Raw genomic sequence first — 57,671 nt, forward strand, 5'->3', positions numbered from 1 at the left:
AGCGGCAAAGATTTTCTTCATGGTTTCATCCCTGAACAGCGCAACAGATGGCGGCTCGTAGATACGGCGGCCATCTGCAGCCGTTGCCCCGCTCACGCCATTACTGCCCAATTGCGCCACCACCTTGACACGTTTCACCAGCGCCGAAGCACCGTTGCCATTGACGATATCCGCCCGGAACAACTGGCCGCCCAGATCGCCAAAGTAGATGGTATCGGCCAAGCCGTCGGAGTTGATATCCATGACTTTGGGTTGCGAGGGAATGCTGCTGGACATGGCCGTCACGTTGAAGGCGGCCGGGGTCGCGGAGGGTGCTCCGGCGCCGGATGCCCACCAGATCAACTCACCGGTTTCGGCATCAACAATATACAACTGGTTGCCCAACTGGGTGCTGCCACAGGAACTGTCTTCCCAGCATTCATCATAGCCACCGCCGAAGACCAGTACTTTCTTGACCGTAGCGCCCACCTTGATGTCCGCCAACACCGGCTGCGACCATGTCTGCCCCATGTTGGTATAAGCGCCGGTGCCTCCTTTCAGGGTGAACAGCATTTTCGGGGTGGTGATGCTGGTCAGGTCCAGGGCATAGTAGTTCCGCCCGCCCATGCGCATGCCGCCATAAGCATAGAGCTTGTCGCCACCCGCACCGTTGATCTGGCCATCGGCATTGGTGTCTTTACGGTAAAGCGTCCAGGTCAGGTCAAGACCGTATTCCGGCTCCACAGAGCCTGGGTTGTCGTACAGTAATTTCAGCACCGGCAGCTTTTCGGCCGGAATGAAAGCAAACTTTTCGACACCCGTATTGGCCTCAATGCCGTGAAGGGTGGCGCCCAGCGTACTGAAGAACAGGATGTTCTTCTGGTTGGCCGCATTGGCTGCATCGGTTCCGGTGAAACCGTAGTTGACCAGCGAGGCGCGCGAATGCAAGCCGCCGCCTATTTTCTTGCGTTCCCCGGCTGCCGCCAGTTCAGCAGCAGTCAGCTGCGGACCATAAATGTCCTCAACCTCAAACCCCTTGTACCAGTTGATCAGGTTGGTGAAAACCGACGTGGTATTGGCGCCGGCCGGCATCAAGGGCAGCGCGGCGCTGACAAAGCTGCTGCTGGCGGTGTCCACTTTGTCCAGTGCTGGCTTGGAGCTGTCAACATAGGTAAAGATATTGCGATCCGTGGGATACGGCAACATGCCGGCGGCGCCGCCGGAGGTGCTGTCATTACCATCAGGCGCAGCACTCCAGAAGCTTTGCGAGTCACGCTTGAAGGAGCCGTCGCCGTTCACAGCCGGGATGCCGTTCACATCCAGCACCCCGTCGCTGCCCACATCCAGTTTGTAACGCTTGAGGTTGCCGTTCCAGCGCTTGCTGGCGCGGGTGGGGTCGAACAGGACGTAATAGACCTGATCCAGCGAGTTGAGGCGGTTGAACTGGTTGACCGCCACACCGGGCGAGGCAATCAGGCCGGTATTGCTGATGGCGTCGGTAATGGTGCGGGTCAGGGCATCGACCAGATCCTGCGTGTTGGCGGCGGTGTAAAAATTACCGCCCCCCAAGGTCGCGACCTTGCCCATGTTGGACTTGGCCGCTGCGGAGGCATCCGGCCCCAGGAACACCGAGTTGGTCTTGACGCTGACACCCAAAGGGTTCTTGGTGGTGTTGGACATGGTATCCGCCAGGTCCATCATGCATTTCCAGTCCGTGACATCGGCCGTGCCGGTGACGGTGGTGCCTGCCGGTACGGTGCAGGCGCGGCCGGTGATGCCCTCCCACTCGCCGGCCTTCCCCAGCATATTATTCTGGACATCCGCCAGTCCGTTGGGCTCACCGTCAGTCAACAGGAAGATGTAGTTGCCGGAGCACTGGTCACTGGTGTTGACCGGAGATCTGAACTTGGTCCCTGACATGGTGCGGGAGTCAGGAGGCAACGGGATATTGGAGTCGCCGTCGTTGACCGTGTGCGGGGTGAGGCCCAACAGATAGCGGGCGGAGTCCGCATAGGCGTCCGCCAGCGGTGTATTGGCGTTGGCGGGCAAAGCATTGACTATGTCAACCAACTCTTTGCGGACGGTCGTCATACGGGTCAGGTCCGTGATGGTTCCGCTCCAGTTGACTTCCAGATACGGGGCCTTCTGAATGCTGTTGTCAGCAGAGCGAATGGCGGCCGCCGACGTTGTGGTGGTGTTATTGAGCATCAACATGGTCAATGCAGTGACTTGTGAACTCGCCGCACCGTTGATGATGGGACTCAGGTTACTGACATTGACCGCAATGGGAACCACTTGATCCGTGGAAAAACTCCTGGCTGGCCACACCTGCACCGGCGACAGCTTGTCCACCGTATCCGCCGGTTTGGTGCAACCGCTGGACGTACATATGGCCGGCATGTTCGCCTGCTTGAAGAAATACAGTGCTGTATCCTTGGAGCTGGTGGTGCTGGCGGCCGTCACGCGGAAGGTGGCGCTGTTGATGGTCGCGTCCTTGGGCACAGGGTTGGCCGTGGTCATGCGGACCGCAATGCGGCGCTTTTTGCCGGACGAGATGGAGTTGTAGCTTAACGACGTGTCGGTGCTGCTGCCCACACTGGTGCTGCCATCATCCCAGCGCACGTCATCCCGCTTGGCTTGGGCGGTATCCACCACGCCGGTCGGCAGCATGCCGGTATAAAAATAGGAAACCTGATTCTCCAGATACAGGCAGCTGTCGGTGGCGGTCGGATCCACGGCGAAGTCCACCACCAAACGGGCAGCCAGGTTGCTGTCTGCATCCCAGGAATAAGCACGTCGTTGCCCGGCCCCGGTTTCACGCAAACGGAAGGACATCGCGTTACCGCCGCACCAGTCCGACCGGTTCCCCGCTACTTCCTGCACCAGCTCCCTGACATCGACGCTGTATGTATTACCCGCCGTCCAGCTTTCCATTTCGATAGACATGGTGGCCGGTTTGAAAGGCCGCGAGCTGCTGCTCAAGGGGTTGGTCGTGGAAAATATCTGCGCGTTGCCGGTATCCTCAATGGACATTTGCCATGTGGCGGCGGATGAGTCTGAGTTCTTGGCCACCAACTCAATGTGGGCTGAGCGAATGGACGCCCCTTTTGGAACCATCACTTTCGGAAAATACAGGCCGCCCTCATTCCCGACGCCGCCGGCAATGGTCAGCGTGGTTGCCGTCAGTCCTCCCGGACCGGTGTCACCGCTGCTGCTGGTCACGCCGTTGGTGACCACGCCGTCCGGAGCAATGGCCACCAGTGCATCCAGAGGGCGCGCCGGATACACCACCCAGCCGCCGTCATCACCATCGTTCTGGTAACGGCTAAGCCCCATCTTCACATAACCCGGCGCCGGGCTGGCGCCGGTCAGCACCTCTTTAACGGCTGCTTTCAGAACCTGATCGCGGCGTTTGGCCGTGGTGCCGCACGACGAAGTTGAAGTACTGTCCACGCAGTACGCCATACTACCCGAGGTATCCAGCATCATCATCACCACCGGTGACAAGGCCGAACTGCTGATCGCCTGGGTGTAAATTTCCACGTCACTGGCATAAACGGGCGCAATCGCCAGCGATACGTAGGAGAAACCCGCTACGCTCATTTGCCAGTTTTTCTTGTTGCTATGCTTGCTCATGATGCACCTCGTTACCGCGAAAATTGGAGCGTGTTACAGATTAGGTATGCCGTAAACCACCTGATTGAGCGTGGTGCTGAACACAGCGCCCACATCGGTCAGGCAGTCCGTCACGGACGTTACCCCGTGACGGTTGGTCAACTCGGTGACAGAGGCCGGATCCTGAGGATTCAGGTTATAGCTGTCACCGTCATCATTTACCAGACGCAGACAATCATTGATGTCGGACTTGCTGGCAGAGCCGAAAGCCGGCAACACCGCCGTTGAATACACCATGAACTTGTAACTGCGGACCGGCCCCACTGAAGCGGAGTCCGAACCGAGCAATATTTCGTTGTTATAGACCGGCTTCAGCGTCACCTGAACCACCACGGTATCCCGGCCGGTCATGTAGTCACTGGTTTGCTCAGCATCACAAAACCCGGGCGTCAGGCGGGTGGCGCGTTTGGGAGTCAGGCAGTAGTTGAATTCCTGAATAGTGGCCGGGTCCACACCCTCCACCGCCACCGCTACCGCCGCCGTCAGGAAGCCCGTCTTTTCCACACCGCCAATCGTCATTTTCCGGTCGGCATAACCCTTGGTTTCATCCACGGCCAAACCGAATTCCATCATGCCGACGTCGGCGGCCTGGAACAGGATATTGCTGGCCTGGCTGTTGGAAGCCAGAGCCAGGCTGGATAAGCCCATACGCATGGCCGTAAGCCCCAGCATGGTAATAACCACCATGATGATCATGACCGTTATCAGGGTCGCCCCCTGCTGCTGCCTGCGGTCAGCGGCTTGAATCTTACCGTTGGTCCCGTTCATGAGTTCCCCCTATTCCGGTATCGACGGAATCACATTCCGCAATGTCACTGTACTGGCATAAAGACGCCGTACACGGTTGTCTGCATAAATGGTGGACGCATCCAGTGTCTGATCCAGCACCGTTATAGACTGTGCGGCGCCAATCAGTTTGCCGCTGGCCTCCACCGAGCTCACCAGCAAACCCAGTTTGACGGCAACCAGGTCAGGACGAGGCGTCGGTAAAGCGGCGTACTGGGCAATGGTCAGGTACTGTTGCGGAGAAAGGTCTGCCCCCGCATTGCCGATACCCAGCAAGACCTGGAAGTTGTCCAGCGCCGAGAGAATGACGACACCACCGGTGTTCCCTGTCAGGAAGTTCTGCATGACTGCCGTGGATGTACCATCGTGATATCCTCCTTCACACGCCAGCGCTGAACCGGTATTGGCTACGCTGTCCGCGCGCAGGAAGAACCGGGCCACTACGTAGCTGCCTGCCGGCACATTTTGTCCTTCACAATCTGTCGAAGCATTGGGCGAATAATACTGGATGGTCAACCGGTCGCTGGGTCCTATGCCACCCTGAAGTCCGGTAGCGGCCGGAGCCAGCTTGGGCAGGTTGTTCTGGGACACCACCACGGCCAAGCCCGCTGTTCCTGTCGGCAAGTCCGCTGCTGAAACCACCACGGCGGGCCACTGCTCCAGCGTCTTGACCGGGGGGGCATACCCGCCCTGACGCAATTGCCGCCCCATGAAGTCCAGTGCAAAGCGACCGTTCTCGCTGACATCTCCCAAGCCGCGCTGCAGCTGGAAGTTCACCTGGTTGGTGACGAACAACTGTACAGCCGCCAGAGAAACCAGCAGACCGATCGACAACGCAATCATCAACTCCAGGATTGAATAGCCGCGCATGCGGCGAGCCGCCCGTATACCGTTCATCAGTACACCTCCATGATCACGCACTCGGCCGCCAGACCGGCGTACGATCCGGAGGTGGCGCCACAGGCGTTGACTGCACCGGTATTGGCGGTGGTGGTTTCATTCCAGGACACATAAATGCACACCAGTGAGTTCACGGCGGCGCAGGGCCGGGCCGCGACATTGCCATTGGGTAATGCCGCAGCGGCCAGCATCTTGCTGGACCGGATGTCGTAACTGACCATCTCAGCAGGGGTGCAGACGCCGGCCTGGCAGTCTTGTGCGGGCAAGGCATCCCAATTGGCGCCCCGATATGCAGCCAACTGGCTGTAATTGGCGCGCATTTTCTCGGCCAGTTCCTGGGCAATGCCAACAGCCTGAGCGCGATAGACCGCTGTATTGGTCGTGGTCAGCGCCCGTACCTGCAGGGCGGCAAAGCCGATGACCGCGACAGCCAGCAACAGCATGGAGACCAGCACCTCAATCAGCGTGGTGCCTCGTTGGCGATGAACCCTGGATTGATTAAACATAAGCACCTCGCCCTAAGTACAGTCAGCGGAACTGGTATGGCGGCGAACGGCCACCCGTCCAAACCGGCTGACAAACACGCTGCGTCCGACTTCTCCGGTCACCTTGGTGTCACACACCTTGAATTCAAGGTCGGTCACGGTGCCATCAGCCCGAGCAACCAGCCCGGCGACACCCAGCAACATTACATCTCCCAGCACCGGGACACTGACGATCCTGACGGATTTTGGAAGCGACCGATTCTCGAAAATCACAACATTCAGCGCCTGATCTTCAATTTTCCAGCCGCCGCCCCAAGGGTTGACGGTGTCCGCCGTCAGTTGTACGAAATGAAGATTCGTTCGCCGCACCAGCGCTTCACTACGCGCATGTTTGAAGTCGGCCGCCAGCACATTGGCAGAAGTGGCAATTGCATTTTCAGCATATAACTGCTGGAATTTAGGCACAGCCGTAACGGCGAGGATGGACATGATCAATACAACGATCGTCATCTCCATCAATGTATAACCCTGATTGCTTCTCATGGGGCTTACCCTGATTTAATGGGGTCTTCTTGTAATTCAAAATAGTTGAGCCTCCCGACCGACTCAAGCCGCGAACGATGATCGGGGCTTTTGTACGACCGAGTGACAAAAATTGTCAACTGCTACACATTTGCCAGCGGGATGCGCAGCTCCTTCGGCATGGAAAACACCACATTCTCTTCGCGACCCGTGACCTCCTGTGGTGACCGCCCTCCCCACTCGCGCAGGCGATGCACTACCTGCTGGATCAGGACCTCGGGCGCCGAGGCTCCGGCGGTCAGGCCGATCGCGCCGGCGCCGGACAGCCATTCCTGCCGGATCTGGTCGGCGTTATCCACCAGATAGGCGCGTGCGCCCATGCGTTCAGCCAGTTCACGCAGGCGGTTGGAGTTCGAAGAGTTGGGAGACCCCACCACCAGCACTACCTGGCAAGCTTCCGCCAGGGTCTTGACAGCATCCTGCCGGTTCTGGGTGGCGTAGCAAATATCGTCCTTGCGCGGCCCCTGGATTTCGGGAAAACGTGTTCGCAAGGCATCAATGACGCGCGCTGTGTCATCCACCGACAACGTGGTCTGGGTGACAAACGCCAGGTTGGACGGGTCGCGAACTACCAGTCGCGCCACGTCTTCTTCATTCTCGACCAGATAGATGGCTCCGCCGGAACCCACATCATACTGGCCCATGGTGCCTTCCACTTCGGGGTGGCCGGCATGCCCGATCAGGATGGCCTCGACATTCTGTCTGGCATAACGGGTAACTTCCATGTGCACCTTGGTAACCAGCGGGCAGGTGGCGTCAAACACCTTCAGGCCGCGCGACGAGGCTTCATCCTGAACAGCCCGGGAAACCCCGTGGGCGCTGAAGATGACAATGGCGCCATTGGGCACCTGGTCCAGCTCGTCAATAAACACCGCGCCGCGCTGACGCAGGTCATCCACCACAAACTTGTTGTGCACAACTTCATGACGAACATAAATGGGGCGGCCGAACACTTCGAGGGCCCGGTTGACAATAGCGATGGCGCGATCGACCCCGGCGCAGAAGCCCCGTGGGTTGGCAAGCCTGATTTCCATATGTTTGCCCTCACACTTTTAGAGTGAACGGTTGTGCATCAGCATCGCGCACACTAATTATATCGACCTCAAAAAGCAAGTCCCGTCCGGCCAACGGATGGTTGAAGTCCACTACCACATCCTCATCACGCAGTTCCTTGACGACACCGGGCAACTCCGACTTGCTCTTGTCGGCGAAGGAAACCACCAGCCCCACGGAAAGATCGGTGTTGATGAACAAGTGCCGGGCAAAGGTCTGGACATTGCCTTCCTGCCAGTCACCAAAAGCCTCGGCCGCCGGAATGACCATGGAACGGCGGTCACCGACCTTCAAACCGAAAACCGCTTTCTCGAAACCGGGGGTCAGGCTGCCGTCACCTACCGTAAACACGGCTGGATCGGGTCGCTCACGGGTGGAGTCCAGTAATTGTCCGTCCGCCAGGCACACCGAGAAATGCAAGGTCACGGTTTTGCCCGGGCCGATACGCTGCAGGGAAGGATCATGGATCATGGCGCGTTTACCTGACGTTTGGATTCGAGAAAAAGGGAGTCAACAATCAACAGCGCCGCGCCGATGGTAATGCCGCAATCCGCGACATTGAAGGCAGGGAAATGCCAGGTCTGGTAATGGACATGGATGAAGTCGATGACATAGCCGAGAACAAAGCGGTCATAGACATTGCCCAGCGCGCCACCCACCAGCAGCCCGATTCCAGCCATCAGCACTTTGGCATTGGCGGGAAGGCGGGTCAGCCAGACGGTCATGGCCGAGCAGACGCCCAGGGCCAACACGATGAAGAACCAGCGCTGCCAGCCGCCGGCGTCATGCAGGAAGCTGAAGGCGGCGCCGGTGTTGTAGGCCAGCGTCCAGCTGAACACCGGCAGCAGATCGATGGACTGTCCCAGGTCAAGCAGGTTTTCGAAATACGTCTTGGACCATTGGTCCAGCACAAGAATGACGAGTCCGAGCCAGAGCCAATGCAGGTTTTTGAGGTTGAACTTGGGGGGCATATCAGATATTCCGGCCTTGAATATCCCTTCCCCGATCGGGGAAGGGAGTTACAGCAATCAAAAGGAAACCTCAGGCAAACAAGCGCTTCTCCCCGGCGCCCGCCACATTCTCCACACAGCGGGCGCAGGCTTCCGGATGCTCCGGATGACTGCCGACATCGGCGCGATAGTGCCAGCAGCGCACGCACTTGGTGTACGTGGACGGCGTAACCCTGACCCGCAGGCCGGCGACCTCGGTGCCCTGCCCTTCTGCACTTTCATCGTTCAAGCGCGCCGCCGAGGTAATCAGGACGAAGCGCAGTTCGTCACCCAGCACCGCCAGTTGCTGCTTCAGGGCGGGCGCAACATACAGGTCCACTTCCGCCGACAGACCGGAACCGACTTCCTTGCGGTTGCGGGCTTCCTCAATTTCCTTGTTGACGGCGACCTTGACCGCCATCACCTGATCCCAGTAGCCACGGCTCAGCACCCCGGATTCGCCGGTGAGCGGCGCCAAGCCCTGATACCAGTCCGTCAGGAACACCGACTCGCCGTGTTCACCCGGCAGTTCCTGCCAGATTTCATGGGCGGTAAAGCTGAGGATGGGTGCAATCCAGCGCACCACCGCTTCGATGATGTGATACAGCGCCGTCTGCGCCGAACGCCGCGCCAGCGAGTCGGGCTGGGTGGTGTACTGGCGGTCCTTGATGATATCGAGATAGAAGCTGCCCAGGTCCAGTGAACAGAAGTTGTGCAGCTTGTGGTAAATCTGGTGGAACTCGAAGGACTCGTAAGCGGCCAGGATGTCCTGTTGCACCTGATACGCACGGTCCACGGCCCAGCGGTCCAGCGCCAGCATGTCTTCGTTGGCCACCAGATGCTGCGCCGGGTCGAAGCCGTTGAGGTTGGCCAGCAGGAAGCGCATGGTGTTGCGAATGCGGCGGTAGCTGTCCGACATGCGCTCCAGGATTTCCTTCGACACCGACATTTCACCCCGGTAATCGGTGGCGGCAACCCAGAGACGGATGATATCCGCACCCAGCGTTTTCATGATGTCCTGCGGGGCGACAACGTTGCCCTTGGACTTGGACATCTTGTGGCCCTGACCATCTACGGTGAAGCCGTGAGTCAAAACGGTCTTGTAGGGCTTGTTGCCGTTGGCGGCCAGCGCCACCAGCAGCGAGGACTGGAACCAGCCGCGATGCTGGTCGGAACCTTCCAGATAAAGGTCGGCCGGGTATTGCAGGTCCGGACGGCGGGTCAGCACACAGGAATGGGTGGCGCCGGAGTCGAACCAGACATCCAGCGTATCCTTGACCTTATCGTAGTCGGCGGCTTCAGCGCCCAGCAATTCGACGGCTTCAGTATCCCACCAGGCATCAATGCCGGACTGCTCGACACGCAGCGCCACTTGCTCAATAAGATCAAGCGTCTTCGGATGCAGTTCGCCCGTAATCTTGTGCACGAACAGGGCGATAGGCACACCCCAGTTGCGCTGGCGGGAAATGCACCAGTCCGGGCGATTGTTCATCATCGAGACGATGCGGGCCTTGCCCCAGTCGGGCAGCCACTGCACTTCGTCAATCGCCTTCATCGCATCATCACGCAGGCCCTTCTGTTCCATGCTGATGAACCACTGCGGCGTGGCGCGGAAAATGATGGGGGTCTTGTGCCGCCAGCAGTGCGGGTAGCTGTGGATGATCTTCTTGTAGCACAGCAGGCGGTCGTTGGCCTTCAGCGTCTCAATGATGGGCTCGTTGGCCTTGTTGACATGCTGGCCGGCGAACAGCGGCGTGTTCGGCAGGAACACCCCGGAGTTATCCACAGGGTTATCCACAGGCAGCCCGTAGACGTTGCCGATGATGAAGTCATCGTGACCGTGGCCCGGCGCGGTGTGCACGGCCCCGGTGCCGGCGTCTGCGGTCACATGTTCACCAACAATGACCGGCACAATGCGCTCGTAGAACGGGTGTTGCAGTGACAGGTGTTCGAAGGCCTGTCCGGGCACTGTCGCCAGAATTACGGGGTTCTCGGCGCGGTACTGCTCCAGCGCGCCGTCGGCCAGCGTCTTCGCCAGCACCAGCGTCCGTGTCTGCCCGTCAATGGCGGCCTGCACCACCACATATTCCAGTTCCGGATGCAGCGACACCGCCTGGTTGGCGGGCAGCGTCCACGGCGTGGTCGTCCAAATCACAAAATCCACAGAAGCCGGGGCTTGCGCCAGTCCGGCACGTTTGGCGAATTCCGCCGTATCCCGCACCGCAAAGGCCACGTCGACGGCATGCGACTGCTTGTCCTCATACTCCACTTCCGCTTCCGCCAGCGCCGAGCCGCAGTCCATGCACCAGTGCACCGGTTTCAACCCCTTGTGCAGGTGACCGTTGGCGGCAATCTTGCCCAGCACGCGGATGATGTCGGCTTCCTGCTGGAAATCCATGGTCAGGTAGGGATGTTCCCAGTCGCCCAGCACGCCCAGGCGCTGGAAGTCGGCCTTTTGCTTTTCGACATGGCCCTGTGCGAACTCACGGCAGTGTTTACGGAATTCCTTGGCGGTGACCTTGTCGCCCGCCTTGCCGTACTTTTTCTCGACATTCAGTTCGATGGGCAGGCCATGACAGTCCCAGCCCGGCACATAGGGCGCATCAAAGCCGGACAGCGTCTTTGACTTGAGGATGATGTCCTTGAGTATCTTGTTGACGGCATGACCGATGTGGATGTCGCCGTTGGCGTAGGGCGGGCCGTCATGCAGGATGTACTTGGGCGCACCGGCGCGCACTTCGCGGATACGGGCGTAGAGCTTGTTTTGCTGCCAGTCCTTGACCCAGGCCGCTTCGCGGGTTGCTAGGCTGGCTTTCATGGCAAAGCCGGTTTCCGGCAGGTTGAGCGTGGATTTGTAATCGGGTTTGCTGGCGTCAGTCATGTTCAACTCGCTGAAAATAGGCGCGGGTGGCCAGCACATCGTTGGCGATGGCGGCCTTCAAGGCATCCAGAGACGGGAAAGGGGTTTCGGCGCGGAGCTTGTAGCAAAACTCCACGCCGATGCGGCGGCCATAAATGTCGCCATTGAAATCGAGAATATGCACTTCGATGCGGTTTTCAGTGCCGTTGACCGCCGGGCGGGTGCCGACATTGGCCGCGCCAGCCAAGGGCTTTTCCGCCAGGCCATGCACCTTCACCGCATAAACGCCCGCCATTGGCGATACCTGCCGGTTCAGGCTGATATTGGCGGTGGGGAAATCCAGGGTGCGGCCGATCTTGTCACCGTGGCGCACATGGCCGCTGATCATGAACGGGCGGCCAAGCAAGTGCTCCGCCAAGGCAAAGTCACCGGTCTGCAAGGCCTGGCGGATGCGGGTGGAGCTGACACGGTCTTCCGCCAGACTGACGGTGGGGGTCTGCTCCACCTGAAAGCCGAATTCCAGACCGGCCTTCTGCAATAATGCAAAGTCACCGGAGCGGTCACAGCCGAAACGGAAATCATCACCGATGACCAGATGGCGGCAGTTCAACTGCTGCACCAGCAGGCGCTCGACAAAAGCGCGGGCATTCAATGAACGGAAGGCCTGGTCAAAGCGGGCCAGGAACACATAGTCCAGACCACAATCACGCAGGACTTCCACTTTTTCCCGCCAGGACATGATGCGCGCGGGGGCCTTGCCGCCCAGAAAGAATTCCAGGGGTTGCGGCTCAAAAACCATTACCAGGCTGGCCAGCCCTTCGGCATGGCTCTGCTCCACCAGGCGGCGCAACATGACCTGATGCCCGCAATGCACGCCATCGAAATTACCGATCGTGACGACAGTCGGTTCCAGTTGTCGGGGGTGCTGCCAGTTTCGAAGGAGCTTCATGCCGGTCTGTGTTTTTGAAAAACCCGTGATTTACGGGAGACCCCCTCAATATGAGGACTCTCCCGGCGAACAAAAGAGCAAGTATAAGGAATTAGTGGCGCAAGTCACGCCACTTGAAGCCGGTCAATGTCAGGGCTGCCAGATAGGTAGCCCCGCCGGCACCGCAAATACCCAGGATCCAGGCCACACGCCACCAGCCGTGCATGCGGAACCATTCAGCTGTATCCGGTGTAATGGACAGCAACACCGTAACCATAGCGGCATTCGCAACCAGATAACGCAGCCCCAGCGGAATCCAGTGTTTTTGCAGCCGGAAAACGCCGCGCCGGTGCAATCCCCAGTACAACAGCCCGGCATTGAGGAAGGCGGACAAGGTGCTGGCCAGCGCCAGGCCAACATGCTTGTACTCCCAAACCAGGATCAGGTTGAACACCATGTTGCTGACCATGGCGACAATTCCGATCTTGACCGGCGTCTTCGTGTCCTGCCGGGCAAAATAGCCGGGAGCAAACACCTTGACCAGCATGAAGGCCAGAATGCCGCCGGACAGCGCCTTCAACGCCCCGGCGGACATCATCACGTCATTCTCGGTGAACTTGCCATGATGAAACAGCGCCGCTATCAACGGTTCGGCCAGCACCAGCATCGCCAGCGAGGCCGGCACGCCCACCAGCACAATCACCCGCAACGCCCAATCCAGCATGGCGGTGAACTCGGCATGGGATTTTTCGGAGTGGCGTGCGGAAAGCGAAGGCAGGATGACCGTGGCAATAGCGATGCCGATGAGGCCCAGCGGCAGCTCGGTAAGCCGCTCGGCGGTGTACAGCCAGGACACCGAGCCCTCAATCAGGAACGACGCCAGGATGGTGTCCAGCATCAGGTTGATCTGGCTTACCGAGACACCAAACATGGCCGGCACCATCAGGCTCAGGATTTTTTTGACGCCCTTGTCCGCGAAGTCCACGCGGAAGGCGGGCAGCATGTTCAGCTGCTTCAGCGCCGGTATCTGCAAGGCGAGCTGGATGATCCCGGCCGCCAGCACCCCCCAGCCCAGCGCCATGACCGGTGTATCCATCTGCGGCGCCAGCCACAGCGCGGCGGCAATCATAGTGACGTTCAGCATGACCGGCGTAAAGGCCGGCACGGCAAAACGCCCGTAACTGTTGAGGATACCGCCGGCAAACGCCGTCATGGATATCATCAGCAAATAAGGAAAAGTCAGCACCAGCAAATCCGCCGCCAGGTCAAACTTGACCTCATCGCCCCGAAAGCCGGGTGCAAACAGGAAGATGATGGCGGGTGCGCCCAGCATGGCCACCCCGGTAATCACCGTCAGAATCAGCGACAGTGAACCGGCCACCCTGGCGACCAACTGCCGAACTGCTTCATCGCCGTCACGCGACTTGTACTCGGACAACACCGGCACAAAGGCGTTGGCAAAGGCCCCTTCCGCAAATAAGCGCCGCAAGAAGTTGGGTATCTTGAACGCCACCAGAAAGGCGTCCATCAGCTTGTCGGCGCCAAAGACGTTCAGCATCACCATGTCACGCACCAGGCCCAGGATACGGGAGAGCATGGTCATGGCGCTGACGATCATGGTCGATCGCCACAGCCCCCCCTTTTTGGAGGGCGGGGCATTACCGGCGGGAATCACGGGGGGAGACGACATCTGGGGCCCACTGCTGATTTAAAGAAGCAAGGCCGGGATAGTAGCGAATTGACCTGCTGAAATCACTAAAAAACGCGAGTCGTGCTTGACTTGGGGGTGATAGCTAGGCAAAATCGCCCGCCTGATTTTGGGTATTAGTTACCCGCAACCGACTAATTTTAGGAGTGCCACCGTGGCCAATTCTGCACAAGCCAAAAAGCGTGCGCGCCAGAACGAACAGCAACGCAAGCATAACGCCAGCCTGCGTTCCATGGTGCGCACCTACATCAAAAAGGTCGTCGCCGCCATCGCTTCCGGTGACAAGGCCGCCGCTTCAGCTGCCTACACGACCGCTGTTCCCGTGATTGACCGTATTGCCGACAAGGGCATCATTCACAAGAACAAGGCCGCCCGTCACAAGAGCCGCCTGAACGGACATATCAAGGCCATGGCATAAGCCATACCTGGATACCGAAAACCCGCCTGGCGCGGGTTTTTTGTTGTCCGGCGTTTACCTCGCCCACCATTAGTCGCCTTTTCCCTACCTCCAGTCCGCCTCCCCCGTTTTTCGTGGCCGCCGTCACAGAATTCACCACTTGCAATCCGTGAGGATAGACTCAATAAGTACAATTTCAACCTGAACATTGTCGCGGAACATTCGGGAACGACAGGGAATCAAGTCATGGGGGTTCATCATGCGTACATCAACGACACGGCAGCTGGCCTTGGCCTTGGCCGGATTAGCCCTCCTGACCGGCGCTGCGGGATGGCTGCAGGAAAAATCCGCACCGGCCGCCGCCCCCCTGAGCGCATCGACCGCCGCCATTCGGATCAGCCGGCACACTCAACCGGCATCACTGCCGCCGCACATCGACCCGGACTCCGCCTCACTCCGGACACCGGAGCCCACCGCCACCGCCAAAACCCTGAAACTGTTGCAACAACTCCGTGCCGCAGGCCATGAGGAAAATCTGTTCAGGCTGAAAACCCTGCTGGGTAACACCGACTCCCCGGAAGGCCTGCCGGTGGCGCAGGCCCTGCTCCGGGATACAGATCCGGCGATACGCGAGTTGGGCGTGGATATCCTGACCGGGCATTCCCTGACCGATCCCGCCGTTCACCGGATTGTGGTGCAGACCCTGTCGAATGAAGCGGAACCCCGCGTCCTGGTGCGTCTGCTCAATAATCTGGATGCCCCGATTGACGCCTATGGCAATGACCCGGCCATGTCCAGCACCCTGCACGCGCTGCTCAACCACCATGACGCCGATGTGCGCTCACAGACCGTCCTGCAGCTGCTGCAATGGGATGACTACGGGACGCTGGAGGGTTATCTGTATCAGGCCTTGAATGACGTCTCCGGCGAGGTCCGCCTCAGCGCGGCCACGGTCATCAGTCTGATCGACACCCGCTCCACCACCCTCAAGGGCGCCCTGCTGGCCCTGCGCGACAACCCGCAGGAGTCCCGTGACATCCACGAAAGCGTGGTGGCCGCACTGAGCCGCATTGACGACTACAACCAGAACTTCACCCGGTAAGCGCTGAATCCAGACCCATCACCGATACATTCGACATTTACGCGCCCCCGCCCTTCATGCACTCCGGCAAAATGCAGGCAAAAAAAAGCCTGCATACGCAGGCTTAACAGGGGTACAACACATGAATCCAGGAGGAGAACCATGATCACGTCATGAGTACATTATGACTCTCCGGCCCGCCCGGCTCTGTTGCCGCGCTGTGCTCTTACTGTAATGGGCCTGTTACTGACGTGGCAGTTTGTTACGCAACTTTTGCACCACAGGCCAAGACATCACAAAACGCGCACCGCCCAAAGTCTCGCTCCGGTCCACCGTGATCTGGCCGCCAAACCAAAAGGCAATGCGCGAGACAATCGACAACCCCAGTCCGTAACCTCCCGATGCACGGGTGCGGCTGTCATCCAGCCGGGTAAAAGGCTGGAATACCCGCTCGCGATCCTTCTCAGCTATCCCCGGGCCGTCATCCTCCACTGCCACATACGCCCAATTGTCCTGCACCCAGGCGCTGAGCCGGATGTGCGACTCGGCATAGCGCCCGGCATTACCGGCCAGATTCTGCAACACCCGGTGCAGGTAGCGGACTTCGGCCTCCGCCACAGTTCCTTCCGCCGTTGGCGCCACGTCCACCACCGCCTTGAAACCCAGCACCGATGTTTCCTTCGCCACCCGCGCCAGCAGCCCGCCCAGTTCCACCGGCTCGAAATTCAGGACCGGTATCCCCTGCTCCAGCTTGGCGTAAGTCAGAATCTCATCGATCAGCTTGTTCAGTTCATCAATATCCTGATCGAGGCCGGCCAGTTGCTCCTGACGGGCATCGGCGTCCTCGGTATCGGCCATCATGTCCATGCCGAAACGGATACGGGCCACCGGCGTCCGCAACTCATGGGACACGGCGCGGGTCAGCTCCCGCTGGGAGTCAATCAGTCGCTGAATATGCTCCGCCATGCTGTTGAACGCCAACGCCAGCTGGCTGACCTCATCCCGCCCTTCCACCTCGGCCCGGGCGCTGAGATCCCCGGCGCGGATATGGCGCACGGCCTGCTCCACGTTCTTGATCTTTTTTTCCAGCGGATGAATGATGAAATAAGACGCGACCGTAATCATGCCCAGGCTGACGGCACAGACAATCAGCAGCAAGCGGACCGGCATCCAGTCAAACAGGTACATGGGGCCGATCACCAGCACCAGCCCCGGATACATAGCGGGGGCAATGATCCGCACCGAGGAATTGCGCGTGCCCGCCCCCTCCTTCAACGCCAGCACCACCTCGTTGCGCTTGATGCGGGCGCGCTGATCCGTCTCCAGACCCACCTTGTCCAAGGGCACCAGTGACAGCGGAAATGCAAACCAGTGCTGCAACTCCTTGAGGCGTCGCGCCTCCTGACCACGGTAATGCTCCAGGTCATCCAGCAGGAACACCGCCATGGCCTTTGCCTGCTGCTCGGACACTTTGCTCATCCGCACCTTGAGGTAGAGCGTCTGCTTGCCGGGCACCTGGCTGTAAATATTGGCGAAGTTCTTGCGCACGTCCAGCCGGATGACCGCCTTGCCGGCCGCGAGACTGTCCAGCTCGTCAGTGCTGAAGTTCTCCGCCGGAACATCCCGCACCAGTTGCAGAGGGTTGTCCAGCAACTGGGAGGCTTCCTGCAGCCAGGCCTCCCGGAGCGGTCCTTCCGGCTGCCGCGCCACGCCGATGGCAATCAAGTGGAAAAAACCGGTGGCCATGTGTTCCCGGTAATCCGACGCCCGCTGCTCGTTCAGCACCTGCAGGGTCGACCAGGCACATATAGCCACGGCACTGATCACCAGCAGCACTCCGCCGTAAATGCGCACAAATATACTGCTGGGGGGACGGATCACCTGGACCTTACCTCAATGCGGAACCCACAATGAAAAAGCCCGCCGGAAGCAGCGGGCCATGTGAACAACAGGCGCACTCAGGCGCCGATGGACTCCTTGACGAACAGATATCCCTTGCTGCGAACGGTCTTGATGCGACGCGGATTGTCGGGATCGTCGCCGATCTTGGGCCGGATGCGTGAGATACGGACGTCAATGGAGCGATCCTGACCATCGTATTCAATGCCACGCAGACGCTCGAAAATATCCTCGCGGGAAAGGATGCGACCGGCATTGGAGGCCAGCAGCCACAACAGGTCATATTCAGCGCTGGTGAACTCCACCGGCTGGCCGGCCAGAGTGACCGAACGACCGCCATTGTCGATGACCAGATCGTCGAACTCGATGCGTTGCGGAATATCGTCATCCACAATTTTGTCGGAGCGGCGCAGCAGGGCGCGGATACGGGCCAGCAACACCCGCGGCTGCGCCGGTTTGGCGACGTAGTCATCCGCGCCCATTTCCAGGCCCAGCACCTGGTCCATGTCGTCAGTGCGTGCGGTCAGCATCAGGATCGGGTGGTGATAGTGGGGACGGATCTCGCGGCAGATGGTGAGGCCGTCGGCGCCGGGCAGCATCACATCCAGCACTACCAGGTCGGGCTGGTCGGAAATGATGCGGCGGATGGCGCGGTTGCCGTCGGTTTCAATGCCGACTTCCATGCCGTTGCGGATCAGATACTCCTGAGTCAGGGTTGCCAGGCGCTCGTCGTCCTCAACGATCAGGATGCGTGGCAGCTTTTCTTCGGGTTGACTCATTGTCGGTTCCTGTGTGTTCTGTGTTCGGTAATGCCGATCATAGTTAATTCCGGTGTCCACCCCAAGGGTAGTTTCACGAAATCACTACCAATGCCCCACCAAAGCCCCGCACGCCGCCTGTCAGGAATATATTTTTTTACATTTGCATTCCGTCAGGTTATCCACAGCACCCGGTTCAGCAAACCACTGGCAATACAGCCTGAAATGGATTCAAGAGCGATTACTGACCCGCACTTATCCACAGTTTTGTCCACAGCTACATCCTCTTGCGCCGCCGCAGAAAACGCCTTATTTTGTGCCCCATCCAGCAACAACACACTACAGCTTGTGTTTTGCGCACTTTTTTAACTAACAACGACCGATATCCACCGCCCCTGCCCGCGACCGACCCGCTGTCTGTCGCCATGGGTGGTTTTTTTCGGTCTTTGCGGCGACCGGGAGCCTGACCATGACCATATCCGCCCAGAAATCCTTTGAAGCCGGGGAACCGGGAGCGGCCGCCCTGCCCGGCCAGTTGCGCGTCATCAAGCGCAACGGCACGCTGGTGCCCTACACCGACGACAAGATCGCCGTCGCCATTACCAAGGCTTTCCTGGCCGTGGAAGGCAATGTGGCTGCCGATTCCCGCCGTGTCTATGAGCAGGTGGCCCTGCTGACCGCCGCCGTCGGCAATACCTTCAAGCGCCGCATGCCCAGCGGCGGCACTGTCCACATCGAGGAAATCCAGGATCAGGTGGAGCTGGCGCTGATGCGCTCCGGCGAGCAGAAAGTGGCCCGCTCCTACGTCATCTATCGTGAAGAACGCTCCCGCCTGCGGGATGCCGGCGTCACCAAGCCGCACCCGACCCTGACGGTCACGATGGGTGACGGCACCCGCATGCCGCTGGATCTGGGCCGTCTGGAACGTCTGGTGGCCAGCGCCTGCGAAAACCTGACCGGCGTGGAGCCCGGCGACATCATTGAAGAAACCCTGCGCAACCTGTATGACGGCGTCAAGGAAAGCGACCTGGTCACCACCATGGTGATGTGCACCCGCGTTCACATTGAACAGGAACCGAACTACACCTACGTCACCGCCCGCCTGCTGATGAACCAGCTGCGCTCGGAAGCCTTGTCCTTCCTCGGCATGGCCGAACACGCCACCTATGAAGAAATGAGCGAGCTGTATCCGCAGGCGCTGCCCGCCTACCTGAAAAAGGGTGTGGAGCTGGAGCTGCTGGATCCCGCACTGCTGACGGCCTTCGACTTGGCCAAGATTGCCGACGCCCTGAAGCCCTCCGGCGACCAGCAATTCACCTACCTTGGCCTGCAGACGCTGTACGACCGCTATTTCCTGCATCACCGCGACGTGCGCTTCGAGCTGCCGCAGTTGTTCTTCATGCGCGTGGCGATGGGTCTGGCCATGAACGAGAAGGACCGCGAAGCCCGCGCCATCGAGTTCTACAACCTGCTGTCCAGCTTTGACTACATGGCATCCACCCCGACGCTGTTCAACGCCGGTACGCTACGCCCGCAGCTGTCCAGCTGCTACCTGACCACCGTGCCCGATGACCTGTACGGCATCTACGGCGCCATCCGCGACAACGCCATGCTCTCGAAGTGGGCGGGCGGGTTGGGCAACGACTGGACGCCGGTGCGGGCGCTGGGCGCGTACATCAAGGGCACCAACGGCAAGTCACAGGGCGTCGTCCCTTTCTTGAAAGTGGCCAACGACACCGCCGTGGCGGTGAATCAGGGTGGCAAGCGCAAGGGCGCGGTCTGCGCCTATCTGGAAACCTGGCACCTCGACATCGAGGAATTCCTGGAGCTGCGCAAGAACACCGGCGATGACCGCCGCCGCACCCACGACATGAACACCGCCAACTGGGTGCCCGACCTGTTCATGCAACGTGTCTTTGAAGACGGCGACTGGACCTTGTTCTCCCCGTCCGACTGCCCGGATTTGCACGACCTCTACGGTGCCGAGTTTGCGACACGTTATGCCGAGTATGAGCGTCTGGCTGCCGCCGGCAAGCACCGCCTGTTCAAGACCGTCAAGGCGCAGGACCTGTGGCGCAAGATGCTGTCGATGCTGTTCGAAACCGGCCATCCCTGGATCACTTTCAAGGATGTCTGCAACCTGCGCTCGCCGCAGCAGCACGTGGGTGTGGTGCACTCCTCGAACCTGTGCACGGAAATCACGCTCAACACCTCGAAGGACGAGATTGCCGTCTGCAACCTCGGCTCCATCAACCTGGTGAACCACGTGACACCGTCCGGCCTGGACATCGCCAAGCTGGAGCGAACCGTCAAGACCGCCGTGCGCATGCTCGACAACGTCATCGACATCAACTACTACGCCGTGGAACAGGCCCGCAACTCCAACATGCGCCATCGTCCGGTGGGCTTGGGCATCATGGGCTTCCAGGATGCGCTGTATGTGCTGAACGTGCCCTACAGCTCCGACGCCGCCGTCTCCTTCGCGGACAGCTCGATGGAAGCCGTCAGCTGGCACGCCATCAACGCTTCCAGCGAATTGGCGCGCGAACGCGGCAGCTACAGCACCTTTGATGGCTCGCTGTGGAGTCAGGGCGTGCTGCCCATCGACTCGCTGCAGCGCGTGATTGAGGCCCGTGGCGGCAAGTTCATTGAGGTGGACCAGAGCAGCACCCTGGACTGGGACAGCCTGCGCCAGAAGGTGATGAACGTTGGCATGCGTAACTCCAATGTCATGGCCATCGCCCCGACCGCAACCATTTCCAACATCTGCGGCGTCTCGCAATCCATTGAGCCGACCTTCCAGAACCTGTATGTGAAGTCCAACCTGTCCGGCGAATTCACCGTCGTCAACCCGTACCTGGTCAACGCCCTGAAGGCGCGCGGGCTGTGGGACTCGGTGATGGTCAACGACCTGAAGTACTACGACGGCTCGGTGCAGAATATTGACCGTATCCCGGACGACCTGAAGGCCTTGTTCGCCACCGCTTTTGAAGTGGAGCCGCGCTGGATGGTGGATGCCGCCAGCCGCCGCCAGAAGTGGATTGACCAGGCGCAGTCGCTGAACCTGTACATCAGCCACGCTTCCGGCAAGAAGCTGGACATCACCTATCGCATGGCCTGGTATCGCGGTCTGAAAACGACTTATTACCTCCGCGCCGTTGGCGCGACCTCCTCCGAGAAATCAACGATTTCCGACGGGGCGCTGAATGCGGTGAAGTCGGTGGTGCAGGAAGCTCCGGCCGAATACGCCCAGGCCGCGCCGGTGCCTTTGGCCTGCTCGATTGACAATCCGGATTGCGAAGCCTGCCAGTAAGACATTGTCCAACCCTTCCCTCCTGGGGAAGGGAACACCGATAAAACAGATTCAGAGAGACCGATCATGCTCAGCTGGGATGAATTTCATGTTGAAGAAAAACCCGTTAAGAAGGCTGCGGCGGCACCAGCAGCACCTGCACAAGCAACTGCGCCATTGCCAGCAGTTGCGCCGGCAGCAGTGGTACCTGTTGCTGCAACAGCCGCTGTTGCCTCTGGCAGCGCTGCCGATCGAGCCGCCGCCGCCCTCGCCGCCCTTGACGTAGCTCCCGGCCTGGAAGAGCTGGAAATGGGCGCCGCCCGCATCCAGGTCGACGACAAGCGCATGATCAACTGCCGCGCCGACCTCAACCAGCTGGTGCCCTTCAAGTACGACTGGGCCTGGCAGAAGTACCTTGACGCCTGCGCCAACCACTGGATGCCTCAGGAAGTGAACATGGCCAAGGATGTCTCCATGTGGCGCTCCTCGAACGAGCTGACCGACGACGAGCGCCTGATCGTGATGCGTTCGCTGGGTTACTTCTCCACCGCCGACAGCCTGGTGGCGAACAACCTGGTGCTGGCCATCTACCGCCACATCACCAACCCCGAATGCCGCCAGTACCTGCTGCGCCAGGCCTTCGAGGAAGCCATTCATACCCATGCCTACCAGTACTGCATCGAATCGCTGGGCATTGATGAAGGCGAAATCTTCAACATGTACCGCGAAGTGCCGGCCGTGGCCCGCAAGGCTGCGTGGAGCCTCAGCCATACCCACTCGCTGTCGAATCCGCTGTTCAAGACCGGCTCTCTGGAAGACGACCAGCATTTGCTGCGCAACCTGATCGGCTTTTACGCCGTCACCGAGGGCATCTTCTTCTACTGCGGTTTCACCCAGATCCTGAGCATGGGCCGCCGCAACAAGATGACCGGCGTGGCCGAGCAGTTCCAGTACATCCTGCGCGATGAATCGATGCACCTGAATTTCGGCATCGACGTCATCAACCAGATCAAGATTGAGAACCCGCAGCTGTGGACCGCCGAATTCCAGCAGGAAGTGATCCAGATGATTCTGGAAGGCACGCAACTGGAAATCGAATATGCCCGCGACACCATGCCGCGCGGCGTACTGGGCATGAATGCCGCGATGATGGAAGAGTACCTGCAGTTCATCGCCAACCGCCGTCTGGTGCAAATTGGTTTGCCGGAACAGTTCCCCGGCGTGAAGAACCCGTTCCCGTGGATGAGCGAAATCATGGACTTGCGGAAGGAGAAGAATTTCTTCGAAACCCGCGTCACTGAATATCAGACCGGCGGCGCGCTGGCCTGGTAATAGGGCAATGCCCCCATCAAGGCGCAAGGATGCGCCTTTTTTTATACCCTTTTCGGGTGTCGAGATGACAGAATCGCGCCATAATGGCCTCCGGTTGCCCACGATTTCACATCATGACGACAAAACCCCAGACAACCAAAACCACCAACTTCAGCACCACCCTGCGACTTTGCAAGGAGGCCGGATTCCCTGACCTGCCAGGCAAGCGGCTGACGCCAAATGCCCGCTATAACACCCTGAAAGCCTTGTCATTGCTGTTGACCGGCCTGACCGCGCCGCCATCCGATGCGCCAGTAATTGCCGAAGAAACCCCGACCGACATCAGGAACAGCTGGCGCGCCATCGCCGCCCGTCAGCATGGCTGCGAAGCCTTGGGCGCACGCGCCGCCGACAGCTTCATGAACCGGGAAATCCGCCGCCAGCTCAACCGGGAAACCATTGCCCGCCTGACCGTCAACCAATTGCTGGGCGGCAAGGCACAACGCAAGGACAGCCCCCGGGAAATTGACGACGACTGGCTGGACATGTTCGCCGAAGCCGCCGCCGTCAAGAGCGATCCCGAACTGCAACGCATGCTGGCGCGGATGCTGGCCGGGGAAATCCGCAAACCCGGCAGCTTCTCACCGTCCGCCATTCAGGCCGTGAACTGGCTGACGCGCAAAACCGCCGACCAGTTCCGCCGCTTCTGCAATCTCAGCCTGCGCTCCGCCAGCATCACCTTTGTCATCATCTCCCCTTGGCCCGACTTTCGTACCAAGGGGGATGCCGACCTCGGCGTCAAATACCAGGACCTGCTGGATCTGCAATGCGCCGGGCTGGTGTCGCCGACGCTGTCCAGCAATCTGGATCTCAGCAACTATCTCAACCGCGCCTCCTTTGCCATGGCGGAACGCTCCATTGTCTTTGCCCAGGCACAACTGCCGCCGCCGAAGCCGCCGCAGACCGATGTCATCCTGCTGTCGCCGGTGGGGCATGAATTGCGCCCGATTCTCGACCTGAAAGCCCATGACGACTACAACACCCGTCTGACCGAGTGGTTCCAGAGCCACGGCATCACCCTCAGCACCCTCACCTGAATACCCTGCACCATGGAATGTCTGCCCTGCAACAGTTGACAGTCAGGGCAGACTTCGACAGCATCGCGCATCAGGCCTAACCCCAGGCAAGGAGAACAACAACAATGTTTACCCGGGAACATCTGATCATCGGCGCCGCCGGATTCGTGTTGGGCGGCATCGTCGCCACCGCCAGCATCACGGTGGTGCTGTCCACCCAGAAGCAGGAGCCCGCTGTCGCAGCGGCCCCTGTCACGCCTGCCGCGCCCGTCATTGCCGCGCCCGATCCTGCGTCAACCCCTCCGGCCGCCGCCGCGCCGGCAACCCCCGTCCCGCCGACACCCGCCGCACCGGTTTCGGGCAACAAGCCCGGGATCAGTGCAACTTCTCCGGACAAACCGGCTGCAGAGGCTTCCCGACGCCCGATAGCGAAGCAAGACCCCGCCCCGATCCCGGCGCCGCTGGCCGCCGAGGAGGCCGACCGCCAGAGCGAAGAGGCCCGGCAGATTGCCGCCCGCAAGCAGGCGCTGGAATCGCAGGTGTCGGATAGTGCGGAAATCATTCGTTTGAAAGCTCAGCAGATCCGCGAAATGGAAGAGCGCCTCAAGTCAGGTCACTAATAGTGTGACCCTGTCGGCATTTCCGCCATGATCTGACAACAACTGGCACAACCGTTGCTTGAATCCCCGGTGATTACCACAGGGGAACACCATGTTACTGCAACGATCCGCTTTCCTGGCCTTGGCGCTGGGACCCTCACTGGCATTCGCGGACACGGCCTCCACCACGCCCGATTTTGCCCTTTCCATCAACTCCGTATGGCTCATGGCCGCTTCGGCGCTGGTATTCCTGATGCAGGCCGGCTTCGCGCTGGTCGAGAGCGGCATGGCGCGCAGCAAGAATGCCGTCAATGTCATCATGAAGAACTACATGGATTGTTGTGTCGGCGGGATCATCTTCTGGGTATTCGGCTTCGGCCTGATGTTCGGCGCCAATCCGAGCGGCTGGATCGGCACCGACCTGTTCATGCTTTCCGACGGCAAGCCTTGGGACTACAGCTTCCTGCTGTTCCAGATGATGTTTGCCGCCACCGCCACCACCATCGTCTCGGGCGCCATGGCCGAGCGCACCCACTACGGAGCCTACCTGCTGGGCGCCATCCTCATCAGCGGCATCCTGTACCCGGTGTTCGGCAGCTGGGCCTGGGGCGCCTACGAAAATGGCAGCGGCTGGCTGAAGGCGATGGGCTTTGTCGATTTCGCAGGATCGACGGTGGTGCATTCGCTGGGCGGCTGGATTGCGCTGGCGGGGATCATGATTGTCGGGCCGCGCCTGGGCCGCTTTGGCGCGGACGGCGAGTCGCGCTCCATTCCCGGCCATAACCTGGGACTGGTGGCTCTGGGCGGTTTCCTGCTCTGGTTCGGCTGGTTCGGCTTCAACGGCGGCTCCACCCTGGTCGGGGACGCCAGCATCGGCAAGATCATCCTCAATACCCACCTGGCCGCCTGCGCCGGGGCGGCCGGCATTGCCGCCTTGAGCTGGCTGCTGAACCGTCCGGTGCTGCTGACCAATACCGTCAACGGCTCGCTGGGCGGGCTGGTGGCCGTCACGGCCGGTTGCGCCAGCATGGACCCCCAATTCGCCATCCTGACCGGACTGGTGGCCGGTTCCATCACCCTCTTCGGCCCGCAACTGCTGGCGCGCTTCCGGCTGGATGATGTCGTGGATGCCGTGAGTGTGCACGGCTTCTGCGGTGCCTGGGGCACGCTGGCGGCCGGTTTGTTCTATGCCGGCGACATGTTCAGCGCCGACCGCATCGGTGTCCAGTTGATCGGCATCGGCGTCTGTTTTGCCTGGGGTTTTGGCGGCGGACTGATGATGTACAAGGTCATTGACGTGGTCCTGGGTTTGCGCGCCAGCCCGATGCATGAGCAACGCGGTCTGGACTATACCGAACACGCCGAACTGGGTTATCCCGAATTCCAGCAAATGAAGATTTTCAACCCGGATAACCTGGCCTCCCGCAGCGAGCATTAAGGTGATGCCATGAGTACGCCCTTACGTCGCAATATTGATGAATCTGTGGACTTGAATGGAGAAGCCATGTTTATGGCCAAGAAAATGGCAATCGCCAATGCGCTCAGCCCCTATCTGAGCTCTGAAACCCTGGATCATGCCCTGAACATCTGGGAGATGAAGTACGCCAACCAGCCTACGTTCGCCATGCAGCGGTTTATCAGCGAGTTTCTGGACGGCAGCATGGCCGGACAGCGGTCGCGCATCCTGCAGGCGCTGTTTCTGGCCCTGCACAACACCACGCCGGGTGCTGAAGAGGAAAAAAAGGCCGCCGTTATCGCGGAACCGGTGACGGTCTACAGCAACATGAGTGCACTGCGGGTGTTTTCGGAGCTGGTTGAACGCATTCTGGCGCTGAGCCCGCAGAACCAGGAAACCCGGTTGCGGCTGGGCATCCTGGATCAACTGGGGAGACTGAAAACGGATGAGCCCACCCGGCGCGACCTTTATGCCTGGATGAGCCAGCGCTACCCCTTGCCCGCCCAGTTCAGGATGAGCCAACCGGCCATGCGCCAGTTCGTGAATCAGGTCTATGTGGCCTTGTGCGAGCAACTGGGGCCGGTGAAGGCGGACTCCGTGCTGCATGAAGCGGTGGTGCGGGTGGAGCAAAGTTCACGCGAGGAATTCCCGGTGCGCGACTTGCTGTAGGCTCATCAATGGCGCGGTTCCAGACCGCGCCGTTCTTAGTTTTTCTGTCGGCATACGGTCGATTCCGTTATGCTAGCGGGCATGATGCCCCAGCAATCCCTCCTCAAAGGCCTCGCTTTGCTCAGCCTCTCCGCCCTGCTGTTCGCCAGCATGGGCGTGCTGATCCGGCTGGCCTCGCATACGGTCGACAACGCCACCGTCGTCTTTGCCCGCAACCTCACCGGCACCTTGCTGTTGCTGCCGCTGGCCGTGGCCGGCGGCAGGCGCTTCCTGGCCACCCGAGTGCCGCTGAAACACCTGTGGCGCGCCCTGGTCGGTCTGGCCGCCATGTACGGCTTCTTCTATGCCATTGCCCATCTGCCGTTGTCCAACGCCATGGTCTTCACCTATTCCTCACCGGTGTTCATCCCGTTGGTGGCCTGGCTGTTCCTGAAGGAAAAAATCACGCCGTTGATGCTGTTGGCCGCTGCCGTCGGCATGGTCGGTGTGGTGCTGGTGGCGAAACCGGATCAGGGTATGTTCAACCTGCTGAGCCTGGTGGGCATCAGCTCCAGCCTGCTGGCCGCCATGGCCTTTGTCACCGTGCGGGCCCTGACCGCCACCGAACCGCCCACCCGCATTGTCTTTTACTTCTGCGCCATCGCCACCGCTGTTTCCGCGATTCCCATGGTCTGGCACTGGCGGCCGCTGACCGTCGACGAGCTGCTGTATTTGGGTGGCGCGGGGACTCTGGCCACCCTCAGCCAGATTTCGCTGTCAAAAGCCTATGGCTATGCCCCGGCGGGCAAGATCGGTCCCGCCAACTACCTGGCCATTATCTTTGCCGGATTCTGGGCATGGATCTTGTGGGAAGAAACGCCGGACCCCTACGCCATTGGCGGCATGCTGCTGATTTTCCTGGCCTTGCTGCTGTGCCTGCCCCGTGACAGCGTCCGGTCGGCGCGGGTGCCCGAGGAGGTCTGAGGGGCTTTCCCCAACGCGGCGCGCATGCTACAAACCGCCTTGGAATCATTTTCAGGACAAACGGCATGACCCCCGGCAAGGATATCAAGGAATCCTTTGCGCCTGCGCTGGCGCTGATCTTTGTGGTTTTCTTCACGGCCCTGGCCATCAGCCCGGTGTCCCGGCAGGTCTGGATTGCGGAAGTGACACCGGTCATCCTGGTCTTCGCGCTGCTGGTCTTCACCTTCCGTAATTTCCGGTTTTCGAATACCGCTTACGGCCTGATGGGCTACTGGCTGTTCTGGCACACCATCGGCGGACATTACACCTTCGCCAATGTGCCGTTCGGTTATGTCACCGACCTGATGGGCGCAAGTCGCAACCACTTCGACCGCGTCGGCCACTTTTCGGTGGGTTTTTATGCGTATCCCATCATGGAACTGCTGATGAGGAAATACCGGTTGCCGCTGCTGTTCTCCGCCCTGTTCGGGCTGTTCAGCATCATGAGCATTGCGGCGGGTTACGAGATCATTGAATGGTGGTATGCAGCGGCGGACGGCGGCTCTGCAGGCGCAGAGTTTCTGGGTTCGCAAGGTGACATCTGGGATGCGCAGAAGGACATGCTGGCGGATACGCTGGGGGCGCTGTTCGCCATCGGCTGGTATCTGGCGGCCACCCGCCGGGAACGACTGGGCGGGAAGTAGCCGTCGAACCGGGAGCAGCCGGCACGTCCGGCCGCTCCCCCGTCAAGGTTACTTCTTCGGCTGCTTGCCCAGCAAGCCGGCCAGTTCATTGGGGTCCATGCCGGGCGGCAAGCCGCCGCCCGCACCCGGCATGCCCTTGCCGCCGGCCTTGCCCTGAAGGCCGCGCAAGCCCTTGATCATCTTGCTGATACCGCTGGGGGTGGACAGTTTCTTCATCATTTTTTCCATTTGCGCATGCTGCTTCAGCAAACGGTTGATGTCCTGGATCTGCACTCCCGCCCCGGCGGCAATACGACGCTTGCGCGAGCCGTTGATGACGTCGGGCTTGTTGCGCTCCAGCGGCGTCATCGACTGGATGATGGCTTCCATCTGCTTCATCATCTTCTCAGGCGCACCCTTGGCCATGGCATCCTGCACCGCGGCGCTGTTCATGCCCGGCAGCTTGTCCATGAAGCCCATCATGCCGCCCATGGCCTTCATCTGCTGGAACTGCGTCAACAAGTCTTCCAGGCTGAAGCCGCCGCCCCGACTCAGCTTCTTGGCCATTTTCTCGGCCTTTTCCTTGTCGATCTTGCGCTCGACTTCTTCCACCAGCGACAACACGTCGCCCATGCCCAGGATTCGCTGCGCAACACGCTCGGGATGGAAGGGTTCCAGGGCATCGGTCTTCTCGCCCATGCCCAGGAATTTGATCGGCTTGCCGGTCAGGGCGCGCACCGACAAGGCGGCGCCGCCACGGGCATCACCGTCGGTTTTGGTGAGAATGACGCCGGTCAGCGGCAAGGCTTCATTGAAGGCCTTGGCGGTATTGGCAGCATCCTGGCCGGTCATGGCGTCCACCACGAACAGGGTTTCCACAGGATTGATGGCGGCGTGCAGGCGCTGGATCTCGCCCATCATGCTTTCGTCAATGTGCAGACGGCCGGCGGTATCGACAATCAGCACGTCAAAGAATTTGACCTTGGCTTCGGCAATGGCGCGGCGGGCGATATCCACCGGGTCCTGGCTGAGGTCGGACGGAAAGAAGGTGGCGCCGACTTCCCCGGCCACCGTTTCCAGCTGGCGGATGGCCGCCGGACGGTAGATGTCGCAGGACACCACCATCACCTTCTTCTTCTGGCGTTCCTGCAGGAACCTGGCCAGCTTGGCGACGGTGGTGGTCTTGCCCGCACCCTGCAAACCGGCCATCAGCACCACGGCGGGCGGGGCGGCGTGCAGGTTGAGGGTTTCATTGGCGTCGCCCATCGTCTTGACCAACTCGTCAAACACAATCTTGACGAAGGCCTGGCCGGGGGACAGCGACTGCATGACCTCGGCGCCCAGCGCCTGGGTGCGGATGCGCTCAATGAAGTCACGCACCACCGACAGCGCCACGTCGGCTTCCAGCAGCGCCATGCGCACTTCGCGCAGGGTTTCCTTGATGTTGTCTTCGGTGAGGGTGCCCGAGCCGCTGATATTGCGCAGGCTCTGGGTCAGGCGTTCGGTCAGATTATCAAACATGGTTATGCGTCGCTTGGTCGTCAGGCGGAAAATGGCCTAAAGGATAGGAAAAAGAACCTGCCTATGCTATAGCCGGCGCTTGGTTTTGTCTTGAAAAATCCGGCTATAATCATACTTTTCCCGTCAGGCGGTATTGTTGACATGTCTCCCGTGCTTGCCGGTGCGCTGGCTTTCGTCTGCTATTCAAGCGCCTGCCTCCTGCTGCTGCACTTCCTGGTGCGCAAGCAACCCCTGCCGCGCCCGCTGATCCTGGGGCTGGGCGTGCTGGCCCTGCCCTTGCACGGTCTGGTCGTTACCGGCCAGATTTTCCAGGGACAGGGTCTCGATCTGGAACTTTTCCACATCATTTCACTGGTGGGCTGGGTGATGGCCGCCATGCACATCCTGTTCTGCAGTTACCGGCCGCTGCTGGTGATGACGCTGTTCGCCTTCCCGGCGGCGGCGCTCAGCCTGTTATTGTCACTGCTGTTCCAGGTGCCGGATTACCAACCTTTAAGCCATTTGGCGCCGGGTATGGAAATGCATATCCTGTTGTCCATTCTCGCCTACAGCATCCTGTTCATGGCGGCCCTGCATGCCCTGCTGTTGTCGGTGCAGAATCGCGGCCTGAAACACAAGTCCGGCCCGCAGGCACGCCTCTGGCTCAAGGCCCTTCCGCCGTTGCAGACCATGGAGGCGACGCTGTTCGACATTATCGGCCTCGGTTTCGCGCTGCTGACACTGGCCATCCTCAGCGGCTTCCTGTCGCTGGACAACATGTTTGCGCAACACGTGGCGCACAAGACCATTTTCAGCCTGATTGCCTGGGGTGTGTTTGCCACACTGCTGACGGGTCACCGCCTGCGCGGCTGGCGCGGCCAGACCGCCATCCGTTTCACGCTCAGCGGCTTTGCGTTGCTGCTGGTCGGCTTTTACGGCACCAAACTGGTGCTGGAGCTGATTCTGCAAAAAGTGTAAACAATTCCGAGCCAACATCGCTTGACGAAGCCCCTGCGGCACCGTCTGATGGACTCACGTTAACTGCCCCGGTCATTAGCCTTGGACGATGCCAATTTAGGCCTGCTTTTCAGCTTGCTCGTCATATTCATTCTTTGCTCCGCTTTTTTTTCGGCATCCGAAACCGGCGTCATGACGGCCAACCGTTACCGGCTGAAGCACCGGGCAAAGCTGGGCGATCACAGCGCCCAGCGCATTTTGCATCTGCTGAGCCAGCCGGACCGCTTGATTGGCGTAATCCTGGTCGGCAACAACACCGTCAACACCCTCGCCGCCACGGTCGCCACGCTGATCGGGCAGGAAATTGCCCGACGCTACGGCATTTCAAACGACACCAGCGTCGGGGTGGCCGCCGGAGTACTGACCTTCATCCTGCTGGTGTTTGGCGAGGTCGGCCCCAAAACCTTTGCCGCCAAGCACCCGGAACGGGTAGCCGGCATCGCCTCTTTCATTCTGCCCGGTCTGCTGAAAGTCCTCTACCCGGCCGTATGGCTGCTGACGCTGGTGACCAACCTGTTGTTCCGCCTGAACCGGATTGGCAACGACAAGAAGGACAAGCTGACCCGTGACGAACTGCACACCATCCTGCAGGATGTGTTCCTGCCCAACAAGCACCGCAGCATGCTGCTGGGCATCCTGGAACTGGACAACATTACCGTCAATGACATCATGATTCCGCGCCAGGAAGTCACGGGCCTCAACATGGAGGACGATATTGAGGACATCCTGAATCTGTTGCGCACCACGCACCATACACGCCTGCCGGTGTTCCGCGGCGAACTGAACCAGACAATCGGCATTCTGCACACCCGTAACGCCACCCGCTTCCTGGGTCAGGAAAACGTCAGCAAAGCCGACATCATGCAGTATGTGCGCGACCCCTATTACGTCCCGGAGAGCACGCCCTTGCAGGCGCAATTGCTGCAATTCCAGAAACAGAAACGGCGGCTGGGGCTGGTGGTGGACGAATACGGCGACATTCAGGGCATTGTGACGCTGGAGGACATTCTGGAAGAGATCGTCGGCGAATTCACGACCAACGTCGCCGATCAGCATCAGGACATAACACCCCATGCCGATGGTTTCTATGTCATTGACGGCAGCCTCAGCCTGCGCGACATCAACCGTTCATTGCACTGGCAACTGCCGACGGATGGAGCCAAGACCCTGAGCGGGCTGATCCTGGAGCGTCTGGAAACGATCCCTGACGCGGCGCTGGGCTTGCGACTGGAGGATTATCTGATTGAGGTGATGCAGATACGGGACAACATGATCAAGTCAGCGCGCATCAAGCGCCTGGAAGTTTCCCCCTGACAACGGGGGACTGTACCTCCCCTTCCCGGGCGGGCGGGGAGGCATCCCGCCTTAAAGCACCTTCCCCACAAAACCGCCGATGGCCGCGAACGCCTCTTCACCGGACGCGCACAGCGTCGGGAAACTGAGGAAGCCGTGGATATCCGGGTAATGCTCATGCTGAACCTTTACCCCGGCCGCCTGCAGGCGCTGGGCATAGGCGAAGCCGTCATCACGCAGCACATCAAACTCGGCGGTAATGATCAGGCACGGCGGCAGGCCGGTCAGGTCATGGGCCAGCAACGGCGAGAAGTCCGGATGACGCTTGTCTTCCTCGGTGCGGGCGTAGCAGTCGTAGAAGAATGCCATTAGGCGTTTGCTGAGGATCGGCGCATGACGGTTTTCGTCGGTGCTGAGTGAACGGAAGTCACCGTCCGTGGCGGGATAAATCAGCACCTGCGCCTTGAGGGCATTGGGGTGCTTGCGCGCCAGCACAGCGGAGAGATTGCCGCCGGCGCTGTCGCCCATCACCATCACCCGCAGCGGATCGGCCCCCAGACTGACAGCATCGCGACGCAGCCAGGCCAGTACGGCCTCGCCCTGTTCCACCGGCACCGGAAACTTCACCCACGGCGCCAGATGGTAATCCACCGAAACCACCAGCGCCCCGCTCATGGTCGCCAGACGGCGGCACATCACGTCATGCGTTTCCAGATTGCCGATGACCCAGCCGCCGGCATGGAAGAACAGGATCACCGGCAGATTGTCGGCCTGCGACGGGTAGTAAAGGCGAACATCCACCGGCCCGTGCGGGGTGTCCACCTGCTGCTGGCGGATTTTCGGCAACGGCAACGCCTTACCGAGCACGGCGCGCTCAATCAGGGGATGAATACCGGCCTTTTGCACGGCTTTCAGCAGGAAATCCGGGGCCTTGGGCAGGAAATCCATGGGCTGGGAAACGATGCCGAGCAGGCGGGTGCGGAGGGGAAGCGCGTTAAATCTTGACATGAGGTTTCAACTGTTGCTGGTAGCGTTTGAAGTTTTCGACATAATGCAGCGCGCTGAAGCGCAGCATCGCCGCCTGATTTTCGGAGATTTCCTTGACCACCTTGCCGGGTGATCCCATCACCAATGAATTATCGGGGATTTCCTTGCCCTCGGGAATCAGGGCGTTGGCGCCGATGATGCAATTCCGGCCTATCCTGGCGCGGTTGAGGATGACGGCATTGATGCCGATCAAGGTATTGTCGCCAATGGTGCAGCCATGCAGCATGGCCTTGTGGCCGACGGTGACATGGTTGCCGACAATCAGCGGCACCCCGGCGTCGGTATGCAACACGGCGCCGTCCTGGATATTGGAGTTTTCGCCGATGACAATGATGTCGTTGTCGGCGCGGATGACGACGTTGAACCAGATGCTGGCGTTGTGCTCCAGCACCACGGAACCCACCAGGGTGGCATTGTCGGCAATCCAGTAGTCGCCATTGGTAATCAGGCGTCGGTCTTCAAGGTCATAAATCATGGCGTTTTCTCGACGGGATTATTTTTTCAGCGGATTCGGCCAGCGCCAGTCAATTTCGGCGTCATAGACGCGACGCAGCAACTCCACGATCATGAAGCCGGTGAGGCCCCAGATGACATAACCTTCGTAATTGAAGCTGGGCACCGCCACATTCATGCCCATGAACTTGATCTTATGGTCATACGATGGCGGGCGTTGCAGGAAGAAATCCAGCGGTACGGTGAAAATACTGTCGATTTCATCGGGGTTGCCGGTCAATTCGGGCAGGGTTTCCAGCAGGCCGACGATGGGCTTGACCTTCAGGCCGACCCGCGAGGTAAACACCCCCAGTTCGCCGATGATCTTTACATCCCGGGGCAGCAGGCCGACTTCCTCGTGGGCTTCGCGCAAGGCCGTCGCCACCACCGACAAATCGGCGGCGTCACACTTGCCGCCGGGAAAGGCGACCTCTCCGGCATGGCTGTTCATGTGCCCGGCGCGCTGGGTCAGGATCACGCGCGGAATCGGTTCCCGGGTCAGGGCAATCAGGACGGCCGCATCCACCGGGGAGGCCGGAGGCTTGTATCGGGACAGGCGCTCGCAAAGCTGCTGCAACATGGGACGGACGTTCAGAAAGGTTCACAGCATATTAAGTGTCTAGCCGCCGTTCGACAACAGCCTTTATACTCGCCCGTTATCATTTATCACGCCTCCCCTGCCCGGAGGCGGCCGGGAGAGGTTCATGAAGTTTTGCAGCGCCTGCGGGCATGCGGTGGTCCAGAAGGTCCCGGCGGGTGACAACCGCCTGCGCTTTGTCTGCGCGAGTTGCGAAACCATTCACTACGAAAACCCGAAGATCATCTGCGGTTGCCTGCCGACCTGGCAGGACAAGGTGCTGCTGTGCAAGCGCGGCATTGAACCGCGCTACGGCCTGTGGACCCTGCCCGCCGGGTTCATGGAAAACGGGGAAACCACGCAGGAAGGCGCGGCCCGCGAAACCTGGGAGGAAGCCGCAGCCAAGGTCGAGATTGGTGAACTTTACTGCATCTTCAATATTCCGCAGATCAGCCAGGTGTATGTGATGTACCGGGGTGAGATTGTCGACGGCAATTTCGGTGTGGGCGAGGAAAGCATTGAGGCGGGCCTGTTTGCCGAGGAAGCGATTCCCTGGGACGAACTGGCCTTCGCCAGCATCAAGCGCACGCTGCGTTATTATTTTTCCGACCGCAAGCTGGGGAAATTTCCGGTGCGGGTGGAGGATTTGATTCACGGCAGCCGGGATTAACCAGGCTCCTTGGCCCGTTTTTTTACCTATTGAGAGTCCGCCCATGCTCAAGAGTTTCCGTATCCTCAGCCTGATTGAAGGCCTGTCGCTGCTGGTGCTGCTGTTTATCGCCATGCCCGCCAAATATCACTTCGGCATCAGCGGCGTGGTGCCGGTGGCCGGACTGACGCACGGCTGCCTTTGGCTGGCGTATCTGGTGATGTCGCTGACGGTCAGTCACCAGCGGCAGTGGTCGGTGGGGTTCTGGCTGATGACGCTGGCAGCGTCGGTGCTGCCGTTTGCGTGTTTTGTGCTGGAAAGGAAGCTGAAACGGATGGAGACTGTGGCGGCCTGAGCCGCCCGCCAGGGGTTGTGCCTCAGCCGGCATACCCCAGCACCGCAAAGAAGTGACAGGTCGTCCCCGCCATGACAAAGCCGTGCCAGATGGCATGGCTGTGCTTCAACCGGTGGTCCAGCACGTAGAAAATCACCCCCAGCGTATAGGCCAGCCCGCCGCCCGCCAGCCACAACAAACCGTTCACCGGCATCTTCGCCATCAACGGCCCCGCCGCAAACACAATCAGCCAGCCCATGCCCAGATACAGGCCGGTTGAGACCATCGGATTCTTCAGCTTCTCGAACAGCTTCAGCACCACGCCAATGGTCGCCAGCGCCCAGATTACACCGAACAGGGTCCAGCCTGTGGCTCCGTTGAGGATGCCCAGCGTAAACGGCGTATAGGTGCCGGCAATCAGCAGGTAGATCGCGGCATGGTCCAGCTTTTTGAACAGCTGCTTTTTATCGCCGTGCGGCAGCGCGTGATAGAAGGTGGAGGTGAAATACATCAGGATCATGGTCGCGGCAAAGATACTGGCGCCAACGATATTGGCGGTGGTGCCCATGCGCGCGGCGGCAATGATCAGGATCGGCGTCGCCGCAATGGCGGACAGCAGGCCGACGCCGTGGCTCAGGGTATTGCCCAGTTCCTCAATACGCCTGAAGAGGGAAAGCGAGGTCATATCCGAACTCCCGGAAAATTAGTGCACACATGTACATTATGCGCCTGCCATCGGGAATTGCTATGGAAATGACGACAAACGGATGATTATTTTTTAACCCACGCTTGGGCTACGGCAACCACCCGCCTGACGGCATCCGTTTACTTGATCTGGTTCTTGTACATGAAGTTTTCCAGCGAGGTCTCGGACAGGTTGAACCAGCCCTGCGTCAGCTTGCGCCACGGCTTCCACGAGGCATAGACCTTGCGGAACAACGGGTCCTTGATCGCCTCTTCCTCGAAATAGGCGAAGGTGGCCTTCTGCGCGGCTTGCATCACATCCTCCGGGTAGCGGTGCAGCACGATGCGGTGCTGGTTCATCAGCCGCACCAGCGCCTGCGGGTTGCGCGCGTCGTACATGGCGAGCATGGTGGCGTTGGCCTCGACCGTAGCCACGGTGAAGGCAGCCTGCCAGGCCCTGGGCAGCTTGGCCCAGGCGGCATCATTGACATAGAAGCTGAGCTGCGGGCCCGCCTCCCACCATCCGGGAAAGTAATAATGCTTGGCGATCTTGTACAGGCCCAGCTTCTCGTCGTCGTAAGGGCCGACCCATTCACTGGCATCCAGTGCGCCGCGTTCCAGCGCCGGGTAGATGTCCGCCCCGGCCAGCGTTTGCGGCACCACGCCCAGCCGCGACATGATCTCACCGCCAATGCCGGGAATACGCATCTTCAGGCCCTTGAGATCAGCCAAGCCGTTGATGGGCTTGCGGAACCAGCCGCCCATCTGCGCGCCGGTGTTGCCGCCCGCAAAGGGAATGATGTGGTAAGGACGGAAAATCTCGCTCATCAGCTCACGGCCGCCGCCTTGCGAATACCAGGCGTTCTGCTGGCGGGCAGTGAGACCGAAAGGCACCGCGCAGTCGAAGGCCAGCGCCTTGGTCTTGCCGACATAGTAGTAGCTGGCGGAATGGCCGCACTCGACGGTGCCGTTGCCGACGGCGTCCATCACCTGCAAGCCCGGCACCAGATCTCCGGCAGCAAAGACGCGGATCTGGAACTTGCCATCGGTCAGCTCGGCCACGCGCTTCGCCAGCACCTCGGCAGCACCGTAGATGGTGTCCAGGCTCTTGGGGTAGCTGGACACCAGCCGCCATTGCACGCTGGCCTGAGTCACCACGGCGGGCGCGGCCACCGCAGCGGGCGCAATGGAAGCGGCGCCCAGCGCGGCGAGATTCTTGACCAGATCACGGCGATGCATATTGTTCTCACTCATTTCGATTCCCTCATTTCCCGCGCAATGTCCTGCATCAAGCGGATCGCCTCGTCGGCGCTGGCCCCCTGCCCGGACGCGGCGGACAAATCACCCACGGCGCTGATCACCGCAGCCTCTTCCGCTGACTCGTGACGCACCAGTTCCGGCCAACCAATCAACACCGCCACCATCAGCAACTGCAAGGCGATGAACGGCACCGCACCCCGGTAAAGATGGCCGGTGGTCACTTCCTTTGGCGCAACGCTGCGCAGGTAGAACAGCGAAAAGCCGAAGGGCGGCGTCAGGAAGGAGGTTTGCAGGTTCATGGCGATTAGCACGCCGAACCACACCGGATCAATGCCCAGCTTGTGCAGCACCGGCACCAGCAGCGGCACCACAATGAACACGATTTCGAAGAAGTCGAGGAACATGCCCAGCACAAAAATCAGCAGGTTGACCACCAGCAGGAAACCGATCACCCCGCCCGGCAGCTGGTCAAACAGATGTTCCACCCACAGGTCGCCGTTCAGCGCCCGGAAAGTGAGGCTGAACAGGCTGGAGCCGATCAGGATGAACATGACAAAGGTGGTGAGTGTGGCCGTGCTTTGCAGCGACTGCCGCAACAGGTCCAGCGACAAGCGGCGTTTCACCAGCGCCAGCACCAGCGCCCCGGCCGCCCCCATGGCCCCGGCTTCGGTGGGTGTGGCCAGCCCGATGAAGATGGTGCCCAGCACCAGGAAGATCAGCGCCAGCGGCGGCACCAGCGCCGACAACACCTGACGCCCGGTAACTTTTTCCACCTTCTCCAGCGGCGGCAGCCACTGCGGCTTCAACAACGCCATCAAGGCAATGAACCCGGCGAATCCGGCGGTGAGGATCAGGCTGGGGATCATGGCCCCCAGATACATGTCGCCTACCGGCACGCTCAGGGTGTCGCCCAGCACAATCAGTACCAGCGACGGCGGAATGATCTGCGCCAGCGTACCTGACGCCATGATCACGCCACTGGAAATGGCAGGTGAATAGCCCTGCCGCAGCATGATCGGCAGGGAAATGAGCCCCATGGCCATGACGCTGGCGGCCACCACGCCCGTTGTCGCCGCCAGCAGCGCACCCACCAGAATCACCGCAAAGGCCAGACCACCGCGCACCCGCCCGAACAGGCGGCCCACCGTTTCCAGCAGATCCTCGGCCAGGCCGCTGCGTTCCAGAATCAGGCCCATCAGCGTAAAGAAGGGAATGCTGAGCAGGGTGTCATTGCGCATGATGCCGAACAAACGCTCCGGCACCGCCTGCATCAACTCCGGGGGGATGACCCCCAGCGCATAACCGATCACCCCGAAAATCAGCCCGACCGCCCCCAGCACAAAGGCCACGGGATAGCCGGTCAGCAACAACAAGAACAGGGTGCCGAACATCAGCGGGGCCAGCCAGCCCAGTTCGCCGCTCATGACGCCTCCCCCCTTACCAGCACGGCCAGACGTTTGCCGACCTCGCTCAGCACCTGCAAGGCCAGCAGACCGAAGCCCAGCGGGATCAGCAGCTTCACCGGCCAGCGGATCAGGCCGCCCGCATCGGCGGACACTTCGCCGGACATCCAAGTCTGACGGAAATCATGCCAGCCCAGCCAGGCCAGCACCAGGATCAGCGGCAACAGGAAGGCCAGATGCCCGACCAGATCTATCCCGGCGCGCACGCGCGGCGACCAGCGTTTGGCCAGCACATCCACGCGCACGTGGCGGTCCTGTTCCAGGGTGTGGGCGGCGCCCAGCAGGAAAACGGCGGAAAACAGGTACCACTGGACTTCCAGCCAGCCGTTATTGCCCATGCCCAGCTTGCGGCCGAAGGCGGTGGCGACAGAGATCAGCACCGTGGCCAGCACCAGCCAGGCAATCAGGCGGCCGGTGAGACGGCTGAAGGCGTCAATCCGGGCGCAGAGTTGCAGTAGTCCGTTCATGGGAATCAGTGATGGTGAAAAAGTGGCGGAATCATACCCTGACAGGAGGGTAATTGGGCAGTAGCCTGCATGGAGCAATGCGAAATGCGGGAACGCCCTTCACCATGGCGACAAACGGATGTTTATTTATTAACCCACGCCTGCGCCACGGCATCGGCCATGACCTGCATGGCCTTCAACGGTCCGGCCAGCTTGCCCATTTGCAGGAAACCGTGCACCAGCGTGTCGAAACAACGATAAATCACGGGAATTCCGGCTTCCTGTAACCGTTGCGCGAAATGCGCGCCTTCATCCCGCAACGGGTCGGAGCCAGCGGTGAAGATCAGCGCGGGTGGCAAGCCGGACAAATCCGGTTGCAGCAGCGGCGACACGCGCAGGTCGTATTTTTCGTCAGGATGGTTGAGGTAATGCCCGATGAAGAATTCCATGGCCTGCCGCTCCAGCACATGACCGCTGGCATAGGCATGGTAGGAATCCCGCTGCTCGGACAAATCCACGGCGGGGTAGATCAGCAATTGCAAGTCAGGGCAGCGTTGCGGCTCGCTGCGTGTCAGCATGGACACTACCGTCGCCAGGTTGCCGCCCGCGCTGTCACCGCCCATGCCAACCCGGCCGTCACCGCCCAATCCGGCCCCATGCGCCCTCGTCCAGTCCAGTACCGTCAGGGCATCCTCAATCGCGGCCGGGAACTTGTGCTCGGGGGCCAGCCGGTATTCCACTGACAACACCTGGCAACGCCCTTCCTTGGCCAGAAAACGGCAAAAACCGTCGAAGCTGTCCACATCCAGCGTCACCCAGCCGCCGCCGTGCAGGTAGATCATCACGGGTAAGTCCTGGGTCGTATCAGCGCGATACAGTCGTGCCGGGATGTCGCCGTGCGTACCGGGAATATGGAGATCGCGAACCTCCGGCAAGTCCACCGGCTCCATATCCAGCGCCTTCAGGCTGCGCGCCAGCCCGCGCCGCAACGCCGGGATCGGGAATTCCGACCATGGGGTTTTCTTGGCGTGGATCAGGGGCAGGATGGCGGCGATTTCGGGGTCGAGCATTGGTGTCTCCGAAGGGTTTGCGTGGGGCGGTTGGAAGGCGTACAAGTGACAGAATCATACCCTGTCACAGACTCATGAAGCTGGCGTAACCGCCCGCTTTCCTGCGTCAGTTCAGCCAATCACCGGGAACGCCTATTGACTTTCCCTCACCAAAATCCCGTCAGCAAAGTAAATGACGCGCCCGCCGCCAGTCTGTCACGATGCTTGGGTCGATCCATAAAACAACGGAGCAACCACGATGGCACAAAGCTTCGCCGGACAAGCCCAAGGCTTCGGTCTGGCCATCCTGACCCAGATTGCCAGCAGTGACTGGCCCGATAAATTCGGCCTGCGCAAGCCGATGGAAAAATTCCTCTACAAAGGCAGCAAGACCGGCTTTCAGGTCATGACCGCCGCCGCCCGCCAGTTTGGCGGCGGCAAGAGCAGCGGCGGCAAGGCCGTGCGCCTCGCATCCACCGCCGAGCGCGGCGTGTTTGACCTGTCGCTGTCCGATGAACAGCAAATGGTGCGTGACAGCCTGTCCGCCTTCGCCCGCGAAGTCATCCGCCCCGCCGCACATGATGCCGACGGCAACGGTGCCATTCCCGCCGAACTGCGCTCCCAGGCCAAGGACCTCGGCCTGGTGTTCTACGCCGTGCCCGAAGCCTTGGGCGGCATGGCCGGTGAACAGACCATCACCACGCAGATGTTGGCGCTGGAAGACCTCGGCTACGGCGACTTCACCATCGCCGCTTCGCTGTTCAGCGCAGTCAGCGTCGCCAACGCCCTGACCCGCTGGGGCAGCGCCGACCAGCAGGCCCGCTACCTGCCTGCATTCGCCGCGGAAAACCCGCCGGAAGCCGCGCTGGCCGTGACCGAAACCGCGCCGTTGTTCGACCCTATGAAGCTGACCACGACAGCCCGCAGCAACGGCTCCGGTTATGTATTGAACGGCGAGAAAGCGCTGGTGCTGAATGGCGCGGATGCCGAGCTGTTCCTGATTGCCGCCGACACCGGCAATGGCGTCGGCCTGTTCATCGTGGAAGGCGGTACGGCCGGTCTTAGCCTGCGTGCCTTGCAGGGCATGGGCCTGAAGGCTGCCGCCACCCACAACCTGAAGCTGGAAAACGTGCAGGTTGCCGCCGCCAACCGCATTCCGGCCGAGAGCTTTGACTATCAGGCCTTCCTTGATCTGGGCTCGCTGGCCTGGTGTGCGCTGGCCGTCGGCACGGCGCAAGCCGCGCTCGATTACGTCATCGACTACTGCAACGACCGCATCGCCTTTGGCGAGCCGATCAGCCACCGTCAGGCCGTCGCCTTCATGGTTGCCGACATCGGCATTGAAACCGAGGCCATGCGCCTGATGACCTGGCGCGCCTGCGCACTGGCCGAACAGGGCAAGCCTTTCCACCGCGAAGCCTATCTGGCCCGCGCGCTCTGCGCCGAAAAGGGCATGAAGATCGGCACCGACAGCGTGCAATTGCTGGGCGGCCACGGCTTCACCAAGGAGCATCCGGTGGAACGCTGGTACCGTGACCTGCGCGTGATGGGCGTCATGCACAGCGGCCTGCATATCTGATTGGGGGAATTGACCATGTATCTCGAAAGTCCGAAGAAATTCAACATGCTGGTGGAACAAGCCCATCAGGTTGCGCTGAACGTGCTGCGTCCGGTGTCGCGCAAGTATGACAAGGCCGAACACTCTTATCCGAAAGAACTGGACATGCTGGCCTCGCTGCTGGACGGCATGAACGAAGGCGCACCGGGCAGCGCCGGGGCCACCAGCGCCACCGGCGGCGGCAACAAGGACACTAGCGGCGACATCAAGAACGGCGCCAACCTGTCCACGGTGCTGGGCGTGATTGAAATGTGCTGGGGCGACTGCGGCCTGCTGCTGGCCATGCCGCGCCAGGGCCTGGGCAACGCCGCCATCGCCGCTGTCGCCAACGAGGAGCAACTGGAACGCTTCAAGGGCACCTGGGCGGCGATGGCGATCACCGAGCCGGGCTGCGGCTCCGACTCCGCCGCCATTCGCACCACCGCCACCAAGGATGGCGATGAGTACATCCTCAATGGCGAGAAAATCTACGTCACCTCCGGCGCACGTGCCGACAGCGTGGTGGTGTGGGCAACGCTGGACAAGAACATCGGCCGCGCTGCGATCAAGTCCTTCGTGGTCAAGCACGGCACGCCGGGCATGCAGGTGACGCGTCTGGAGAAGAAGCTGGGAATCAAGGCCTCCGACACCGCCGCCATCACCTTCACCGACTGTCGTGTTCCCGCCGCCAACCTGCTGGGCACGCCGGAAGTGGATGTGCAGAAGGGTTTTGCCGGGGTGATGCAGACCTTCGACAACACCCGTCCGCTGGTGGCCGCCATGGCGCTGGGCGTGGCGCGCGCCTCGCTGGACCGCACCCGTGAAATCCTGAAAGACCACCTCTCCCCAAACTACAGCAAGCCGATGCTGACCGCCAGCCATGCCGAAGCGACGCTGAACCGGCTGGAAGCCGACTGGGAAGCCGCCAAGCTTCTGACGCTGAAGGCGGCCTGGATGGCGGACAACAAGATCCCCAACTCCAAGGAAGCCTCGATGGCCAAGGCCAAGGCGGGGCGCGTGGGCAACGAGTTGACGCTGAAGTGCGTGGAGTTGTGCGGCGCGGCGGGTTATCTGGAAGATGAGTTGCTGGAGAAGTGGGCGCGTGATTCGAAGATCCTCGACATCTTTGAAGGCACGCAGCAGATCCAGTTGCTGATCATTGCGCGCAGGCTGCTTAACAAGAGTTCAGCGGAGTTGAAGTAAGTTATGGAGGGGGCACTGCCCCCTCTTCTCATGTAGTCACTTTTTCAAGCCATTGATATACTTGCCGTCTTTGGGATCTCCACAGGACAGGAAGTATGCTGCATTCTCCCCTCGCAAAACTAGGCATATCTATAACACTAAGCTTAATCCTCATCGGATGCGGCGGAGGCGGAGGTAGCTCCCCCAGCCCGGTCAATACGGCGCCAGTGGCAAAAATCACCCTGTCCACACCCGCTGAAATCGACCCTACCAATGACATTCCAGAAACTAACGTCGGGCAAACCCTGATGCTTAACGGCAGCACCAGTTCCGATGCCGAAAACGATCCCATGGCTTTTGAGTGGCGTTTGGTCTCTAGCCCCGGCAGTTCAGCTATCCAGCACGAAGACGAGCCATTGGCCACCTTCACACCAAACGCCCCCGGCACCTACATCATTGAATTAAACGTCTTTGACCCCAAAGGCCTCACCAGCAGCAAGCAGTTTACTTTCAACGCGTTTAGCGACTCCTGCAGTGGCTCATGCCTCAGAGGACAATTCATCAATGAACCGGTGGAAGGGCTGCGCTATCAATGCGAATTTGTCAAAGCCCGGACTGACAACAACGGTTTTTTCAAGTGCCCCCGGAACTCTGAAGTCATTTTCTTCCTTCAGGCTGACAAGGGAATCCGCAGGATTACGCTTGGCAGAACCCCCTTCAACTCACAGTGGGTGTCAAACAGCACAGGCATATTTCAAGTGAGCCCACTGGATTTAGTTCCGGGTGGTTCAGCGCTGCCAGACTTGAACGGAGCTGACGAGACCACGACAAGAATCATTAACATTCGCCGTCTCTTGCAGTCTATGGCTGTTCCCGAGCCGCAGTTGCCGTCACCGTTGATGCGCCTGAAGCTTGATCCAGCGGCTGAATCAGCCATTAACCGGCTTAGCCGCAACCTGGACCCCATAGACTTGGGCTCCGGATTCTCAACCCTTTTCAAACCGGTAGCGGACAGTTTGGCCGCTACCGGCAGACTGATGCCTTCTGCATCGGAGGTACGTGCCCGACTGGAGGCTGGCAGAGGCTATAACACGCAAGGGGTTTACGAAGCATCGCCGATGGCTATTACGTCGGTCATTACCCCTGATGCGACGAACGGCATGGTTGCCACCAATGGAAGTCTTAGCCTGGTGGAAGGCGCCATTATACTGACAGACCGTGAAAACAAATCCATAGGCTTGGGGCTCGAATGGAAAGCCGCTATAGACCCAATGGGTATTACCTCTCCGATCCGATCTTTTTCGCAGGTGATGACAGAGACCTCTCCTGTAAATGACTTGCTGCTCTCAAACGAGCAAGCCTTATACTTGCCAAACGGGAATGTCAAAAGCGGCCCGCTTTTCCAGGCTTATACGGCTGGCAGCAACTACGGCATACCCTCCGGCAGCGTAGAGTTCACCCAAGGACGCCTTTACCAGCATTTCCTGTTAGGGCACCAGATGTTTTACCGTAATTTATTTGGCCTTTCAGAATCGGACCCAATCCCGGATTTTGTCCCCGCCCGATGGATTCGCAGGGATGAAGCCAGCCTTGCCACTTTTACCGGCCACGCTTCCATCATCCCGGTAAAGACAATTGCACCTTATTTTGACCCGAATCTCTGGAAGACCGCCGCCAGCATTAGCAGCACGGACTCCGAAAGACGGCCGGTATTTCCGCTTCACCTTGAGATGACCCTGAATAATGCAGACATTAACTCCTGTCCGGGTAGTGGCTGCGAAATAGGCCGTTTCGGACTGAGCATCCTGCCCAACGGAAATATCATTACCGACCTAAACAACGATTGCGGTTCGGTCAGCACAGCACTGAAGGATAACGGTGGCGTTCAGGAATATCGACTTGGAGCCGTTTCCTCCGCTTTCCGGCAAAATGACGCGATCATGATTGCGCCATTGATTTTGATGAGCCGGATACCAGGGCTTGAACAGTTTCAGGGGGTGACGCTCGGTTTCAGCACCAGCGCTGGCGGCGGCGCTGCCAAAGTTGACATCACCCATGCCCTTTCCGGCAACGTCGCTATCACCGACAATTCGGCACTGGATAGCACTGGCAGTGCAACCTGGATAAATTATCCGGGGTTTTTCAAGGCCGTGTCGATGTCTGCTGGGCGCGACTCCGCCATGAAAAAAAGTACAGGCAAGGTCGCCGCCGTCAAGGTTCAAAGCTGCTATCACCCCGCAGCCATACCTTGATTACCCGGCCGGGACGGCTTACCCCGTCCCGGCCTGCTTCACTTGCCGCTGCCGGTATAACGGCACCCCGGCGCCCAGGTCGCAATATCCCTGAAGCTGGGCGACAAACACAACCATGCAATCCCCATGTGCATCTTCGACACATCCGGCTTCAGCCGCAGTTCGCCGTTCTTCACCCCGGACTTCTCGTTGTACTTCACCACAATCGTGCCATCTGTCTGCACTTCCAGCCCGATAATGGCGTTGCGCACATACTCTTTGGCGTGCGGCAACCCCAGCATGGCATTGGACGACGGCAGCTTGCCTTCCGTCATGTAATACTCGGCCACCTGCACCTTGACCGAGCTTGCCACGGTCAAGCCCTCCGCCACCAGCATGCGCTGCAACATCGCACCGGACATGGCCTGCAATGCAGAGTCGGCAGCGGGCATGCCGGGGGCCGTTGGCAAGGGCGGCGTTTTTCCCGTCAGGACCGGCGCGTCAGCAGGGACTTCCGGCCGAACCGGAGCCACCTGCTTGTCCAGCACCCGCTCCTTGCCCGGACACGGCACATCCTGAAACGAGACCGTGCCGTCGGCGCGGGCGCATTTATAGAAGTCGGCCCGGGCAACCGGGGTCCACCCCCATCCGGCTATCAGGACCAGAGACAGGCTTGCCATTGAAAGGTGACGATTGACCATTGCCAGACTCCGGTGACTTACCAGGTTTTTGCGGCGCGCTTTTCCAGCCAGCTGCGGACATCCTCGAACACCTGTTCCCGGTTACTTTCATGAAACAGGTCATGCAACGCGCCGGGATAGGAAATCAGGGTCTTGTCGATGGACGGCGACAACCTCTCCAGCGCCGTCCCGCTGACCGGATCCACCAACGGATCGGCCTCGCCATGCAATACCAGCAACGGCAGGTCGATACGCTCCAGCGTCTTGCTGATGGCCTGCGTCGCCAGCATCAATTGCTTGCCGGTGCCTGCCGTCATCTTGCCGTGCCAGATCAGGGTATCTTCCTCCCAGGCACGCACTTCCAGCGGGTCGCGCGACATCTGGGGGCCGAAGGTCAATTGCGCAAGGGGCAGGCGCGGCAACAATCCGCCGACCAGCCAGGCAATCAAGCGTCTCAGTGCAGGCACATCCCGGCCTTCCGACAGCGCGCACGAGTTGAAAATGGCGCCATCGACATTATTGTGGGTGGAAAGATAAGTAGCCGCGACCAGCCCGCCCACGGAATAACCCGACAGGAACAAGGGGACACTGCGCAACTCGTTGTGCACCACTTCAATGAACATGGTGAGGTCCGCCACCATGTCCCCGAAATCATGAATATGGGCGCGCACGCCTTCAGACTCGCCATGCCCCTCGAAATCAAAGGCATACACCGCATAGCCGAATTGGGTGATATAACCCGCAAAATCAGAGAAGCGGCCGGAGTGGTCGCCCCAGCTGTGAACACAAACCACAACAGCGCGTGGATAACCTGTCGCCGGCCACCATTTGCGGGCCTTGAGCGCCAGACCACGGCTGCGAAAATCAAAGGATTTGAAGCGCATTCCCGGATATTCCTGATCACGAATGAGGTCAGGCCCTGTGTGCGGCAACGCCGCCGTTATTGTCAGGCCTGTTTTTTCTTGCGGTATTCTATAGGAGTCAGGCCGGTCCAGCGCTTGAACGCCCGATAAAATGTGCTGGGCTCCGAGAAACCCGTCAAATACACAATTTGTTCAATGCTTTCACTGGTCTGCGCCAGCAGGCGCTTGGCCAGGCGGCAGCGGTAATCCGCCAAAACCTGATTGAAACTGGTTCCGGCGTCCGTCAATTGGGTACGCAGGCGTCGCGGCGGCACACCCAGTTGTTTCGCCACCGTTTCCAGGCTGGTGTTACCGCTTTCCAGCGTACCGCCAATGGCGCGCCGCACTTCCGCCACCAGATCGAAACGTGCCAGTTCCTGCAACTTCTCATGTGCCAGTTGCTCATGGAAACGCAACAGTTCCGGCTCGGCCTGCCAGATGGGATAGTTCAGGACTTCCGGCTTGAAGTGCAGACGGTTTTCGCTGGCGCCGAGAATCACCGGACAACCGTACACCCGTTCGTATTCTTCCTGTCCGGCCCCTTCGGTGTGGGTGAACTCAATCATCACCGGCTGGAACTGGCCTTCCGAGACAAAACGGAAAAAGCGCAGCACGCCGACCATCAGGCATTCGGCAGTATGGCGGATGGTGAAACCGGCCACCATGTTGACGAAGTAGCACTCGTCCTCGTTATGCACCAGGGTCGCCTGCAGCATGTCGCTGATCAGGCGCTGGTAGGCCATGACCCGGCGCAGGCCTTCCCCGAAGCTGGGACTGCTCAGGAACAGGTACTCCAGAACCTGCCCCCGATAGAGCGGCAGGTGCTCGCCCAGGTGCAGGCCGATATGCGGGTCATCGGATACCGATTCCACCGCCTGCCAGAAGGCAAACTGGGCAGCAGAAGGCGTACGGGCCTTGGCGTCGATCTGGTTCAGGCCGATACCAGCCTTCATCAGTACGGTTTCAGCCTGCAACCCGGCGTTACGCATGGCCTGATAGACAAAGCGGAGAAGAATTGCGCCATCGTAGCGTTCAGACATGATGGAATCCTGCCAGCCGTGGGAAATGGCCGATTGTTATGTTTTTGGAAGGCTTAAGTAAAGCAATATCAACAGCATAGACGCTATATCGCGTCTTTTCCCGTCAGATATCCACCAAGTGCACCACATCATACGCCGGTTCTTCATAGGGATGCGATGCACGCAGCGCCGCCACGGCCGCTTTCAGGCAGTCATCCGCACAAACCAGCTCCACCCGGTACTCCGCCACGGTTTCAATAGCGCCGACTTCCCCCAGAAACGGGTTGGCGCCTGGCAGCGGGCGGAACTGACCGACGCCCAGGACTTGCCAGGCACAAGCATCATAGTCGCCGATGCGCCCCGCCCCGGCGGCAAACAGGGCCGTCTTGACGCTGTCGACATGGGTGACGGGAACGAAAAAAGTAATCTTGTACATGCCATACCCCGCGTCGGAAACCGGTCTACTCTAGCCAGCCCGCCGGACGGGCGCAATGATGACAGGTGTCATGCCTCCAGGGCATGGAGGTATTGGGCGGCAATTCCCTGGAAATCCGCGCTGATGCGGTCATCATCCCGAACCCGCCGCCAGTATTCCACCGCCCAGGCCTTGACCCCTTCCCAAACAGGCTCGGTCAATCGGGTGGGACGAGCTTGCCGGAGCGGGCGGGCAATGACTTCGCCATGGTTGTTGGGCGCATGGTGCATGGGCAGCATGTCATAGACCGGGGCCAGGCGCAGGGAGAAGTCGTCACCCAGGAAAAAGCTGAGGTTGCCGTTGTGCATGTCGGTGTTGGCGATCAGACTTCCGAAGGCATGGATGCAGAGGATGCGCTCGTAATCTTCACGGGAAATCAACCGCTGCTCCAGCAAGGAGGCGGCTTGCTCGTCCCAGGCGCCGGAATGACCTATAAATTCATTACTGACGGCCTCAAGGGAAACAATGCCCCGTCGCCCGAAATGGGGGGTACGGTCAAAACGGATAACCTCAAGAAAAGTGCGCCCAGCCAACTTAAATATTTGGCTTAAAGCCCCGGCAACGTTGTAATCAGTCAGTACTGCTAACGCCAAATGCTCTGCCACAAGAAGATCCGACCACCGAAGGCCTGATGACATAGTGCAGACAGGGCTGTATTTAATAAGCAACTCACAGCATTGAAGATCGCTTACGCAGACTATCTCCCCCAACTTAGGCTGCTCCCCGCCCGCAGAAGATCTTATCCCTTCGCGGCTTTGCGACTTTCCAACCTCCAGAGGATACTGCCCCCTCAAATCTTTAAGCGAAATCAAATTGTCTTCTGACACTGCCTCCCGGATGGCCTCATTCAGAAAACAATAAGACATCCTGACATAATCACCGATCAGGAAATTACCCGGCAACTCGTGCCCGAAACGTGTTAACCCGACCAGCACATCGTCATCGCCCCAATATTCCAGTCGCTCCGGCAAATCATGGGTTTTATACAACCCCACGACCTGGCACCCCATAAACCCCTGTGGACGATTATCCACCAGAAACCACGGCAGTCCTTCGAACAAGGACTCCCGATGATTCACGGCATCACGCCATACGAACCCCGCCGGATAAATGGCATGCAGCCTTCCGGCCAAGGATACCTCCCCCACCTCATCAACCCGATAAACCGGCCACTCCGATCCAATCTCACGCACGGCCCGCCGCAACGCATACCGTGTCGCCCTCGCCTTACCAATCACCAAAATATGATCACGCTGCTCTGCCAGCCAACGGGACACCGTCGGCTGCGACACACACAGTGCCGACGCCAGCTCGCGCGCCGTTCGCGGACCGGAAAGCAATGCGGATTGCAGGTTAACAGAGGACATGATGAATAGATTCTTCAAGAAACCATAGCTGCTTTATATCATGCAGTACGATCACCTGAACGCCCCATTTGAATAGATTCTTCCCCGAAAAACAAGGAGGGCTCCATGGAGCCCTCCTGCTTCAACCGGAACCCGCCGGATTCACCCCGCAAACACCCGCGCATTCCTGAACATGCGCATCCAGGCCGCATCGTCCGTCCAGCCTTCCGGCTTCCACGACTGCTGCACGGCGCGGAACACCCGCTCCGGGTGCGGCATCATGATGGTGGCGCGACCGTCACGGCTGGTGACGCCGGTCATGGCCAGTGGCGAGCCGTTCGGGTTCAACGGGTAGATCTGGGTGGAGTTGCCGGTGCTGTCCGCCCAGCGCAGCGCCACCAGACCGCTGTCGCTCAGGGCCTGCGGATCATCCGTCAGCACCCGCCCTTCCCCGTGGGCCACGGCAATCGGCATCACCGAATCTTCCATGCCCGCCAGGAAAATCGACGGCGATTTTTCCACCCGCACCAGAGCGGTCCGCGCCTCAAAGCTTTCGCTGTTGTTGCGCACGAAACGCGGCCACAGCTCCGCACCGGGAATCAGGCCCTTCAGTTGCGACATCATCTGGCAACCGTTGCAGATACCCAGACTGAAGGTTTCAGGACGGGCGAAAAACGCCGCAAATTCGTCACGCACCCGGTTGTGGAACAGCACCGACTTCGCCCAGCCGCCGCCCGCGCCCAGCACGTCGCCATAGGAGAAGCCGCCGCAAGCCACCAGGCCTGCAAAGTCTTTCAAGCTGACGCGGCCGGACAAAAGGTCGCTCATGTGCACATCGACACTGGTGAAACCGGCCTTGTCGAAGGCGGCCGCCATTTCAATATGACCGTTGACGCCCTGTTCGCGCAGGATGGCGACACGGGGGCGCACGCCGGTGGCGATGAACGGCGCGGCGACATCGGCATCGACGTCATAACTGAGACGGGCGATCAGGCCTTGATGCACGCCATCCCCGATCAGTGCGAACTCCTCATCGGCGCAATCGGCATTATCACGCAGCGACTGGATGCGGTGACTGGTCTCGGCCCACCATTGCTGCCATTGCACACGCTTGCCGGACAACACCCGGAAGTTTTCATAGTTGAAGTGCAGTTCGTCGGTCAGGTTCAGACCGCCGATTTCATGCACGGAGGCATTCAGCGAGGTGGCGGCAAAAGCCTCCTTAACGGCAGCCAGATCCGCCGCGCGCACCTGAATCACCGCCCCCAACTCCTCATTGAACAGGGCTGCGGGCAGGTCAGCGGCGGTCTTCGCCAGCGGAGCCAGTTCGATATCCACGCCCTGACGGCTGGCGAAACTCATTTCCGCCACCGCCGCCAGCAGGCCGCCGTCGCTGCGGTCGTGGTAAGCCAACAATTTTCCATCGGCATTGAGGAACTGAATGACGGTGAAGAAATCCTTCAGCAATTCCGGGCTGTCGAGGTCTGGCGCAACATTGCCAATCTGGCCATAAACCTGCGCCAGCGCGGAACCGCCCAGCCGGTTGCGGCCCTGGCCCAGATCGACCAGCAGCAGCACGCTGTCCGCCACCGGCTGCAGTTCCGGAGTCAAGGTGCGGCGGATGTCCTGCACCGGCGCGAACGACGACACTATCAGCGATAGTGGTGAAGTGACGGCCTTGTTGTCTGCGCCGTCCTTCCAGACCGTGCGCATCGACAGGGAGTCCTTGCCGACGGGAATGGCGATATCCAGCGCCGGGCACAGCTCCATGCCCACCGCCTTGACGGCATTGAACAGGTTTTGGTCTTCCATGCCGTAACCGGCTGCCGCCATCCAGTTCGCGGACAGCTTGATGTCGTTGAGCTTGCCGATACGGGCGGCGGCAATATTGGTGATCGCTTCACCCACCGCCATGCGTGCTGAGGCGGCTGCGTCAATCAGCGCTACCGGGGTGCGCTCGCCCATGGCCATGGCTTCACCGGTGGTGCTGTGGAAGCCGCTGGCGGTGACGGCGCAATCCGCCACCGGCACCTGCCACGGGCCCACCATCTGCTCACGGGCCACCAGTCCGGTTACGGAGCGGTCGCCAATGGTGATCAGGAAGGATTTGGAAGCCACTGTCGGCAGCTTCAGCACGCGCTCGGCGGCATCGGCCAGGCTCAGCGCGGAGGTATCAAAGCCTTCCTGCGCCAGCTCACGGGAGTCGAACTGACGCAGCATGCGCGGGGCCTTGCCCAGCAGCACCTGCATCGGCATGTCCACCGGGCTGTTGCCGAAATGCTCGTCCTTCACTTCCAGATGACGGACTTCGGTGGCTTCACCCAGCACCGCAAACAGGCAGCGTTCACGCTCGCAAATGGCTTCGAATTCGGCCAGTCGCTTGGAATGCACAGCCAGTACATAACGTTCCTGCGCCTCATTGCACCAGATCTCACGCGGGCTCATGCCCGGCTCCAGATTCGGGATGTTGCGCAGCTCCAGCGTGGCGCCCAAGTCATGTTCGTGCACCAGTTCCGGCATGGCGTTGGACAGGCCGCCCGCGCCGACATCGTGAACCGAGACGATCGGGTTGTTGTCACCCATTGCCCAGCAGACATCCAACACTTCCTGAACCCGACGCTCCATTTCCGGGTTGTCGCGTTGCACCGAGGCAAAATCGAGGTTTTCGGCGCTGGCGCCGCTGGCCATCGACGAGGCCGCACCACCGCCCAGACCAATCAGCAAGGCCGGACCGCCCAGCACAATCAGCTTATCGCCGGGACGGATGCTGTTCTTTTGCACGTGACCGTCACGGATATTGCCGAGGCCGCCGGCAATCATGATCGGCTTGTGGTAACCGCGTACTTCGCGACCGTTAACACCGTTCACTTCAAGCTCAAAGGTGCGGAAATAACCGGTCAGGTTGGGTCGGCCAAATTCATTGTTGAACGCCGCGCCGCCCAGCGGGCCGTCAATCATGATTTCCAGCGGGGTCACGATGCGGTTGGGTTTGCCATAGGGCTGTTCCCACGGCTGCACAAAACCGGGAATGTTCAGGTTGGAGACCGTGAAGCCGGTCATGCCTGCCTTGGGCTTGCCGCCGCGACCGGTGGCGCCTTCATCACGGATTTCACCGCCCGCCCCGGTCGCCGCACCGGCAAAGGGTGAAATGGCGGTGGGATGGTTGTGGGTTTCCACCTTCATCAGGATATGAACAGGCTCATGGCTGTAACCATAGGCATGCGTTTCCGGATTAGGGAAGAAACGGTCGGCCTGATGGCCGGTAATGACAGACGCATTGTCCTTGTAGGCGGACAGGATGTTGTCCGGAGAACAGCTGAAGGTGTTCTTGATCATGCCAAACAGCGACTTCTCCACCTTTTGGCCGTCAACAGTCCAGTCGGCGTTGAAGATCTTGTGGCGGCAATGCTCGGAGTTGGCCTGCGCGAACATCATCAGTTCCACGTCATGCGGATTGCGGCCGATCTGGCGGAAACTGTCCACCAGATAGTCAATCTCGTCCGGCGACAACGCAAAACCGAACTCGCGATTGGCTGCTTCGAGCGCCTCGCGGCCGCCACCGAGAATGTCAATGGATTGCAGCGGCTGCGGCGTATGGGTATCGAACAGCACTTCGGCTTCTTCAACACTCTCGAACACGCTCTGGGTCATGCGGTCATGCAGCTTGGCGGCAACCACGGAGCGTTCATCGGCAGACAACTCGGCGGACACTTGCAGCCAGTAGACCGTAACGCGCTCCAGACGGTCGACCTTGAACAGGTCGCAGTTGCGGGCAATATCCGTCGCCTTGGACGACCACGGCGAGATCGTGCCGACACGCGGTGCGACAACAAAAACGGCATCGAATTCCGCATCGCTGAAGCCCTGAGCGTTGAAGTCCTCACCGTAGTGCAGCAACTCCTGCAACCGGGCGGTTTCTGCCTCGGTCAGTTCGGCATTCGTCCGCACCAGATGGGCAAAACGGGCGGTCAGCCCCTCCACGGAAGGCGCCAGCGCCTTCAATTCTGCCAACAACCGACGGGTTTTGAAGGCTGATAACGCTTTGGCACCGCTGAATACCTGCATGATGAACTCGCTGGGGACGCTGAAAAACAGGGGCATTATGATACCTGATTTTACGACGAACTTGGCGGGATTCCCGACCTGAAGCAGACCACCGCCACAATTCGGCCACTCCCGCCCCGGCCGCAAATCCGCAGTCAAGCCAGCGCCCATCCGGCCACCGCCGTGATTTCCCGCCTGGTGGCGCCTTGCCCGCACGCGATCACAAATCAACCAAAACTTGTCATGCATTCGCAAAAATCCGGCTGCTTTTCTCAAGTCAGCAGCCTGCTTTCCCCCTAAAGTTGTCGGACAAGACTGAGCCCATTGGTCGGTTTTTCTGGACAGCGTCACAGTTTTACGGGTAAATTCCGCCGCGAATGCACATTTTTCACGCAAAACAGGAGGAAACACTCTCTAAAGACAACGCTAAAACGGCTGCTGCCACCCGGCGACAGTTGATAAACGAAACTCTGCGAGGTGTTCAAATGTCAGGCAAATCGGCCTTGCCAGCCACGATTGCAAATGACGCTTTTTCCCGGAAATTCTGGCGTTTCATGGCCGTTTTCCTGGTGGTTTGGTTGTCCTATCGTCTGCATCCGCTGCAGAACTCGCTGGACGCCGTCAGCAACAGCGGTGAGCTCCATGTCGTCGGAGTCGCCGGCCCCACCACTTTCCTGCCGCAGGGCGATGCCGCCCGTGGTTTCCAGTACGAATTGCTGCGCGCATTCGCCGATGACTTGGGCGTGCAACTTGTAATCCAGACCGCACCCGATGCCGAATCCGTGATCCGCATGGTGCAGCGCGGCGAAGCCGACATTGGCATTACCGGCCTGCCCGGCGATGACCCCCGCCTCGCCAAGCTACAGGCGGGCAACCCCTATCTGACGGTCAATCAGCAACTGGTGCGACGCGCCGATCAACAAACACCGCCAGACTCCGCCCGCATCGCGGTCAGCAAAAACAGCGCCGAAGCGCTGAGCCTGCCGGTTGTCGCGCCGAACGCCGACATTATCCAGGTGCGCAACGCGACGCCGGAAGCCTTGCTGGAGCAGGTCAATGAAGGTGATGCGGATTTTGCCGTCGTCACCCAGTCGGATTTTGAAGCCCGACGTGCTGCATTTCCCCAATTGAAAGCCGCCGCGCCCATTCGGGAAGTGCAACTGGCCTGGAGCCTGCACCGCCGCGATGACAAGCTGCTGAAGATCGCCAATGCCTTCATGGAGCAAGCGCGCGCCGACGGCACCCTGAAGCGTCTGGCCGGCTTCTATGGCCAAGGGGACACCTTTAATACGGTGGGTGTCCGCACTTTCCGCAATGACCTTCAGGCGCGCTTGCCGCTCTACAAGAAGGCCTTCCAGAAGGAAGCGGATCGTCACGACATGGACTGGCGCTTGCTGGCGGCGATCGGCTATCAGGAGTCCAAGTGGGATGCCCGCGCCATTTCACCCACCGGGGTGGAAGGCTTGATGATGCTGACCCGCGCAACGGCCAGCGACATGGGGCTGGAAAACCGGGGCAACCCGAAGGAAAGCATTCGTGCCGGGGCGGACTATTACCAGTTGATCGATCAGCGTATTCCCGACACCGTGCGTGAGCCGGACCGGACGTGGATGACGCTGGCCGCCTATAACATGGGGCCGGGACATGTGCTGAAGGCGCGTCGTCTGGCAGAAGATGCCGGGGATAATCCGGACCAGTGGCTGGATGTGAGCCGTCATTTGCGCAAGTTGCCGCGTGCGGGTCAGGCGCTGGTGTATGTGCAGGAAGTGCGGCGGTATTATGATGCGCTGTTGATGACGACGCCGACGGATGGATGGCTGGCCAGTTCGGGAAAGTCGTGGCGGGTTATTTATTGATGGATGTCACACCCTCTTGGTCCAGACTATATAACCTCACCTGAAACATTTATCATCCGTGCTCAAACCAGACACGGATGATGTTCCATGCAACGCCGGTATAAATCACTTCTGCTTACCTCTTTGGCTTTGTTCCTGAGTGCTTGCAACAACAATCCGGACGAAGGCAATACGCCCGGGGTTGCCACAAGCCCCGGTGTAAGCACACCATTTATCAGCGGCGTTGTCGCAGACGGATATATCCGTGGCGCTATCGTTTGCCTGGACAAGAATAGCAACACGCTCTGTGATCCCGGCGAGCCGGCGACGTCAAGTCAGGAGAAAGGCTATTACCGGTTAAGGAATGTTAGTGCAGCCGATGCGGCCGCCTACCCCATTGCTGTGTATGTCCCGGTTGGGGCCATTGATGAGGATGACCCGGCACATCCGGTAACCCTTCCATATTACATGTCTGCTCCGGCAGGCAAATATGGTTTCATCAGCCCTATTACAACTCTGATCACATCATTCCAGAAAATCCACCCAGACCTAAGCTTAGCTGACATAACTCGCCTTTTTGTTGATCAAATGGGGCTGGATGCCACGGTAAACCTGTTTGAAAACTACAACAAACCTTCAGCAAGCCTTTCCCAGAAACGACTGCACAATATTGCCCGATATATAGCCAAAGAGTATTTAGCCAATAACCTTCAGGAACTTAGTGGAGCGTTCCTATCAAGCCAGACAGCCGCCGTAAACTTGCTTGTTTCCAATAATGCCGCCAATAATCTTGGATTTTTCTCTGGGTCAATTACTGATAATTTCACAGGTACCCCCTATACATACCTCATCCATAAAGCAGAGCTTGCTGATTTGCTTGAATTTGTGGCGCGCATACCCTCCAAGCCTATTCCAACCACAAATATCCTGAGTCAAGCCGGAGGCATTTACAGACCCAATGGCTACATCCTCAACGACTGCCAAGTTTATGGACAGCCCGCCGGATGCTCAATTCCACATGCCAACTCTGTCCGTTATTACCATGGATACCTTACAGGCAACATTATTGAAGGCTCCGTCTTTTATTATGACCTGACCAACGGAAACTCTCTTCCTAAATCTGAAAATGATAACTACAGGAACCTGCAGTTGGCTGAGACAGGATGGCAAGACATCAATAGCCAGCCTATCTTAGCCAACGATCTGCCAAGCTCCCGGAGTTACAACCTTGCCGGGCTGGGAATAAAACCAACGCTGTCTTACCTTGATGATTATCTCATCAACAACAACACCGGCTCCGTCGCCTTTCTACGCTTCAGAGATGCCGCCAAATTCCCGCAAGGAGCCATGGCTTATGTTTCATATTATCCAGCCACCCGCAATAGTCATTATTACCTATATGATTACACCAACAACAACGCGACATTTGAAGCGGAGCCCCCAAAATCTTCAGGTTTTCCGGTTACCAAGAACAGCCTTCAGGACTTCATTTCATTTTTCTCAATGAACGACCTGGACTTATTCAAACAGTCGTTTGTTTCCACTAGCCCATTTGGTCAGATTGACAATACCTCCCGCATCATGAGGGTGACTGCCCGTTTAATACCAGACAGGAGCCTCCAATTGACCAGAGCCGTATATGACACAGACACCGGACAAACCGAAACTTATTCTTTTGAAGGCAGCTGGGAAATCCGCCAGGTCATGGGGCAGGAGCTGCTATTCCTTAAAATTCCTTCCATTCTGGGCGACGACACCAAATATCAGACTTTCTTTACCGTTTACCAAGGTGTCGTCACCAGAGGTGCGGCACGCTATGCCCAAGATGCCTACAATATTCTGGACTTAAACGAGACCGCCTTCATTGCCTATAAGGCCGCGATCAAGCTCAGTAATGAGCCTTAATGCTATTAATCGCCTTAGGGAAGTCGGCTTTTGCTGGTTTCCCTGCGTCCCTTGAAAAAAGCTGAAAGCATCTGCCCGGCCTCCTCCGCCAGCAAGCCCCCCTCAAACCGGAACACATGATTGTAATACCCGCTTTCCAGCAAACGCCGGGCGCTCACCAGCGACCCTGACTTTGGCTCCTTCGCGGCAAACACCACTCGCCCCACCCGCGCATGCACCAGCGCCCCCACACACATGGTGCAGGGCTCCAGCGTCACATACAGAGTGGTGTTTTCTTCCAGTCGGTAATTTTGCAAACGGATGGCAGCAGCGCGAATGGCCACCACCTCGGCATGCGCGGTAGGATCATGAGACAGGATCGGCTGGTTAAAACCTTCACCCAGAACTTCGCCGGCCGCCGACACCAACACCGCGCCAACCGGGACTTCACCCAAATCAGCCCCTTGTCCGGCCAGCACCAAGGCGCGGCGCATGAACGCGGCATCGGCTTCCGAGAATGAAACCGTTTTCAATTCAGCAAATTGGGCGCCTTGCCC

At 59.7% G+C, this 57,671-nt stretch carries 48 protein-coding genes (1 of these 48 running past the window's edge); 19 read left to right on the forward strand and 29 right to left on the reverse strand.

All coding sequences use genetic code 11. The features are described 5' to 3' along the window. The 11 genes from Q7T36_RS18015 to murJ form a co-directional block, all read right to left on the reverse strand. On the reverse strand, positions 1 to 1,680 hold the 5' portion of the coding sequence (locus Q7T36_RS18015; RefSeq protein ID WP_370690134.1) for a pilus assembly protein. 633 nt of this gene lie to the left of the window's left edge; only the first 1,680 of its 2,313 coding nucleotides appear in the window; the start codon lies at positions 1,678 to 1,680; the stop codon falls past the left edge of the window. Positions 1,681 to 3,648: 1,968 nt separating this feature from the next. Next, positions 3,649 to 4,422: a PilX N-terminal domain-containing pilus assembly protein gene (locus Q7T36_RS13500; RefSeq protein ID WP_304849469.1), complete on the reverse strand. Its 774-nt coding sequence runs from the start codon at positions 4,420 to 4,422 to the stop codon at positions 3,649 to 3,651. 9 nt (positions 4,423 to 4,431) lie between these two features. Next, positions 4,432 to 5,337 carry a PilW family protein gene (locus tag Q7T36_RS13505; RefSeq protein ID WP_304849472.1) on the reverse strand — a complete coding sequence of 302 codons (906 nt, stop codon included), beginning with the start codon at positions 5,335 to 5,337 and terminating at the stop codon, positions 4,432 to 4,434. Further along, entirely contained in the window at positions 5,337 to 5,846 is a 510-nt protein-coding gene (gene pilV, locus Q7T36_RS13510; RefSeq protein ID WP_304849475.1) for a type IV pilus modification protein PilV, read from the reverse strand. Before pilV ends, Q7T36_RS13505 begins: the two co-directional genes overlap by 1 nt. A 12-nt stretch (positions 5,847 to 5,858) precedes the next feature. After that, positions 5,859 to 6,368, reverse strand: coding sequence for a GspH/FimT family pseudopilin (locus Q7T36_RS13515; protein ID WP_304849478.1), 510 nt, complete (start codon positions 6,366 to 6,368; stop codon positions 5,859 to 5,861). Between the two features lie 122 nt (positions 6,369 to 6,490). After that, positions 6,491 to 7,441, reverse strand: coding sequence for a 4-hydroxy-3-methylbut-2-enyl diphosphate reductase (gene ispH, locus Q7T36_RS13520; RefSeq protein WP_304849482.1), 951 nt, complete (start codon positions 7,439 to 7,441; stop codon positions 6,491 to 6,493). 10 nt (positions 7,442 to 7,451) lie between these two features. After that, positions 7,452 to 7,931: a peptidylprolyl isomerase gene (locus tag Q7T36_RS13525; protein ID WP_304849485.1), complete on the reverse strand. Its 480-nt coding sequence runs from the start codon at positions 7,929 to 7,931 to the stop codon at positions 7,452 to 7,454. Further along, on the reverse strand, positions 7,928 to 8,431 hold the full coding sequence (gene lspA / locus Q7T36_RS13530) for a signal peptidase II (RefSeq protein WP_304849488.1): 504 nt from the start codon (positions 8,429 to 8,431) through the stop codon (positions 7,928 to 7,930). Before lspA ends, Q7T36_RS13525 begins: the two co-directional genes overlap by 4 nt. A gap of 70 nt (positions 8,432 to 8,501) precedes the next feature. Beyond that, complete coding sequence (gene ileS / locus Q7T36_RS13535) at positions 8,502 to 11,330, reverse strand: isoleucine--tRNA ligase (RefSeq protein WP_304849491.1); 2,829 nt, start codon at positions 11,328 to 11,330, stop codon at positions 8,502 to 8,504. Further along, complete coding sequence (gene ribF / locus Q7T36_RS13540) at positions 11,323 to 12,258, reverse strand: bifunctional riboflavin kinase/FAD synthetase (protein WP_304849494.1); 936 nt, start codon at positions 12,256 to 12,258, stop codon at positions 11,323 to 11,325. Before ribF ends, ileS begins: the two co-directional genes overlap by 8 nt. Before the next feature lie 91 nt (positions 12,259 to 12,349). Further along, positions 12,350 to 13,927: a murein biosynthesis integral membrane protein MurJ gene (gene murJ, locus Q7T36_RS13545; RefSeq protein ID WP_304849497.1), complete on the reverse strand. Its 1,578-nt coding sequence runs from the start codon at positions 13,925 to 13,927 to the stop codon at positions 12,350 to 12,352. 172 nt (positions 13,928 to 14,099) lie between these two features. Here murJ and rpsT point away from each other — a divergent pair, with 172 nt between their 5' ends. Further along, positions 14,100 to 14,363: a 30S ribosomal protein S20 gene (gene rpsT, locus Q7T36_RS13550; RefSeq protein WP_304849500.1), complete on the forward strand. Its 264-nt coding sequence runs from the start codon at positions 14,100 to 14,102 to the stop codon at positions 14,361 to 14,363. A 238-nt stretch (positions 14,364 to 14,601) separates the two neighbouring features. After that, positions 14,602 to 15,444, forward strand: coding sequence for a HEAT repeat domain-containing protein (locus Q7T36_RS13555; protein WP_304849503.1), 843 nt, complete (start codon positions 14,602 to 14,604; stop codon positions 15,442 to 15,444). Positions 15,445 to 15,666: 222 nt separating this feature from the next. Here the strand turns inward: Q7T36_RS13555 and Q7T36_RS13560 are convergent, their stop codons facing one another. After that, on the reverse strand, positions 15,667 to 17,304 hold the full coding sequence (locus tag Q7T36_RS13560; RefSeq protein WP_304849506.1) for an ATP-binding protein: 1,638 nt from the start codon (positions 17,302 to 17,304) through the stop codon (positions 15,667 to 15,669). A gap of 77 nt (positions 17,305 to 17,381) precedes the next feature. Further along, on the reverse strand, positions 17,382 to 18,101 hold the full coding sequence (locus tag Q7T36_RS13565; RefSeq protein WP_304849509.1) for a response regulator: 720 nt from the start codon (positions 18,099 to 18,101) through the stop codon (positions 17,382 to 17,384). 448 nt (positions 18,102 to 18,549) lie between these two features. Here Q7T36_RS13565 and Q7T36_RS13570 point away from each other — a divergent pair, with 448 nt between their 5' ends. The 8 genes from Q7T36_RS13570 (at position 18,550) to Q7T36_RS13605 (ending at position 28,129) form a co-directional block, all read left to right on the forward strand. Continuing rightward, positions 18,550 to 21,393 carry a ribonucleoside-diphosphate reductase subunit alpha gene (locus Q7T36_RS13570; RefSeq protein WP_304849512.1) on the forward strand — a complete coding sequence of 948 codons (2,844 nt, stop codon included), beginning with the start codon at positions 18,550 to 18,552 and terminating at the stop codon, positions 21,391 to 21,393. Positions 21,394 to 21,459: 66 nt separating this feature from the next. Beyond that, entirely contained in the window at positions 21,460 to 22,704 is a 1,245-nt protein-coding gene (locus Q7T36_RS13575) for a ribonucleotide-diphosphate reductase subunit beta (protein ID WP_304849515.1), read from the forward strand. A 113-nt stretch (positions 22,705 to 22,817) separates the two neighbouring features. Then, positions 22,818 to 23,780 carry a DUF2806 domain-containing protein gene (locus Q7T36_RS13580; protein WP_304849519.1) on the forward strand — a complete coding sequence of 321 codons (963 nt, stop codon included), beginning with the start codon at positions 22,818 to 22,820 and terminating at the stop codon, positions 23,778 to 23,780. 104 nt (positions 23,781 to 23,884) lie between these two features. Then, entirely contained in the window at positions 23,885 to 24,379 is a 495-nt protein-coding gene (locus tag Q7T36_RS13585; protein WP_304849522.1) for a hypothetical protein, read from the forward strand. Between the two features lie 91 nt (positions 24,380 to 24,470). Next, on the forward strand, positions 24,471 to 25,796 hold the full coding sequence (locus tag Q7T36_RS13590; RefSeq protein ID WP_304849524.1) for an ammonium transporter: 1,326 nt from the start codon (positions 24,471 to 24,473) through the stop codon (positions 25,794 to 25,796). A 9-nt stretch (positions 25,797 to 25,805) separates the two neighbouring features. Continuing rightward, positions 25,806 to 26,483 carry a hypothetical protein gene (locus tag Q7T36_RS13595; protein WP_304849526.1) on the forward strand — a complete coding sequence of 226 codons (678 nt, stop codon included), beginning with the start codon at positions 25,806 to 25,808 and terminating at the stop codon, positions 26,481 to 26,483. A gap of 81 nt (positions 26,484 to 26,564) precedes the next feature. Beyond that, positions 26,565 to 27,446 (forward strand): DMT family transporter, encoded by an 882-nt coding sequence (locus Q7T36_RS13600; protein ID WP_304849528.1) that lies wholly within the window; start codon positions 26,565 to 26,567, stop codon positions 27,444 to 27,446. Between the two features lie 65 nt (positions 27,447 to 27,511). Beyond that, positions 27,512 to 28,129: a DUF2238 domain-containing protein gene (locus Q7T36_RS13605; RefSeq protein WP_304849530.1), complete on the forward strand. Its 618-nt coding sequence runs from the start codon at positions 27,512 to 27,514 to the stop codon at positions 28,127 to 28,129. Positions 28,130 to 28,177: 48 nt separating this feature from the next. Here the strand turns inward: Q7T36_RS13605 and ffh are convergent, their stop codons facing one another. Then, positions 28,178 to 29,629, reverse strand: a complete 1,452-nt coding sequence (gene ffh / locus Q7T36_RS13610) for a signal recognition particle protein (protein ID WP_304849533.1) — start codon at positions 29,627 to 29,629, stop codon at positions 28,178 to 28,180. Between the two features lie 141 nt (positions 29,630 to 29,770). Here ffh and Q7T36_RS13615 point away from each other — a divergent pair, with 141 nt between their 5' ends. Both Q7T36_RS13615 and Q7T36_RS13620 read left to right on the forward strand, forming a co-directional pair. Beyond that, positions 29,771 to 30,586, forward strand: a complete 816-nt coding sequence (locus Q7T36_RS13615; RefSeq protein WP_304849537.1) for an inner membrane protein YpjD — start codon at positions 29,771 to 29,773, stop codon at positions 30,584 to 30,586. Positions 30,587 to 30,700: 114 nt separating this feature from the next. Next, a complete protein-coding gene (locus Q7T36_RS13620) occupies positions 30,701 to 31,939 on the forward strand; it encodes an HlyC/CorC family transporter (protein WP_304849751.1) in 1,239 nt (412 codons plus the stop codon). Between the two features lie 51 nt (positions 31,940 to 31,990). On the opposite strand, the gene Q7T36_RS13625 is transcribed toward Q7T36_RS13620, so the two are convergent. Genes Q7T36_RS13625 through Q7T36_RS13635 form a run of 3 tightly spaced genes read right to left on the reverse strand, consistent with a single transcriptional unit; the run spans position 31,991 to position 34,037 of the window. Further along, positions 31,991 to 32,926, reverse strand: coding sequence for an alpha/beta hydrolase (locus Q7T36_RS13625; RefSeq protein ID WP_304849540.1), 936 nt, complete (start codon positions 32,924 to 32,926; stop codon positions 31,991 to 31,993). After that, on the reverse strand, positions 32,913 to 33,440 hold the full coding sequence (locus tag Q7T36_RS13630; RefSeq protein WP_304849543.1) for a gamma carbonic anhydrase family protein: 528 nt from the start codon (positions 33,438 to 33,440) through the stop codon (positions 32,913 to 32,915). Before Q7T36_RS13630 ends, Q7T36_RS13625 begins: the two co-directional genes overlap by 14 nt. 18 nt (positions 33,441 to 33,458) lie before the next feature. Next, complete coding sequence (locus Q7T36_RS13635) at positions 33,459 to 34,037, reverse strand: CoA pyrophosphatase (protein ID WP_304849546.1); 579 nt, start codon at positions 34,035 to 34,037, stop codon at positions 33,459 to 33,461. Positions 34,038 to 34,161: 124 nt separating this feature from the next. Here Q7T36_RS13635 and Q7T36_RS13640 point away from each other — a divergent pair, with 124 nt between their 5' ends. Further along, on the forward strand, positions 34,162 to 34,704 hold the full coding sequence (locus Q7T36_RS13640) for an NUDIX hydrolase (RefSeq protein ID WP_304849549.1): 543 nt from the start codon (positions 34,162 to 34,164) through the stop codon (positions 34,702 to 34,704). 43 nt (positions 34,705 to 34,747) lie between these two features. After that, positions 34,748 to 35,038, forward strand: a complete 291-nt coding sequence (locus Q7T36_RS13645) for a DUF3817 domain-containing protein (protein WP_304849552.1) — start codon at positions 34,748 to 34,750, stop codon at positions 35,036 to 35,038. 22 nt (positions 35,039 to 35,060) lie between these two features. Here the strand turns inward: Q7T36_RS13645 and Q7T36_RS13650 are convergent, their stop codons facing one another. From Q7T36_RS13650 to Q7T36_RS13670, 5 genes are all read right to left on the reverse strand, one after another. Next, positions 35,061 to 35,702, reverse strand: coding sequence for a hemolysin III family protein (locus Q7T36_RS13650; protein ID WP_304849555.1), 642 nt, complete (start codon positions 35,700 to 35,702; stop codon positions 35,061 to 35,063). Between the two features lie 140 nt (positions 35,703 to 35,842). After that, positions 35,843 to 36,955, reverse strand: a complete 1,113-nt coding sequence (locus tag Q7T36_RS13655; protein ID WP_304849558.1) for a TRAP transporter substrate-binding protein — start codon at positions 36,953 to 36,955, stop codon at positions 35,843 to 35,845. Beyond that, positions 36,952 to 38,385, reverse strand: a complete 1,434-nt coding sequence (locus Q7T36_RS13660; protein WP_304849561.1) for a TRAP transporter large permease subunit — start codon at positions 38,383 to 38,385, stop codon at positions 36,952 to 36,954. Before Q7T36_RS13660 ends, Q7T36_RS13655 begins: the two co-directional genes overlap by 4 nt. Continuing rightward, positions 38,382 to 38,891: a TRAP transporter small permease subunit gene (locus Q7T36_RS13665; RefSeq protein WP_304849564.1), complete on the reverse strand. Its 510-nt coding sequence runs from the start codon at positions 38,889 to 38,891 to the stop codon at positions 38,382 to 38,384. Before Q7T36_RS13665 ends, Q7T36_RS13660 begins: the two co-directional genes overlap by 4 nt. Before the next feature lie 122 nt (positions 38,892 to 39,013). Next, the gene (locus Q7T36_RS13670) at positions 39,014 to 39,940 is read right to left on the reverse strand and encodes an alpha/beta hydrolase (RefSeq protein ID WP_304849567.1); all 927 of its coding nucleotides are present in this window, start codon (positions 39,938 to 39,940) and stop codon (positions 39,014 to 39,016) included. A gap of 238 nt (positions 39,941 to 40,178) precedes the next feature. On the opposite strand from Q7T36_RS13670, the gene Q7T36_RS13675 reads away from it, so the two are divergent. From Q7T36_RS13675 to Q7T36_RS13685, 3 genes are all read left to right on the forward strand, one after another. Next, the gene (locus tag Q7T36_RS13675; RefSeq protein WP_304849570.1) at positions 40,179 to 41,498 is read left to right on the forward strand and encodes an acyl-CoA dehydrogenase family protein; all 1,320 of its coding nucleotides are present in this window, start codon (positions 40,179 to 40,181) and stop codon (positions 41,496 to 41,498) included. Between the two features lie 15 nt (positions 41,499 to 41,513). Continuing rightward, positions 41,514 to 42,719 (forward strand): acyl-CoA dehydrogenase family protein, encoded by a 1,206-nt coding sequence (locus Q7T36_RS13680; RefSeq protein WP_304849573.1) that lies wholly within the window; start codon positions 41,514 to 41,516, stop codon positions 42,717 to 42,719. Positions 42,720 to 42,925: 206 nt separating this feature from the next. After that, the gene (locus Q7T36_RS13685; protein WP_304849576.1) at positions 42,926 to 44,950 is read left to right on the forward strand and encodes a hypothetical protein; all 2,025 of its coding nucleotides are present in this window, start codon (positions 42,926 to 42,928) and stop codon (positions 44,948 to 44,950) included. A 38-nt stretch (positions 44,951 to 44,988) separates the two neighbouring features. On the opposite strand, the gene Q7T36_RS13690 is transcribed toward Q7T36_RS13685, so the two are convergent. The 6 genes from Q7T36_RS13690 to purL all read right to left on the reverse strand — a co-directional run bounded on the left by Q7T36_RS13690 (position 44,989) and on the right by purL (position 53,416). Continuing rightward, complete coding sequence (locus Q7T36_RS13690; RefSeq protein ID WP_304849579.1) at positions 44,989 to 45,630, reverse strand: pilin; 642 nt, start codon at positions 45,628 to 45,630, stop codon at positions 44,989 to 44,991. A 17-nt stretch (positions 45,631 to 45,647) separates the two neighbouring features. Further along, complete coding sequence (locus Q7T36_RS13695) at positions 45,648 to 46,493, reverse strand: alpha/beta hydrolase (RefSeq protein ID WP_304849581.1); 846 nt, start codon at positions 46,491 to 46,493, stop codon at positions 45,648 to 45,650. 62 nt (positions 46,494 to 46,555) lie between these two features. Then, a complete protein-coding gene (locus tag Q7T36_RS13700; protein ID WP_304849583.1) occupies positions 46,556 to 47,551 on the reverse strand; it encodes an AraC family transcriptional regulator in 996 nt (331 codons plus the stop codon). Positions 47,552 to 47,654: 103 nt separating this feature from the next. Then, positions 47,655 to 47,966 carry a YqfO family protein gene (locus Q7T36_RS13705; protein WP_304849586.1) on the reverse strand — a complete coding sequence of 104 codons (312 nt, stop codon included), beginning with the start codon at positions 47,964 to 47,966 and terminating at the stop codon, positions 47,655 to 47,657. A 68-nt stretch (positions 47,967 to 48,034) separates the two neighbouring features. Next, the gene (yjjJ, locus tag Q7T36_RS13710) at positions 48,035 to 49,372 is read right to left on the reverse strand and encodes a type II toxin-antitoxin system HipA family toxin YjjJ (protein ID WP_304849590.1); all 1,338 of its coding nucleotides are present in this window, start codon (positions 49,370 to 49,372) and stop codon (positions 48,035 to 48,037) included. A 141-nt stretch (positions 49,373 to 49,513) separates the two neighbouring features. Next, the gene (purL, locus tag Q7T36_RS13715) at positions 49,514 to 53,416 is read right to left on the reverse strand and encodes a phosphoribosylformylglycinamidine synthase (protein WP_304849753.1); all 3,903 of its coding nucleotides are present in this window, start codon (positions 53,414 to 53,416) and stop codon (positions 49,514 to 49,516) included. A gap of 464 nt (positions 53,417 to 53,880) precedes the next feature. Between purL and mltF the strand changes: the two genes are divergently transcribed. Then, a complete protein-coding gene (gene mltF, locus Q7T36_RS13720; protein WP_304849593.1) occupies positions 53,881 to 55,251 on the forward strand; it encodes a membrane-bound lytic murein transglycosylase MltF in 1,371 nt (456 codons plus the stop codon). 87 nt (positions 55,252 to 55,338) lie between these two features. Beyond that, the gene (locus Q7T36_RS13725) at positions 55,339 to 57,135 is read left to right on the forward strand and encodes a hypothetical protein (RefSeq protein ID WP_304849596.1); all 1,797 of its coding nucleotides are present in this window, start codon (positions 55,339 to 55,341) and stop codon (positions 57,133 to 57,135) included. 14 nt (positions 57,136 to 57,149) lie between these two features. Here Q7T36_RS13725 and tadA read toward each other — a convergent pair whose 3' ends face one another. Continuing rightward, the gene (gene tadA / locus Q7T36_RS13730) at positions 57,150 to 57,647 is read right to left on the reverse strand and encodes a tRNA adenosine(34) deaminase TadA (protein ID WP_304849757.1); all 498 of its coding nucleotides are present in this window, start codon (positions 57,645 to 57,647) and stop codon (positions 57,150 to 57,152) included. Between the last annotated feature and the right edge of the window lie 24 nt (positions 57,648 to 57,671).

The organism is Fluviicoccus sp. (genome assembly GCF_030646115.1).
In the GTDB taxonomy this organism is placed as follows: Bacteria; Pseudomonadota; Gammaproteobacteria; order Pseudomonadales; family Moraxellaceae; genus Fluviicoccus.

Excerpts from the sequence above, each read along its gene's own strand:
- Q7T36_RS13500 (WP_304849469.1), bottom strand. The coding sequence starts at position 4,422 with ATGAACGGGACCAACGGTAAGATTCAAGCCGCTGACCGCAGGCAGCAG.
- Q7T36_RS13505 (WP_304849472.1), bottom strand. The coding sequence starts at position 5,337 with ATGAACGGTATACGGGCGGCTCGCCGCATGCGCGGCTATTCAATCCTG.
- pilV (WP_304849475.1), bottom strand. The coding sequence starts at position 5,846 with ATGTTTAATCAATCCAGGGTTCATCGCCAACGAGGCACCACGCTGATT.
- Q7T36_RS13515 (WP_304849478.1), bottom strand. The coding sequence starts at position 6,368 with ATGAGAAGCAATCAGGGTTATACATTGATGGAGATGACGATCGTTGTA.
- ispH (WP_304849482.1), bottom strand. The coding sequence starts at position 7,441 with ATGGAAATCAGGCTTGCCAACCCACGGGGCTTCTGCGCCGGGGTCGAT.
- Q7T36_RS13525 (WP_304849485.1), bottom strand. The coding sequence starts at position 7,931 with ATGATCCATGATCCTTCCCTGCAGCGTATCGGCCCGGGCAAAACCGTG.
- lspA (WP_304849488.1), bottom strand. The coding sequence starts at position 8,431 with ATGCCCCCCAAGTTCAACCTCAAAAACCTGCATTGGCTCTGGCTCGGA.
- ileS (WP_304849491.1), bottom strand. The coding sequence starts at position 11,330 with ATGACTGACGCCAGCAAACCCGATTACAAATCCACGCTCAACCTGCCG.
- ribF (WP_304849494.1), bottom strand. The coding sequence starts at position 12,258 with ATGAAGCTCCTTCGAAACTGGCAGCACCCCCGACAACTGGAACCGACT.
- murJ (WP_304849497.1), bottom strand. The coding sequence starts at position 13,927 with ATGTCGTCTCCCCCCGTGATTCCCGCCGGTAATGCCCCGCCCTCCAAA.
- Q7T36_RS13555 (WP_304849503.1), top strand. The coding sequence starts at position 14,602 with ATGCGTACATCAACGACACGGCAGCTGGCCTTGGCCTTGGCCGGATTA.
- Q7T36_RS13565 (WP_304849509.1), bottom strand. The coding sequence starts at position 18,101 with ATGAGTCAACCCGAAGAAAAGCTGCCACGCATCCTGATCGTTGAGGAC.
- Q7T36_RS13570 (WP_304849512.1), top strand. The coding sequence starts at position 18,550 with ATGACCATATCCGCCCAGAAATCCTTTGAAGCCGGGGAACCGGGAGCG.
- Q7T36_RS13575 (WP_304849515.1), top strand. The coding sequence starts at position 21,460 with ATGCTCAGCTGGGATGAATTTCATGTTGAAGAAAAACCCGTTAAGAAG.
- Q7T36_RS13580 (WP_304849519.1), top strand. The coding sequence starts at position 22,818 with ATGACGACAAAACCCCAGACAACCAAAACCACCAACTTCAGCACCACC.
- Q7T36_RS13585 (WP_304849522.1), top strand. The coding sequence starts at position 23,885 with ATGTTTACCCGGGAACATCTGATCATCGGCGCCGCCGGATTCGTGTTG.
- Q7T36_RS13590 (WP_304849524.1), top strand. The coding sequence starts at position 24,471 with ATGTTACTGCAACGATCCGCTTTCCTGGCCTTGGCGCTGGGACCCTCA.
- Q7T36_RS13595 (WP_304849526.1), top strand. The coding sequence starts at position 25,806 with ATGAGTACGCCCTTACGTCGCAATATTGATGAATCTGTGGACTTGAAT.
- Q7T36_RS13600 (WP_304849528.1), top strand. The coding sequence starts at position 26,565 with ATGATGCCCCAGCAATCCCTCCTCAAAGGCCTCGCTTTGCTCAGCCTC.
- Q7T36_RS13605 (WP_304849530.1), top strand. The coding sequence starts at position 27,512 with ATGACCCCCGGCAAGGATATCAAGGAATCCTTTGCGCCTGCGCTGGCG.
- ffh (WP_304849533.1), bottom strand. The coding sequence starts at position 29,629 with ATGTTTGATAATCTGACCGAACGCCTGACCCAGAGCCTGCGCAATATC.
- Q7T36_RS13615 (WP_304849537.1), top strand. The coding sequence starts at position 29,771 with ATGTCTCCCGTGCTTGCCGGTGCGCTGGCTTTCGTCTGCTATTCAAGC.
- Q7T36_RS13625 (WP_304849540.1), bottom strand. The coding sequence starts at position 32,926 with ATGTCAAGATTTAACGCGCTTCCCCTCCGCACCCGCCTGCTCGGCATC.
- Q7T36_RS13630 (WP_304849543.1), bottom strand. The coding sequence starts at position 33,440 with ATGATTTATGACCTTGAAGACCGACGCCTGATTACCAATGGCGACTAC.
- Q7T36_RS13635 (WP_304849546.1), bottom strand. The coding sequence starts at position 34,037 with ATGTTGCAGCAGCTTTGCGAGCGCCTGTCCCGATACAAGCCTCCGGCC.
- Q7T36_RS13640 (WP_304849549.1), top strand. The coding sequence starts at position 34,162 with ATGAAGTTTTGCAGCGCCTGCGGGCATGCGGTGGTCCAGAAGGTCCCG.
- Q7T36_RS13645 (WP_304849552.1), top strand. The coding sequence starts at position 34,748 with ATGCTCAAGAGTTTCCGTATCCTCAGCCTGATTGAAGGCCTGTCGCTG.
- Q7T36_RS13650 (WP_304849555.1), bottom strand. The coding sequence starts at position 35,702 with ATGACCTCGCTTTCCCTCTTCAGGCGTATTGAGGAACTGGGCAATACC.
- Q7T36_RS13655 (WP_304849558.1), bottom strand. The coding sequence starts at position 36,955 with ATGAGTGAGAACAATATGCATCGCCGTGATCTGGTCAAGAATCTCGCC.
- Q7T36_RS13660 (WP_304849561.1), bottom strand. The coding sequence starts at position 38,385 with ATGAGCGGCGAACTGGGCTGGCTGGCCCCGCTGATGTTCGGCACCCTG.
- Q7T36_RS13665 (WP_304849564.1), bottom strand. The coding sequence starts at position 38,891 with ATGAACGGACTACTGCAACTCTGCGCCCGGATTGACGCCTTCAGCCGT.
- Q7T36_RS13670 (WP_304849567.1), bottom strand. The coding sequence starts at position 39,940 with ATGCTCGACCCCGAAATCGCCGCCATCCTGCCCCTGATCCACGCCAAG.
- Q7T36_RS13675 (WP_304849570.1), top strand. The coding sequence starts at position 40,179 with ATGGCACAAAGCTTCGCCGGACAAGCCCAAGGCTTCGGTCTGGCCATC.
- Q7T36_RS13680 (WP_304849573.1), top strand. The coding sequence starts at position 41,514 with ATGTATCTCGAAAGTCCGAAGAAATTCAACATGCTGGTGGAACAAGCC.
- Q7T36_RS13690 (WP_304849579.1), bottom strand. The coding sequence starts at position 45,630 with ATGGTCAATCGTCACCTTTCAATGGCAAGCCTGTCTCTGGTCCTGATA.
- Q7T36_RS13695 (WP_304849581.1), bottom strand. The coding sequence starts at position 46,493 with ATGCGCTTCAAATCCTTTGATTTTCGCAGCCGTGGTCTGGCGCTCAAG.
- Q7T36_RS13700 (WP_304849583.1), bottom strand. The coding sequence starts at position 47,551 with ATGTCTGAACGCTACGATGGCGCAATTCTTCTCCGCTTTGTCTATCAG.
- Q7T36_RS13705 (WP_304849586.1), bottom strand. The coding sequence starts at position 47,966 with ATGTACAAGATTACTTTTTTCGTTCCCGTCACCCATGTCGACAGCGTC.
- yjjJ (WP_304849590.1), bottom strand. The coding sequence starts at position 49,372 with ATGTCCTCTGTTAACCTGCAATCCGCATTGCTTTCCGGTCCGCGAACG.
- purL (WP_304849753.1), bottom strand. The coding sequence starts at position 53,416 with ATGCAGGTATTCAGCGGTGCCAAAGCGTTATCAGCCTTCAAAACCCGT.
- mltF (WP_304849593.1), top strand. The coding sequence starts at position 53,881 with ATGTCAGGCAAATCGGCCTTGCCAGCCACGATTGCAAATGACGCTTTT.
- Q7T36_RS13725 (WP_304849596.1), top strand. The coding sequence starts at position 55,339 with ATGCAACGCCGGTATAAATCACTTCTGCTTACCTCTTTGGCTTTGTTC.